General features: G+C 67.0%; 60 protein-coding genes and 2 tRNA genes (1 of these 62 running past the window's edge). 38 read left to right on the forward strand and 24 right to left on the reverse strand.

Annotated features, from left to right (window positions below):
• From E3N94_RS07445 to E3N94_RS07465, 3 genes are all read right to left on the reverse strand, one after another.
• Nucleotides 1–539: DUF222 domain-containing protein (locus E3N94_RS07445; protein ID WP_134570022.1), on the reverse strand; the 539-nt coding region annotated here is incomplete at its 3' end.
• 454 nt (nt 540–993) lie between these two features.
• The gene (locus E3N94_RS07450; RefSeq protein ID WP_166785395.1) at nt 994–1713 is read right to left on the reverse strand and encodes a carboxylesterase family protein; all 720 of its coding nucleotides are present in this window, start codon (nt 1711–1713) and stop codon (nt 994–996) included.
• A 326-nt stretch (nt 1714–2039) separates the two neighbouring features.
• Nucleotides 2040–2774, reverse strand: a complete 735-nt coding sequence (locus E3N94_RS07465; RefSeq protein ID WP_104099160.1) for a flavodoxin family protein — start codon at nt 2772–2774, stop codon at nt 2040–2042.
• 105 nt (nt 2775–2879) lie between these two features.
• On the opposite strand from E3N94_RS07465, the gene E3N94_RS07470 reads away from it, so the two are divergent.
• The 4 genes from E3N94_RS07470 (at nt 2880) to E3N94_RS07485 (ending at nt 6779) form a co-directional block, all read left to right on the forward strand.
• The gene (locus tag E3N94_RS07470) at nt 2880–4250 is read left to right on the forward strand and encodes an MFS transporter (RefSeq protein ID WP_134400994.1); all 1371 of its coding nucleotides are present in this window, start codon (nt 2880–2882) and stop codon (nt 4248–4250) included.
• A gap of 48 nt (nt 4251–4298) precedes the next feature.
• A tRNA-Arg gene (locus tag E3N94_RS07475) sits at nt 4299–4371 on the forward strand.
• Between the two features lie 108 nt (nt 4372–4479).
• Nucleotides 4480–5322, forward strand: a complete 843-nt coding sequence (locus E3N94_RS07480; RefSeq protein ID WP_104099158.1) for a UbiA family prenyltransferase — start codon at nt 4480–4482, stop codon at nt 5320–5322.
• The gene (locus E3N94_RS07485) at nt 5319–6779 is read left to right on the forward strand and encodes an NAD(P)/FAD-dependent oxidoreductase (protein ID WP_134400995.1); all 1461 of its coding nucleotides are present in this window, start codon (nt 5319–5321) and stop codon (nt 6777–6779) included. Before E3N94_RS07480 ends, E3N94_RS07485 begins: the two co-directional genes overlap by 4 nt.
• 321 nt (nt 6780–7100) lie before the next feature.
• Here the strand turns inward: E3N94_RS07485 and E3N94_RS07490 are convergent, their stop codons facing one another.
• From E3N94_RS07490 to upp, 4 genes are all read right to left on the reverse strand, one after another.
• Nucleotides 7101–7292, reverse strand: a complete 192-nt coding sequence (locus E3N94_RS07490) for a DUF1918 domain-containing protein (protein WP_134342553.1) — start codon at nt 7290–7292, stop codon at nt 7101–7103.
• A 110-nt stretch (nt 7293–7402) separates the two neighbouring features.
• Nucleotides 7403–7837 carry a MarR family transcriptional regulator gene (locus tag E3N94_RS07495; RefSeq protein ID WP_241977358.1) on the reverse strand — a complete coding sequence of 145 codons (435 nt, stop codon included), beginning with the start codon at nt 7835–7837 and terminating at the stop codon, nt 7403–7405.
• 512 nt (nt 7838–8349) lie between these two features.
• Complete coding sequence (locus E3N94_RS07500; RefSeq protein ID WP_104100676.1) at nt 8350–9054, reverse strand: winged helix-turn-helix domain-containing protein; 705 nt, start codon at nt 9052–9054, stop codon at nt 8350–8352.
• A gap of 518 nt (nt 9055–9572) precedes the next feature.
• A complete protein-coding gene (gene upp / locus E3N94_RS07505; RefSeq protein ID WP_104100677.1) occupies nt 9573–10205 on the reverse strand; it encodes a uracil phosphoribosyltransferase in 633 nt (210 codons plus the stop codon).
• Nucleotides 10206–10239: 34 nt separating this feature from the next.
• On the opposite strand from upp, the gene tadA reads away from it, so the two are divergent.
• Nucleotides 10240–10719: a tRNA adenosine(34) deaminase TadA gene (gene tadA / locus E3N94_RS07510; RefSeq protein ID WP_104100678.1), complete on the forward strand. Its 480-nt coding sequence runs from the start codon at nt 10240–10242 to the stop codon at nt 10717–10719.
• Here the strand turns inward: tadA and E3N94_RS07515 are convergent.
• Together E3N94_RS07515 and E3N94_RS07520 are read right to left on the reverse strand one after the other, a co-directional pair.
• Complete coding sequence (locus E3N94_RS07515) at nt 10676–11389, reverse strand: glutamine amidotransferase (protein ID WP_104100679.1); 714 nt, start codon at nt 11387–11389, stop codon at nt 10676–10678. The two genes, tadA and E3N94_RS07515, sit on opposite strands and share 44 nt — an antisense overlap.
• Nucleotides 11386–12348 (reverse strand): cation diffusion facilitator family transporter, encoded by a 963-nt coding sequence (locus E3N94_RS07520; protein WP_134420780.1) that lies wholly within the window; start codon nt 12346–12348, stop codon nt 11386–11388. The genes E3N94_RS07515 and E3N94_RS07520 overlap by 4 nt, the downstream gene beginning before the upstream one ends.
• Nucleotides 12349–12410: 62 nt before the next feature.
• On the opposite strand from E3N94_RS07520, the gene proC reads away from it, so the two are divergent.
• Nucleotides 12411–13259 carry a pyrroline-5-carboxylate reductase gene (proC, locus tag E3N94_RS07525; RefSeq protein WP_104100681.1) on the forward strand — a complete coding sequence of 283 codons (849 nt, stop codon included), beginning with the start codon at nt 12411–12413 and terminating at the stop codon, nt 13257–13259.
• Between the two features lie 28 nt (nt 13260–13287).
• Here the strand turns inward: proC and E3N94_RS07530 are convergent, their stop codons facing one another.
• The gene (locus E3N94_RS07530) at nt 13288–13959 is read right to left on the reverse strand and encodes a TrkA family potassium uptake protein (RefSeq protein ID WP_134375427.1); all 672 of its coding nucleotides are present in this window, start codon (nt 13957–13959) and stop codon (nt 13288–13290) included.
• Nucleotides 13952–15382 (reverse strand): potassium transporter TrkG, encoded by a 1431-nt coding sequence (locus E3N94_RS07535; RefSeq protein ID WP_134420778.1) that lies wholly within the window; start codon nt 15380–15382, stop codon nt 13952–13954. Before E3N94_RS07535 ends, E3N94_RS07530 begins: the two co-directional genes overlap by 8 nt.
• 86 nt (nt 15383–15468) lie before the next feature.
• On the opposite strand from E3N94_RS07535, the gene E3N94_RS07540 reads away from it, so the two are divergent.
• Nucleotides 15469–15915 carry a metalloregulator ArsR/SmtB family transcription factor gene (locus E3N94_RS07540; RefSeq protein WP_104100684.1) on the forward strand — a complete coding sequence of 149 codons (447 nt, stop codon included), beginning with the start codon at nt 15469–15471 and terminating at the stop codon, nt 15913–15915.
• Between the two features lie 123 nt (nt 15916–16038).
• Nucleotides 16039–16137 carry an AURKAIP1/COX24 domain-containing protein gene (locus E3N94_RS07545; RefSeq protein ID WP_003792170.1) on the forward strand — a complete coding sequence of 33 codons (99 nt, stop codon included), beginning with the start codon at nt 16039–16041 and terminating at the stop codon, nt 16135–16137.
• 54 nt (nt 16138–16191) lie between these two features.
• On the opposite strand, the gene E3N94_RS07550 is transcribed toward E3N94_RS07545, so the two are convergent.
• The gene (locus tag E3N94_RS07550; protein WP_166784692.1) at nt 16192–16914 is read right to left on the reverse strand and encodes an HAD-IB family hydrolase; all 723 of its coding nucleotides are present in this window, start codon (nt 16912–16914) and stop codon (nt 16192–16194) included.
• A gap of 56 nt (nt 16915–16970) precedes the next feature.
• On the opposite strand from E3N94_RS07550, the gene E3N94_RS07555 reads away from it, so the two are divergent.
• The gene (locus E3N94_RS07555; RefSeq protein ID WP_104100686.1) at nt 16971–17240 is read left to right on the forward strand and encodes a glutaredoxin family protein; all 270 of its coding nucleotides are present in this window, start codon (nt 16971–16973) and stop codon (nt 17238–17240) included.
• Entirely contained in the window at nt 17237–17533 is a 297-nt protein-coding gene (locus E3N94_RS07560; protein WP_104100687.1) for a Dabb family protein, read from the forward strand. Before E3N94_RS07555 ends, E3N94_RS07560 begins: the two co-directional genes overlap by 4 nt.
• Before the next feature lie 23 nt (nt 17534–17556).
• Here E3N94_RS07560 and aspS read toward each other — a convergent pair whose 3' ends face one another.
• Entirely contained in the window at nt 17557–18885 is a 1329-nt protein-coding gene (aspS, locus tag E3N94_RS07565; RefSeq protein ID WP_166790080.1) for an aspartate--tRNA(Asn) ligase, read from the reverse strand.
• Between the two features lie 63 nt (nt 18886–18948).
• On the opposite strand from aspS, the gene E3N94_RS07570 reads away from it, so the two are divergent.
• The 5 genes from E3N94_RS07570 to ccsB are packed head-to-tail and all read left to right on the forward strand — an operon-like array spanning nt 18949 to nt 23612.
• Nucleotides 18949–19593 carry a histidine phosphatase family protein gene (locus E3N94_RS07570; RefSeq protein ID WP_104100689.1) on the forward strand — a complete coding sequence of 215 codons (645 nt, stop codon included), beginning with the start codon at nt 18949–18951 and terminating at the stop codon, nt 19591–19593.
• Complete coding sequence (locus E3N94_RS07575) at nt 19590–20186, forward strand: TlpA disulfide reductase family protein (RefSeq protein WP_104100690.1); 597 nt, start codon at nt 19590–19592, stop codon at nt 20184–20186. Before E3N94_RS07570 ends, E3N94_RS07575 begins: the two co-directional genes overlap by 4 nt.
• Nucleotides 20187–20188: 2 nt before the next feature.
• Nucleotides 20189–20950, forward strand: coding sequence for a cytochrome c biogenesis protein CcdA (locus E3N94_RS07580; RefSeq protein ID WP_104100691.1), 762 nt, complete (start codon nt 20189–20191; stop codon nt 20948–20950).
• Nucleotides 20934–22598, forward strand: a complete 1665-nt coding sequence (locus E3N94_RS07585; protein WP_134570024.1) for a cytochrome c biogenesis protein ResB — start codon at nt 20934–20936, stop codon at nt 22596–22598. The genes E3N94_RS07580 and E3N94_RS07585 overlap by 17 nt, the downstream gene beginning before the upstream one ends.
• A 51-nt stretch (nt 22599–22649) precedes the next feature.
• Nucleotides 22650–23612 (forward strand): c-type cytochrome biogenesis protein CcsB, encoded by a 963-nt coding sequence (ccsB, locus tag E3N94_RS07590; protein ID WP_104100780.1) that lies wholly within the window; start codon nt 22650–22652, stop codon nt 23610–23612.
• Between the two features lie 103 nt (nt 23613–23715).
• Here ccsB and E3N94_RS07595 read toward each other — a convergent pair whose 3' ends face one another.
• The 5 genes from E3N94_RS07595 to E3N94_RS07615 all read right to left on the reverse strand — a co-directional run bounded on the left by E3N94_RS07595 (nt 23716) and on the right by E3N94_RS07615 (nt 26465).
• Entirely contained in the window at nt 23716–24696 is a 981-nt protein-coding gene (locus E3N94_RS07595; RefSeq protein WP_104100693.1) for an o-succinylbenzoate synthase, read from the reverse strand.
• A gap of 47 nt (nt 24697–24743) precedes the next feature.
• The gene (locus tag E3N94_RS07600; protein WP_104100694.1) at nt 24744–25007 is read right to left on the reverse strand and encodes a hypothetical protein; all 264 of its coding nucleotides are present in this window, start codon (nt 25005–25007) and stop codon (nt 24744–24746) included.
• Between the two features lie 29 nt (nt 25008–25036).
• Nucleotides 25037–25333: an ATP-dependent DNA ligase gene (locus E3N94_RS07605; protein WP_104100695.1), complete on the reverse strand. Its 297-nt coding sequence runs from the start codon at nt 25331–25333 to the stop codon at nt 25037–25039.
• 85 nt (nt 25334–25418) lie between these two features.
• Nucleotides 25419–25988 (reverse strand): sigma factor-like helix-turn-helix DNA-binding protein, encoded by a 570-nt coding sequence (locus E3N94_RS07610; protein ID WP_134570025.1) that lies wholly within the window; start codon nt 25986–25988, stop codon nt 25419–25421.
• Nucleotides 25989–26192: 204 nt separating this feature from the next.
• Entirely contained in the window at nt 26193–26465 is a 273-nt protein-coding gene (locus E3N94_RS07615; RefSeq protein ID WP_104100697.1) for a hypothetical protein, read from the reverse strand.
• Between the two features lie 156 nt (nt 26466–26621).
• Between E3N94_RS07615 and E3N94_RS07620 the strand changes: the two genes are divergently transcribed.
• From E3N94_RS07620 to E3N94_RS07630, 3 genes are all read left to right on the forward strand, one after another.
• Nucleotides 26622–27533: a 1,4-dihydroxy-2-naphthoyl-CoA synthase gene (locus E3N94_RS07620; protein ID WP_104100698.1), complete on the forward strand. Its 912-nt coding sequence runs from the start codon at nt 26622–26624 to the stop codon at nt 27531–27533.
• 6 nt (nt 27534–27539) lie between these two features.
• Nucleotides 27540–28718 carry an AMP-binding protein gene (locus E3N94_RS07625; RefSeq protein WP_206750951.1) on the forward strand — a complete coding sequence of 393 codons (1179 nt, stop codon included), beginning with the start codon at nt 27540–27542 and terminating at the stop codon, nt 28716–28718.
• Nucleotides 28719–28904: 186 nt separating this feature from the next.
• Nucleotides 28905–29789: a 1,4-dihydroxy-2-naphthoate polyprenyltransferase gene (locus tag E3N94_RS07630; RefSeq protein WP_104100782.1), complete on the forward strand. Its 885-nt coding sequence runs from the start codon at nt 28905–28907 to the stop codon at nt 29787–29789.
• Here the strand turns inward: E3N94_RS07630 and E3N94_RS07635 are convergent.
• Entirely contained in the window at nt 29763–30074 is a 312-nt protein-coding gene (locus E3N94_RS07635) for a DUF4229 domain-containing protein (protein ID WP_104100699.1), read from the reverse strand. The two genes, E3N94_RS07630 and E3N94_RS07635, sit on opposite strands and share 27 nt — an antisense overlap.
• Nucleotides 30075–30145: 71 nt before the next feature.
• Here E3N94_RS07635 and E3N94_RS07640 point away from each other — a divergent pair, with 71 nt between their 5' ends.
• The 3 genes from E3N94_RS07640 to E3N94_RS07650 are packed head-to-tail and all read left to right on the forward strand — an operon-like array spanning nt 30146 to nt 33276.
• Entirely contained in the window at nt 30146–30631 is a 486-nt protein-coding gene (locus E3N94_RS07640; protein ID WP_134401004.1) for a PLD nuclease N-terminal domain-containing protein, read from the forward strand.
• Nucleotides 30624–32360 carry a 2-succinyl-5-enolpyruvyl-6-hydroxy-3-cyclohexene-1-carboxylic-acid synthase gene (menD, locus tag E3N94_RS07645; protein ID WP_134570026.1) on the forward strand — a complete coding sequence of 579 codons (1737 nt, stop codon included), beginning with the start codon at nt 30624–30626 and terminating at the stop codon, nt 32358–32360. The genes E3N94_RS07640 and menD overlap by 8 nt, the downstream gene beginning before the upstream one ends.
• A 49-nt stretch (nt 32361–32409) precedes the next feature.
• A complete protein-coding gene (locus tag E3N94_RS07650) occupies nt 32410–33276 on the forward strand; it encodes a PPK2 family polyphosphate kinase (RefSeq protein WP_134570027.1) in 867 nt (288 codons plus the stop codon).
• Nucleotides 33277–33365: 89 nt separating this feature from the next.
• On the opposite strand, the gene E3N94_RS07655 is transcribed toward E3N94_RS07650, so the two are convergent.
• Complete coding sequence (locus E3N94_RS07655; protein WP_241987077.1) at nt 33366–34598, reverse strand: isochorismate synthase; 1233 nt, start codon at nt 34596–34598, stop codon at nt 33366–33368.
• A gap of 65 nt (nt 34599–34663) precedes the next feature.
• On the opposite strand from E3N94_RS07655, the gene ubiE reads away from it, so the two are divergent.
• The 12 genes from ubiE to E3N94_RS07715 all read left to right on the forward strand — a co-directional run bounded on the left by ubiE (nt 34664) and on the right by E3N94_RS07715 (nt 45746).
• Nucleotides 34664–35389 (forward strand): bifunctional demethylmenaquinone methyltransferase/2-methoxy-6-polyprenyl-1,4-benzoquinol methylase UbiE, encoded by a 726-nt coding sequence (gene ubiE, locus E3N94_RS07660; RefSeq protein WP_104100704.1) that lies wholly within the window; start codon nt 34664–34666, stop codon nt 35387–35389.
• A 44-nt stretch (nt 35390–35433) separates the two neighbouring features.
• Nucleotides 35434–36492, forward strand: coding sequence for a polyprenyl synthetase family protein (locus E3N94_RS07665; protein WP_104100705.1), 1059 nt, complete (start codon nt 35434–35436; stop codon nt 36490–36492).
• 23 nt (nt 36493–36515) lie between these two features.
• Nucleotides 36516–37901, forward strand: coding sequence for an FAD-dependent oxidoreductase (locus tag E3N94_RS07670; RefSeq protein ID WP_134570029.1), 1386 nt, complete (start codon nt 36516–36518; stop codon nt 37899–37901).
• Nucleotides 37902–37907: 6 nt separating this feature from the next.
• Nucleotides 37908–38540, forward strand: coding sequence for an A24 family peptidase (locus E3N94_RS07675; RefSeq protein WP_104100707.1), 633 nt, complete (start codon nt 37908–37910; stop codon nt 38538–38540).
• Nucleotides 38541–38924: 384 nt separating this feature from the next.
• Nucleotides 38925–39119 carry a Flp family type IVb pilin gene (locus tag E3N94_RS07680; protein ID WP_104100708.1) on the forward strand — a complete coding sequence of 65 codons (195 nt, stop codon included), beginning with the start codon at nt 38925–38927 and terminating at the stop codon, nt 39117–39119.
• Between the two features lie 137 nt (nt 39120–39256).
• Nucleotides 39257–39646 carry a TadE family type IV pilus minor pilin gene (locus E3N94_RS07685; protein ID WP_241987078.1) on the forward strand — a complete coding sequence of 130 codons (390 nt, stop codon included), beginning with the start codon at nt 39257–39259 and terminating at the stop codon, nt 39644–39646.
• The gene (locus tag E3N94_RS07690) at nt 39634–40683 is read left to right on the forward strand and encodes a TadE/TadG family type IV pilus assembly protein (RefSeq protein ID WP_134570030.1); all 1050 of its coding nucleotides are present in this window, start codon (nt 39634–39636) and stop codon (nt 40681–40683) included. The genes E3N94_RS07685 and E3N94_RS07690 overlap by 13 nt, the downstream gene beginning before the upstream one ends.
• 8 nt (nt 40684–40691) lie before the next feature.
• Nucleotides 40692–41429, forward strand: coding sequence for a Flp pilus assembly protein CpaB (cpaB, locus tag E3N94_RS07695; RefSeq protein WP_166790081.1), 738 nt, complete (start codon nt 40692–40694; stop codon nt 41427–41429).
• Complete coding sequence (locus E3N94_RS07700) at nt 41426–42433, forward strand: AAA family ATPase (RefSeq protein ID WP_104100710.1); 1008 nt, start codon at nt 41426–41428, stop codon at nt 42431–42433. Before cpaB ends, E3N94_RS07700 begins: the two co-directional genes overlap by 4 nt.
• Nucleotides 42430–43914 (forward strand): CpaF family protein, encoded by a 1485-nt coding sequence (locus E3N94_RS07705; protein WP_104100711.1) that lies wholly within the window; start codon nt 42430–42432, stop codon nt 43912–43914. The genes E3N94_RS07700 and E3N94_RS07705 overlap by 4 nt, the downstream gene beginning before the upstream one ends.
• Nucleotides 43911–44867 carry a type II secretion system F family protein gene (locus E3N94_RS07710; protein ID WP_104100712.1) on the forward strand — a complete coding sequence of 319 codons (957 nt, stop codon included), beginning with the start codon at nt 43911–43913 and terminating at the stop codon, nt 44865–44867. The genes E3N94_RS07705 and E3N94_RS07710 overlap by 4 nt, the downstream gene beginning before the upstream one ends.
• 9 nt (nt 44868–44876) lie before the next feature.
• Nucleotides 44877–45746 (forward strand): type II secretion system F family protein, encoded by an 870-nt coding sequence (locus E3N94_RS07715; RefSeq protein WP_104100713.1) that lies wholly within the window; start codon nt 44877–44879, stop codon nt 45744–45746.
• A 126-nt stretch (nt 45747–45872) separates the two neighbouring features.
• On the opposite strand, the gene E3N94_RS07720 is transcribed toward E3N94_RS07715, so the two are convergent.
• Both E3N94_RS07720 and E3N94_RS07725 read right to left on the reverse strand, forming a co-directional pair.
• Nucleotides 45873–46361, reverse strand: coding sequence for a YajQ family cyclic di-GMP-binding protein (locus E3N94_RS07720; protein WP_104100714.1), 489 nt, complete (start codon nt 46359–46361; stop codon nt 45873–45875).
• 25 nt (nt 46362–46386) lie between these two features.
• Nucleotides 46387–47403 (reverse strand): LacI family DNA-binding transcriptional regulator, encoded by a 1017-nt coding sequence (locus E3N94_RS07725; RefSeq protein ID WP_104100715.1) that lies wholly within the window; start codon nt 47401–47403, stop codon nt 46387–46389.
• Between the two features lie 152 nt (nt 47404–47555).
• Between E3N94_RS07725 and E3N94_RS07730 the strand changes: the two genes are divergently transcribed.
• The 3 genes from E3N94_RS07730 (at nt 47556) to E3N94_RS07740 (ending at nt 49963) form a co-directional block, all read left to right on the forward strand.
• Nucleotides 47556–47637, forward strand: a tRNA-Tyr gene (locus tag E3N94_RS07730).
• A 31-nt stretch (nt 47638–47668) separates the two neighbouring features.
• Entirely contained in the window at nt 47669–48502 is an 834-nt protein-coding gene (locus E3N94_RS07735) for an inositol monophosphatase family protein (RefSeq protein ID WP_134570032.1), read from the forward strand.
• A 276-nt stretch (nt 48503–48778) separates the two neighbouring features.
• Entirely contained in the window at nt 48779–49963 is a 1185-nt protein-coding gene (locus E3N94_RS07740) for a M23 family metallopeptidase (protein WP_134570033.1), read from the forward strand.
• 27 nt (nt 49964–49990) lie between these two features.
• On the opposite strand, the gene E3N94_RS07745 is transcribed toward E3N94_RS07740, so the two are convergent.
• Together E3N94_RS07745 and E3N94_RS07750 are read right to left on the reverse strand one after the other, a co-directional pair.
• A complete protein-coding gene (locus E3N94_RS07745) occupies nt 49991–50896 on the reverse strand; it encodes a GTP pyrophosphokinase family protein (protein WP_347232696.1) in 906 nt (301 codons plus the stop codon).
• A gap of 244 nt (nt 50897–51140) precedes the next feature.
• Entirely contained in the window at nt 51141–52808 is a 1668-nt protein-coding gene (locus E3N94_RS07750; protein WP_134372046.1) for a glycoside hydrolase family 13 protein, read from the reverse strand.
• A 185-nt stretch (nt 52809–52993) separates the two neighbouring features.
• Here E3N94_RS07750 and E3N94_RS07755 point away from each other — a divergent pair, with 185 nt between their 5' ends.
• Together E3N94_RS07755 and E3N94_RS07760 are read left to right on the forward strand one after the other, a co-directional pair.
• Nucleotides 52994–54220, forward strand: a complete 1227-nt coding sequence (locus tag E3N94_RS07755) for a maltose ABC transporter substrate-binding protein (protein ID WP_241987079.1) — start codon at nt 52994–52996, stop codon at nt 54218–54220.
• Nucleotides 54221–54316: 96 nt separating this feature from the next.
• Nucleotides 54317–55295 carry the 5' portion of an ABC transporter permease subunit gene (locus tag E3N94_RS07760; RefSeq protein ID WP_134372042.1) on the forward strand. The gene runs 659 nt beyond the window's last position, so the window shows 979 of its 1638 coding nt (coding positions 1–979); it begins with the start codon at nt 54317–54319; its stop codon lies off the right edge, out of view.

The raw sequence follows: 55295 nt of genomic DNA on the forward strand, positions 1-55295 counted from the left end.
TGGTCGAGGGCGGTGACGATGTTCTCGGCCGCGTCCACGCCGAGGTCCCCGGCGGTGAGGGAATCGGCCACGGCCGGGTAGTAGGGCGGCAACATGCTGGTGCCCGCCCGGCGCGGGGTCACGTTCTCGCCCAGGCGCACCCGCCGGTTCGCCTCACGCGACGAGACGCGGGTCAGGCGGGTGATCAGGTCGATGCCACTGCTAGCCCCGTTCTTATACGCGAGGGACTCGTGGCCGAGGATACGGCGGGACCGCACCGAAATGTCGGCGGCGGAGGCAACCCTGGCCGCATCGACCCGACGGCCGAGGTCTTCAACCGTACCCAGCACCATCATCGCGTCCGCCTCACCCAGGAGCGAGAAAGACACCGAGTCCAGCACGGCCGCGGCCAGGTCACGGGCCTGCTGCAACTGCTGCACGAGGGATGACTGTGCACGGGGTGACTGTGCACGGGGTGACTGTGCACGGGGTGACTGCGCGAGGGAAGGCGCCGCCTGCGGTGAGGCGGTGGGGTGGTGCGGAGTGGGGGCTCCAGCCATACCTTAATAGTAGATGTGTACTAATAATAAGTCAAGAGGTTCTGCACGAGTATAGAAAGTAATTCGGTCGGCGCGGTGCCGTGGTTGCCGACCACGCGCATCCGTCGGTGCGCCCCTGAGGCACCCGGGCTTCCTAACGAATTCGACGGAGATTTTGGCTCTCCTGCTGCTTCTGTGGGTTAAACCCGGCCGGGGAGCACTGGTTTGTGGCCGCCGAGGCTGAGCATGGCGAGGGCGATGAGGGCGTCGGGTGATTTGAAGCCGAAGGCGATGCGGNGCCTCAGGCACCGCGGGCTCCCTAACGAATTCGACGGAGATTTTACCGATTTCGAGCCCAAACGGATGTTCTGGGCCGGTTCTGAGCAAAATCTCCGTCGAATTCGTTCGGGGGCCGGCGCAGGAATGCCGGGGAGCTCAACCGGGGAGCTCAACTGGGGAGCTCACGCCGACGGGCTCAACCGCCGCTACCCGCTAGAAGTTCGGCAGGAACTCCTGCCAGACCGCCCGCCGCTCTCCTCGCGGATCCGGTTCGATGCGACCGACCTCGTCTCAGAGTCAGCCGGTCGGTTTCCGAGTAGGTCGGCCAGGTGTCGTCGGGCCGCCTTGTGCAGGCGAAGCGAAGCCAGTGCAGGCGCATCCGATCGCCCGCGTTGATGAAGAGTTCCCGCCCGCCGAGCAGGGTCATGGCCCGGGCCGTGGGGCCGTCGACGTGGTCGAACAGGGCGAACAGCTCGATTCCGTGTGTGGCGCTGATGCCCAGCGTGTGCTTAAGCCGCGGGACCAGGTCGAACCGGTACGTATAGACCGGCGCGACCCGGGAGTGGAAGTCACCGATCTGCAGGCCCGGATACCAGAACACGAAATCCCCGCCGCAGTCCGACGACGACTGTTTCGCCGGCAGGCTCGCGTAGACGGAGCGCATCGCGTCGTGCGGGCTCACCGGGGCGTGGTCGAAGATGGCCGCGATACGCGTCGGCGACTTCGGCAGGATGTCCACCCGGCCCCGGAACAGCGACCCCTCCCGCTCTTTGGTGCCGATGATCAGCGGCACCCGGTGCGCGGTCCCGTGACGGAAGGCGTCGAGCGGCCGCTCGGGCAGGAAATCCACGTCGATCACCGGGATCAGGCAGAAGGTGCCCGGGCTGGCATCCGGCGTGCGCGCCTGCAGCGCCACGGCCGCCTGGGTCAGGTCGGCTACCGCGGCGGTGGTCAGCGTGGATAAAGACCATCACCGGGCGGCCCAGCCGTCTACGCGACGCCGACGCCGGCCGAAGCACGTTGACACTCAGGCACTCCTCACTGGCCGCGGGGCCCGGAACCGCAGCTCGCCCACGGGTGGCGCAGCGTAGGGGATGCCGCGCCAGGCCGAATGCCATTGTCGTCCACGCCGCGCACGATCCCGCCGGTGACCCGCACCTGCAAGCGGCTCCGCGGGCAGGCCGACGCCACCTCGCGCGGGGTCGCGGTCATGGTGTCCTCACTTCGGGCGCGTCGACGCCGCTATCGGTACTCCGGGTTCGGCTGGAATCCGAACCGCTCGCCCTCGTCCCACTCCGCGCGGAGGTTCCCGTAGGCGGGGATGCCGCCGTTTGCCTTCAGCATTGCGGCCAGGTGCATCAGGTTCCAGGTCATAAAGGTCACGTTGCGGTTCGTGAAGTCACTGTCCGGCCCCCCGGAACCCGGGTCCAGGTAGCTCGGGCCCGGACCGATCGCGCCGATCCAGCCGACGTCGGCCGCCGGCGGAATCGTGAAGCCGATGTGCTGCAAGCTATAGAGCACGTTCGACGCGCAGTGCTTCACGCCGTCCTCGTTGCCGGTGATGACGGCCCCGCCCACCTTGCCGTAGTAGACGTACTGACCCTTGTCGTTCAGCTCCCCCGACATGGCATAGAGCCGTTCGATCACGCGCTTGGTGACCGAGCCGTTGTCGCCGAGCCAGATCGGTCCGCCGATCACGACGATGTCGGAGGCGCGCACCTTGTCGAACAGGGCGGGCCAGGCATCCGTCGCCCAGCCGTGTTCGGTCATGTCGGGGTAGACGCCCGAGGCGATGTCGTGGTCGATGGCCCGGATATTCTCGACGTGGACGCCCTGCTCGTGCATCAGGTTGATGCTGAGGTTCATCAGGCCCTGTGTGTGGCTGATTTCGGGGCTTCGTTTGAGGGTGCAATTGATGAATAGGGCCCGAAGGCCGGCGTATTCGAAGGATGCCTGGGTGTTGCGGATCGCGGTCATGGCGTCAGTTTTGCACCTGCCCCAGACCTCGTCTAGGGCCACACCGGGGCCCGCGCCCTCCGGATCGGGCCTTCGATCGGGCCGCGAGTCGGGTTAACTGGGAGAGTGATTTCCAAAGAGCATCGGGTGTTGATCGTGGCCATTCTGGCGTCGTTCGTGGCGTTCCTGGACGGCTCCATCGTCACGGTCGCGCTGCCGGCGATTTCTCGGGAATTCGGCGGCGGTCTGGTGCTGCAACAATGGGCGGTCGACGGCTACCTGCTGTCATTGGGCGCCCTGATCCTCGTGGCCGGGTCACTCTCGGACACGTTCGGCCGGGTGCGGGTGCTCCGAATCGGACTGGTCTGGTTCGGGATCACCTCGCTGGCGTGCGCGGTCGCACCCTGGGGGAGTGCGCTCGTGCTGGCCCGAGTGCTGCAGGGCGTGGCGGCGGCTCTGCTCGTGCCGAGCTCCCTGGCGCTCATCACCTCGACGTTCTCGGGGGCGGCGCAGGCTCGAGCGATCGGGGCCTGGACCGGCTGGACGGGCATCGCGGGCATCATGGGTCCGGTGCTCGGCGGCATCCTGGTGGACACGCTCAGCTGGCGCCTGATCTTCGGGCTCAACGTGATCCCCATCATGGTTACCCTGGTGCTGCTGGCCGGCCTGGACGAGCCGGTGCGCACCCGTCCGGCGGCCCCCATCGACGCGTGGGGCGCCGGCCTGGCCGCGCTCGGGCTGGGCGGTCCGGTCTTCGCCCTGATCGAGCAGGGGCGGCTGGGCTGGGCCAGCCCGGTCGTGTTCGTGCCGCTTGTCGTCGGGCTGCTGGCCTTCGCGGGGTTCCTCTGGTGGGAGGCGCGCGCGCCGCATCCGATGATGCCCCTGAGCCTGTTCAAGATCCGCAATTTCGGCGTCGGTAACATCGCTACGGTCGGTTTCTACGCCGCCCTCGGCCTCGGTTTCTTCGTGTTCACGCTCTATCTGCAGCAGGTCGGCGGCTTCTCGGCGACCGTAACCGGTTTCGCCGGCATCCCGGCGACCGCCATGCTCCTGCTCTTCGCGACCCTGTTCGGCACCCTGGCCGGCCGCTACGGACCGCGCGCGTTTATGACCGTGGGCCCGATGGTGGCAGGAGCCGGATTCCTGCTGCTACTCGGGGCGGTGCCGCCGATCGCGCTCTGGTCGCAGGTCGTGCCGGCCGTCGTCGTGATCGGCCTCGGCCTGGCCATCACCGTGGCGCCGCTCACTTCCGCGGTCCTCGGCTCCATCCGGCCCGAGCAGGCAGGCATCGGCTCGGCCATCAACAACGCCGTCGCCCGGGTGGCCGGTCTAGTCGCGGTGGCTCTGGCCGGCACGATCATCGGGACTACGCTCGACGTTCCGGGATTCCAGCGCGTGATGGTCGTCGTCGCGGGCTTGATGTTCGCCGGCGGGCTCGCCTCCTGGCTCGGAATCCGCACCTCGGGTCCGGTTCTCGCGCCGGAGCACCCCGAATAACTGCTATAGTTTTCAAGTTGTCAGAGAGTACTTAGCTCTGGGCAGCCTGCGCTCGTAGCTCAACGGATAGAGCATCTGACTACGGATCAGAAGGTTGGGGGTTCGAATCCCTTCGGGCGCACATCTGGACCCCCGCAATCAGCAGATTGCGGGGGTTTCCTGTTTGTCCGAAATGCACGGGCGTCGGCACCCGAAAAAACGCGGTCTCTCGCAGCGATAGAGTGAGAAAGTGCTCACCCGCCTGGTTCAGATCTCCCGACCGGTGCTCTGGGTCAACACCATCGGAACCACCGTCATCGCCATGTGGCTGGTCGGGGATTTGTGGCGGTGGGAGATTGTTCCGCTGCTCCTCTGGGTGACGCTGCCGTTCAACCTGCTGATCTACGGTGTGAACGACATTTTCGACCAGGAAACGGATGCCCGGAACGCCCGCAAGGGTGGCCTCGAGGGGGCCCGCATCCTCGGCTCGGAAACCCGCGCCATCGTGCTCGGAGTCGTGCTGACCAACGCGCCTTTCGTGGCGTATTTCCTCGCTACGTTGCCGGCGGCGGCGCTCGCCTGGATCGCCGCGTACATGGTGATCTTCATCTTCTACTCGGCACCCCCGCTGCGTTTCAAAGCCCGGCGCTACCTCGACTCGCTCAGTAATGCCGCCTACGCTTTCCCGCTGGTCTTCGTGCCTCTCGCCCTCGGCGAGTCACCGGTCTGGGCGGCGGCGATCGGACTCATGGCGTGGAGTGTGGCCAAGCACACCTACGACGCGGTGCAGGACATCGACGAGGATCGTGCAGCCGGAATTCAAACCACTGCCGTTCATCTCGGCGCGCGCGGCTCCGTGGTGTGGAGCGGCGCGTGGTGGGCCCTGTCCACCGCGGGTTTCGCGCTGATCAACTGGCCGGTCGCCGTGGTGAATGCGCTCATCGCCGGCTGGTTGGTGGGGTCGCTGGGGCGCAGCCCCACGCCGATGACGGCCCGCCGAATGTACCGCTACTCGATCGCGTTCCCCTACGTCGCAGGTTCCGTCGCCGGGGCCCAGCTCGTGGCAGTTTTTTTGCTCAAGGAGCTCCTATGACACGATCCCGCAGGAAGACGAACCTGACCCCGCAGCGCATCGTCGTGCTCGGCGCGGGAGTCGGCGGGCTCACGGCCGCCGCGCTGCTGGCCCGCGCCGGCCATTCGGTGACGGTGCTGGAGGGCTCCGACTGGATCGGCGGAAAGAGCCGACGACTCGAAATCGACGGGCAGCACGTGGACACCGGACCGGCGCTGGTCACCTTCCCTCTGGTCTGGGAGGAGCTGCTGGCCCGCTACGACGCGCTCGGCGCCCGCCGCTCTGTTCCCGCCGAAGCCGCCGCGGTGGCCGCGGTGACGTTGCGGAGACTGCCTGAGGTGGGCCGGTACTTCTACCGGGGAGCGGACGCCGTCCTGCCGGTGCCCGCCGGTCACCCGTGGCACGCGGCCTGGACCCGGTTCGAAAAAGAACACGGTGGCCTCGGGCCTCAACTCACGAGCATGCTGACCGCCGACCCGGCCGATCCGGCATCGCTGCCGGCCGTACGCAACGTGTTTCGGCTCTACGGCACCCGCCTGACCACGCGCAGCTTTCTCGACGGCCTGAGCTGGATGCCCGAAGGCCTGCGTGAGGTCATCGCCATCCACACCCTCAATGCCGGTGTCTCTCCCCGGCGGACCCTCGCACTGTATGCGAGCATGCCGGCGATCATGGCCAGGGACGGCGTGTGGGTTCCCGAGGGCGGTGTGAACGAGCTGCCGCTCGCATTGCACCGGCTCGCGTTGAACGCCGGCGCGGTCGTGCGCATTAGCGAGCCCGTCACAGCCGTGTCGAAAGGGCTCGTGACCACGGCGACGACGACGCATCCGGCCGACGTGATCGTGAGCGGGCTCGACCGTGGGGTGCTCGACGGGCTGCTCGGCGTGCCGCCGGTCCGGCCACGGAAGCTGTCCTGCTCCGGCGTGGCCATCTATGCCGTGCTTGAGACCTCGTTGCCGGAGGGCACCGCCACGCATTCCGTGGTGTTGCCCGACGACCCGGCCGCCCTGCACCGCAGTCTCGATGCCGGGGCTGTGCCCGAGCAGACGATGGCCTTCCTGAACTATTACCGGCCGCACGAGGTCTATGCCAACGACCGGGCCACCGTGGCGGTGCTTCTCACCGCGCCCGCTGACGGCCGCCGCTATGACCTCGACAGCCCGTGGGTGGCGCGTGAGGTCGCGCGGGTCAGCGCCGCCGTGGGCCTGGACCGGCCGATCAGCGAGCTGTTCCGTGATCACGTCGTGCTTGATCCGCGGTACTTCGCTGGCTGGGGCTCCACCGGTGGTGCGCTCTACGGCGCCACCAACCCGCTCTGGCAGAGCGGGCCGTTCCACCGCCCCGGGTACACCAGCCGGGCACGCCCGTGGCTGTGGCGGGTGGGGGCATCGGTGCACCCCGGCGGCGGTATACCGGCCGTGCTCGGCGGCGCCATGACAGCGACCCACAAGCTGATCGGCCGCCTCGACGCCCGCTGACCGAGGAGTGACGGCCGCCGGATCAGCGAACGGCCAGGTCCGGCCGAGGCAGATGCGCCGACTCGGGGCGCACATTGGCGCGATCACAGCCGAAGCAGGTCAGCACGTAGACGGGGAGGGCGCGGTGTGCGGCGTGCACCGGGTCCGGCGTCAGGCGAGCTGTCGAGTGGCAAAAAGGACACGTGATTGTCATGGCTGAAGCTTCTGATCTTGTACCCGCCACGATCTGCAACGCGTGTTTCGAAGTTGACTCGGGTGATGTGGGCGCAGTACCCCCTTGACCTGGCCGGATGCGTGTGCCGTACCCTCCGGCATCCTGTGCTAGCGAGGTTCGATGTGCTCGATCATGAAGTCCGTGCCGGGGAACAGGATGCTCTCATGCCCTTCGCTGAACCGCACGAGGTAGGGAGGTTCGCCGTCAAGCCCGCGAACCTCCACGATCTCATCGTGCCGGTCCGGTGCTTCTACCGTCTTTCCTCGGAGGACGACCCGGTCTCCCTGTGCTGCATGCATGGGAATTACCTCCTCGCGGATCACCGTACGCCCGCTCGCGCCCCCTGCACAGGGCAGCGAGAGGCGGCGCGCCGGGTTCCGTCAAGGCGGCGCAACCTGGGCGGTGCAGGTCAGTCCGCGCCATGCAGGCGATCGCAGAGGGCGGTGAGTTGCAGGAGCTCGTCGGTGCCGAGCGTGTCGCCGATGCGGTCGGTGATGGTGCCCATGTGCTGGACAGCGACCCGGCGGAACAGGTCGAAGCCGGCATCCGTCAGTTCGATCAGGGCGCCGCGGCCGTCAGTAGGGTCGGTGTGCTTCCGCACATAGCCCCGTGCGGCCAGTCGGTCGACCAGACGGCTCACGCTCGGCTGGGTCAACAGCACCTGCCGATTCAAATCGCGGAGCCGCAGGCGCCGCCCGGCGGCCCGGGACAGGTTGAACATTACGTCGTACTCGTTGAACGAGATGTCATGAGCCGGAAAATCGGCGGCCAGGCTGCGCATAATGGCAACCTGGGCACGAAACAGTGATTCCCAGGCGGCCACGGCCACGGCTCGATCGGTCACGCTGCCTCCATATATCCTTGATCTCCAAGAATAGGGACTCGGCATCGGGACGCCTCCCCCACTCGTGGGGATTTGAACAAAAAAAGAATGACGAACAAGTGGCGCTTCGTTACGCGTTCGTTATATATTCGAAGTGCGTCAACCGTTTGCTGTGGCGGAAGACGCGAAATGTGATTGCAGGACACTCTTGGTGCAAGGGAAGAGGGCCGGTCGTAGCTACTACGACCGGCCCTCTGTCACGCCATCGCCGTCGAATTGTTTTGCAGCGTCGCTCCCGGAAGGCGAGAACCGACCGCAATTTGTGGATGTTGTTCATCCCGGGCGGAGCGCCGTGCCCGGTGTTGGACCAATTCGACGGAGATTCTGGTCTGAAACTGCTTTTCGGAGTATTGCGGGGACGATTTGGGCAGAATCTCCGTCGAATTCGTTCGAGGAGAGTCGCTGTAAGGCCCCAAAAACCCCAATCGGCGAACCCTCATCGCCCACGGCGGCGGGACTCACACAGCGGGAAGCTAGAAGACGTCCGGGCTCGGCGTGCTCGATTGGCGGATCGACACGTCGGCGTGCCGGTCGAAGCGGTAGCCGACCCCGCGCACGGTGCGCACGATGTCTTCGTAGCGACCGAGCTTGGCGCGCAGGCGACGCACGTGCACGTCGATGGTGCGCTCATTCGGCGCGTCTTCCTCGTCGGAGGCGTTCCACAGCTTGGCGATCAGTTCGGCACGCTCGATGGTGCGGCCTTCGCGGAGCACCAGGTACTGCAGCAGCTCGAATTCCTTGTAGGTGAGCGCCGCGGTCTCGCCGTCGAGGATGACTCGCTTACGGGAGATGTCCACCACGACGCCGCCGAGTGCGCGGTCGGGGTCGTCTGTCACAGTGCGGTGCCGGGCCAGCGCAGTCGGGTCCTGCAGGGCGAGGCGCACGACGTCGACGTCGCGTCCACCGGCTCCGGCGGGCGCCAGTGCGACGGCGGCATGAGTCTCCGCGGTCGGCGCGATGGTTCCGGTGAGGGCTTTGAGCGCCTCGACGATGCGGCTGAGGCTGGTCCCGGCCGCGGCGGCCGTGGCCTCGTCGATGCCGACGTAGAAAACGAAGCCGCGGGCCTGAGTGCCCTCGGGCACGGCGCGGATGCGGGGTGCGGCGGGCGTCGGAACGGCCTGGCGTTCGAGGCGTGCGGCCTGGGCCGAGCGGGCGGTGTCAATGTGGGCAAGCGACATGAGAGTAATCCTTGGCTGGGGTACTGCAGGTGAACCCGACGCTGAGGAGCTGTTCCGGGTTCGAAAAAGTGCGGCCGGTGAGGCCTGGAGGGAGCGAGAGGGGCTCCGGAGTTCAACCAGCCGGCCGCGTGAAGTCAGCGGGGCGGGAACTCGGCGAGGTGTTCGCTGCTTAGCGGGACATTCGGCAACACGCACAGCAGCTGCCGGGCATCACCATGCCGGCAGTCCCGGGGGCCTCGAAGGAGGTCTGGGGGCGTGCGCTCGTTGTCATAGTTGCGAGTAAAGCCCACTGTTACGGCGTGTGTCAATTCTGCAACCAAGGATGACGCCGTGTGACACGCATCACGTTCGGTGGCTCCGCGGCGGATCGGAGAATCCACCGCGGATCGCGAAAGCATGAAAGTTTCCATGATTAAATTTAATTTCATCAAAGATTCTTGAATATGCCGGGTACTGGCGCCCGGCATGTCGCAGGACCTGCGGTGTCCGCCGCCCGACGGAATTGGTGCTCGCTAGAGCTAGACCAAACCGTAGAGGCGGTCGCCGGCGTCACCGAGGCCGGGAACGATGTATCCGTGCTCGTCAAGCTTGTCGTCGACGGCACCGAGAACGATGGTCACTTCGCGGCCCTCGAGGGCCTTCTCGACCGCGGCTAGCCCCTCAGGCGCGGCGAGGATGCAGATGGCCGTGACATCGACGGCGCCGCGGTCGAAGAGGAACTGGATGGCTGCGATCAGCGAACCGCCCGTGGCCAGCATCGGGTCGAGCACGAAGCACTGGCGGTCGGAGAGGTCGTCGGGCAGGCGCTCCGCGTAGGTGGCGGGCTGAAGGGTCTCCTCGTTGCGGGCCATGCCGAGGAAGCCGACCTCTGCCGTCGGTAGCAGTTTGACCATGCCCTCGAGCATGCCCAGACCGGCGCGGAGGATCGGCACGACGAGCGGCTTGGGGTCGCTGATCTGCACGCCGCGGGCCTCGGAGACCGGGGTCTGCACGGTCACGTCTTCGACTCGCACGCCGCGGGTCCCCTCATAGGCGAGGAGGGTCATCAGCTCTTCGACAAGTGACCGGAAGATCGGCGACGGCGTGTTCTTGTCTCGGAGTACCGTGAGTTTGTGGGTGATCAGGGGGTGGTCGGCTACGTGGACTCGCATAGGCTCAATCTACTAGTCGGGGAGGGGAACGTAGATGGGCGAGGTCGATCGCCGGCACAGCGAATGGATGCGGCTCGCGCTCTGCGAGGCCCGCGCTGCCCTCGAAACGGGGGATGTGCCCGTCGGTGCGGTGGTGCTGGACCCGTCCGGCCGTGTGATCGGCCGCGGACGCAACGAGCGCGAAGCGCTGCAGGATCCCACCGGCCACGCCGAGATCGTCGCCATCCGTCACGCTGCCGCGTCCCTGGGGGACTGGCACCTGACCGGCTGCACCCTGGTGGTGACGTTGGAGCCCTGCGTGATGTGCGCGGGCGCGATCCTGGCCGCACGGGTGCCGGTCGTGGTTTTCGGCGCGTGGGACGAGAAGGCCGGCGCCTCCGGATCGGTCTACGACGTGCTGCGTGACCGCCGGCTCAATCACCGCGCTGAGGTCTACGCCGAGGTCGACGCTGACGAATGCGGGGAACTGCTCAGGGCGTTCTTCGCGGACCCAGACCGTCGAGCCATTCGCTGAACATGGACCGGGAAGCGTTCTGCATACCGCTGGAGTAACGTTCGCGTTCGCGGCGCAGGTCGCCCACGTCGAAGCCCTCGGCGGCCACCTCCGCCTCCGAGGCCGCCAGCCACACCTCGTGCATCTCCTCGGTGACCTCCGGGTGGAACTGCACGGCCAGCGCCCAGTCTCCGATCCCGAAGGCCTCATTGCCGTACTGGGGGGACCCGGCGAGCCGTGTCACCCCGTCGGGCAGGTCGAACGTGTCGCTGTGCCACTGGAAGACGGGTACGCCGCTGACGTGCCGCAGCGGGGAGGTCGCCCCGGCCTTCGTGGGCTCCACGGAACGGTAGCCGATCTCGTTCGTCGGCCCGCGGTAGACGCGGGAGCCCAGGGCGTTCGCCATCAGCTGCGCACCCAGGCACACGCCGAAGACGGGCAGAGAGGCGCCGAGCCGCTGCGTGAGCAGGTCGATCTCGGCGTGCAGCGCGGGGAACTCGTCGGCCTCGTAGACCCCCATCTCGCCGCCGAGAACGACCAGCAGGTCGGCTTCCCGCGGGTCGAGGGCGCGCACATCCTCCTTGAGCGTGTCGACGTAGCGAATGGAGTAACCGTGCTCCCGCAGCACCGGTTCGAGGTTGCCGAGGTGGATCGTGTCATCGTGGCGCAGGACGACCGCGGTGCGGGTCACTCGCTGCCTTTGATGACGATGGTGTCGGTGGGCGGCGTGCGGCGGTTGGGGTCGAAGAACAGGTCCGGCTCGAGGTAGATGACGCGGGCCGCCGGCACGGCCTCGCGGATGCGGGTTTCGACGGTGTTGATGCCCGCTGCCACATCGGAGAAATGGCTGTCGGCCTCGAAGGCGATCCTGGCGGCGACGAGCAGTTCGTCCGGGCCGAGGTAAAGGGTCTTGAGGTGGATGATCTTGCGCGTCTCCGGACCGGCCAGGATGGCACGCTCGATGGCCGCGGCATCCGTTTTACCGGCGCCTTCGCCGACGAGGAGGCTCTTGGTCTCTACGCCGAGGACCACGGCGACCAGGACGAGCAGTACGCCGATGAACAGGGTGCCGATGGCGTCCCAGACGGGCTCGCCGGTGATGATGGTGAGGCCGACGGCGAGGAAGGCGAAGACCAGGCCGGCGAGAGCGGCGATGTCTTCGAGCAGCACGACGGGCAAGTCGGGCGCCTTCGCGTGCCGCACGAACTGCACCCAGCTTTGGTTGCCGCGCACGAGGTTCGATTCCTGGATGGCGGTGCGAAGTGAGAAGGACTTGAGGCCCATGGCGACCAGCAGCACCACGATGGGCAGCCACGGCACGTCGAGCGGGTGCGGGTCCTGCAGCTTCCGCACACCCTCGTAAAGGGAGAAGACGCCGCCGACGGAGAACAGGATGATCGACACCACGAACGCGTAGACGTAGCGTTCCCGGCCGTAGCCGAATGGATGCTCCTTGTCGGCTTCCTGCTTGGCCTTGCGACCGCCGACGAGCAGAAGCACCTGATTTCCGGAGTCGGCCAGGGAGTGCACGCCCTCGGCGAGCATCGAGGAGGAACCGGAGAATGCCCAGGCCACGAATTTCGTGATCGCGATCCCCAGATTGGCGAGGAGTGCCGCCACGATTGCTTTGTTCCCGCCAGAAGTGCTCATGGGGCAATCCTAGAATGCACACCAGACGGACCCGGCACAGGGGGCGAAAGTAGACTCATCGGATGACTTCGACTGCAACCACCACACTGCCCGCCATCGCGTTCCTCGGCGCCGGATCGATGGCGAGGGCCGTTCTGACCGGGCTGCTGAACCCGAATGTGACCGTTCTGGGCGGCATCCGGGCAACCAACCGCTCCACGGCGAAGGCCGACGAACTCGCAGGAATCCCCGGCGTCACCGCCTGGGCCACCGCCGACGAGCCCACGGCCAACCGCAAGGCCGTCGCCGGCGCGCGCATCGTGATCGTCGCCGTGAAGCCCGTCATGGTCCTCGACCTGCTGGCCGAGATCGCCGACAGTCTCGAACCGGGCACGCTCGTCATCAGTGTCGCCGCCGGCGTCACCATTGCCACGTTCGAGGCGTCGCTGCCCGAATCCGTGTCGGTCATCCGCTCGATGCCGAACACGCCGGCCCTCGTCGGCAAGGCCGTCACCGGGCTGAGCGCCGGCACGCGGTCCAGCGACACCGATCTCGAGCTCGCGAGGTCCCTCTTCGGCACCGTCGGCGACGTCCTGGTCGTGCCGGAGGAGAAGCTCGATGCCCTCAGCACCATCTCCGGGTCAGGTCCGGCCTACGTTTTCTACCTGATCGAGCAGCTCACCGCCACGGCGATCGCCAAGGGTTTCACCCCGGAGGAGGCCGCGGTCATGGTGAACGGCACCTTCCTCGGTGCGACGAGCCTGCTGGTGGCATCCGACCTGTCCCCGACGGAACTGCGCCGCCAGGTCACAAGCCCGAGCGGCACCACCGAGCGTGCCGTGTGGGAGCTGGAAAAGGGCGGGATCAAGGACCTGTTCGACCGGGCGACGGATGCCGCACTCGCCCGGGCCCGCGAACTCGCCGGCCACTAGAACTCCAGGCCACGAGAACTCCAGGCCCCTAGAACTCCAGCGACGCGAACCGCTCGATGTCGGACTCGGTGCCGGAGACGATGATCAGGTCCTGGTCGGTGATGACCGTCTTCTCGGTGGCGTAGGTGAAGGGGCGGTCGGGGCTCTTCACGCCGACCACGGTGACGTTGTACTTGCGGCGCAGCCCGGATTCGGTCAGGTTCAGGCCCCGGATCGGCTTGGGCGGGATCATCTTGACCAGGGCGAAGTCGTCGTCGAATTCGATGAAGTCGAGCAGGCGTCCGGAGACGAGGTGCGCCAGGCGTTCGCCTGCCTGTGCCTCCGGGAAGACGACGTGGTTCACCCCGATGCGCTCGAGGATCGTGCCGTGCGACTTGGAGATCGCTTTCGCCCAGATCTGCGGGATCCCGAGGTCGACCAGATTCGCCGCAATCAGCACACTGGCCTCGACGGACGAGCCGACGGCGCAGACGGCGATCGAGAATTGCTGCGCGCCGATCTGGCGGAGCGCTTCCAGGGAGGTGGCGTCGGCCTGCACCGCGTGCGTGACGCGTTCGGACCACTTCTGCACGAGGACCGCGCTGTCGTCGACGGCGAGCACATCCCGTCCGAGCCGGTCGAGTTGCCCCGCGGTGGCCGCGCCGAACCGGCCGAGGCCGATCACGAGCACCGGTGCGTCGTGTTTGAAGCGGTCAGCCAACGATGGGTCTCTCTTCCGGACGGGAGAACAACTGCCTGCTCTGGCTCGCGGCGAGGGCAGCCGCGAGGGTCACTGTACCAATCCTGCCCATGAACATGGTTGCCGCCAGCACATACACTCCGGCCGGAGGCAGTTCGCCGGTCAGGCCCGTCGACAGGCCGCAGGTGGCGAACGCGGAGATCACATCGAAGAGCACCTGGTCGAACGGCGCCTTGGAGATCTGCAGGATCAGGATGCTGGACACGGCAACCGTCGTGGCGCCCCACAGCACCACGCTGACCGCGAGCCTCAGGATGTCGCTGGGGATCCGGCGGCCGAACGCTTCCATCTGGCTTCGTCCGCTGGCCTCGGCGAAGGCGGCGAGGAAGAGGATGGCCAGGGTCGTCACCTTGATGCCGCCGGCGGTCGACGCGGAGCCGCCGCCGATGAACATCAGCATGTCTGTGGCGAGCAGGCTCGCCCCCTGCAGGTCGCTGATGTCGATGGTCGCGAAGCCCCCGGACCGGGTCATCATCGACAGGAAGAGCGACTGGAAGATCGTGTCGCCCACGTTCAGCGACCCGAACGTCTTCGGGTTGTCGAACTCGAGCGCGATGTACACGGCAACGCCGGCCACGAGCAGCACCACGGTCGTGAAGAGGGTCAGTTTCACGTGCAGCGACCAGCGTCTGGGGCTATGCCAGCCCCGGGCGAGGGCGTAGATCACCGGGAAACCCAGGCTGCCGAGGAAGGCGCCCACCATCAAGGCGCTGAGGAACCAGTAGTCGCTGGCGAACGGGGCCAAAGCTCCGACGTTGGGGGAGAAGCCGCTGTTGGTGAACGCCATGGCCGCGTAGTACACGCTCTGCCAGAGCGCCTCGCCGACAGGTGTCCCGACCGCGAGGATACGCGGAAAGAGCAGGATAGCCACGACCAGCTCGATTACGAAGGCGCTGATCGCGACCGTCACGAGCAGGTTGCCGACCTCGCCCAGGCGAACGGCCTGTCCTTCATTGACCGGTCCGGCATGGATGCGGGAGGGGTTTGTGTCACTGGCGGCCATCAGCCGGGCGCGCAGGCCCAGGCGCCGGGAAATGACCATTCCCATCAGGGAGGCGAGGGTCAGCACGCCGACCCCGCCGATATTGACGCCGACCACCACCAGGACATTGCCGAAGGCCGACCAGTGCGTGGCCATGTCCACCGTCGCTAGGCCGGTCACGCAGATCACGGACACCGCGGTGAAGAGGGCGTCGTGCAGCGGGGTGACGATGCGGTCTGCCGTGGCGATGGGCAAAGAGAATAGGAGGGTGAACACCAGGACCAGCGCGGTGAAAACGAGGATGGCGAATCGGGACGGCGAGCTGCGGACCAGACCGTCCACTGAGTCTCGCAACCAGGCGTACCAACTGGTGGGACGCGGTGCGAAGGCGGAATCCGCCATCCGTGTCTGCACTGAAACCTCCGACTTGCTCGCGACGAACGGCCGTCGACATGGTATCCCCCACCGGGAATGAGTAGCCTTGAGGCATGGCAGACATCTTCGGCGTGGTGGCGGATTCGACCCGACGCGAAATTCTACGCATTCTCCTCGAGCGATACAACCAATCGAACACGGCCGGCGGAGAGCTGAGCGTGTCTGACATCGTCGACAAGCTCGGCCTGAGCCAGCCAACCATCTCGAAGCACCTGAAGGTGCTGCGCGAAGCGGGCCTGGTGGGCGTGAGAGAAGCCGGTCAGCACCGGTATTACCATCTTGACTACGCGCCGCTCGAGGAAATCGAAGACTGGCTGATTCCCTTCCTCAGCGTCGACTTCGATGCCACCGCCGAGGAGCCGACCGAGGAGACCGAGGGCTTGAAGGTGGAACAGCGGGCATTCGCCGCGGCCATCGGAAAGGCCTTTGCGGAGACATCATACCAAATGGCGCATGCGGTCAAAGATGCGAAGCCCCGAAAATGGCGAAGAATCGACTAGTCGGCGGCGCTTGAGCGCCCGAATGCGCACACCGCGTCGGAGAGTGTTGTTTTTCCGGTAGACTGATATCTACCGTGTCTGTCGCGAATCCCGCGGCGAAACCAATTCTTTTGTGAGGTCCGTGTGGGTTCTGTAATCAAGAAGCGACGCAAGCGTATGGCGAAGAAGAAGCACCGCAAGCTGCTTCGTAAGACTCGCCACCAGCGTCGCAATAAGAAGTAGACGGTTCTGGACCGTTTGAAATAGCTACCGGCGTAAGCGCTAGGCCCCTGGGGTCTAGCGCTTTTTGCTTGCCCGGGTGGCGGCCGTGATGCTGCCGCGTTTGAGGATCATCACCGGCCAGTGGCGGGCTGCGGCATAGCGGCGGAGCGTGGCATCCGGATTCACGACCACCGGATTGCCGACCAGGTCCAGCAACGGAATGTCGTTGTGGGAGTCGGAGTAGGCCCAGCAGACGGCCAGGTCGACACCGCTGCGCTCTGCCTGGGCGTTGGCGGCGACGGCCTTGCTGACACCGTGGCAGACACCCTCGGTGAGGCGGCCGGTGAAAATTCCGTCGACGGCCTCGAGCCTGGTACCGAGCGCGCCAGTGAGGCCCAGCCGTTCGGCGATGACGTCGGCCACCTCCTGGGCGGTCGCGGAGACGAGCCAGACCTCGCGCCCGGCCTGAAGGTGCGCACGGGCGACGGCGACCGTTTCCGGCCAGAGCCGCTGCAAGAGGCGGGCGTCGAAGATCTCCGTGCTGAGCGCGACGAGTTCGTCCCGGCTGTAGCCCACGACCACTTCCAGCGCGCGCTCCCGGATGCTCGCGAGGTGCATCCTGTTTTCGCCGACGTAGAGGAATCGGGCCTGTTTCCAGGCGAAGGAGAGCAGGTCCCGGCCGGTGACCAGTCGTCGCCGCCAGGCACCCACACCGAGGTGGTACAGGCTGGCGCCGCGCAGGAGGGTGTTGTCCACGTCGAAGAACGCGATTGCGGGGGCGATGGTGTCTTCGGACATGTGTGCGGTCAAGTCTAGTTGCGTGTTGCGTCGGCGAGCCAGCATAGGCTGGAGCAATGGCTACTGCACTCCTCACCCTGGTCGGCAAGCCCGGCTGTCACCTCTGCGATGACGCCCGGGATCTGGTCGGCAGCGTCGTGACCAAACTCGCCGACGACCCGTCCGCCCCCGACATCGTGCTCGAAGAGCGCTCGATTCTCGACGACGCCGAGCTGCACGCCCTGTACGTCGAGGACATCCCGGTGCTCCTGCTCAACGGCAAGGTGCACAATTACTGGCGCATCGATCCACTGCGGCTGCGCACGGCGCTTCTGGCCGTGCAATGATCCGGCACATCGTCTCCTGGCAACTAGCCCCGGCCGACCCGGTCCAGAAGGCCGCCGCCGCGGCCGGGATCGCGGTCCGCCTGGAAGGGCTCGTGGGCGTCGTCGACGAGATCCGCTCGCTGCAGGTGGGTTTCGACGTCGCCGGCGGCTCCAACTGGGACGTCGTGCTGATCGCCGACTTTGACGACCTGGACGCCGTCAACCGCTACCAGGTGCACCCCGCCCACCAGGCGGCGGGAACCTTCATCCGTTCCGTCGTATCGTCGAGGATGGCCGTCGATGTCGCCGTCTGACCGTTCGGCTACGGCCCGTTCGGCTACGGCTCGAGGCGCGTCGGGCCGCGGAACAGGTAGGTGACCTCGCGGATGCTGGCCTGGTGCAGCATCAGCATGAGTACCCGGGCGAGGCCCATGCCGAACCCGCCGTGCGACGGAACGCCGTAGCGGAAGAAGTCGAGGTAGCCCTCGATCTCCTCGGGGTCGATGCCCTTCTCCTTGGCCTGCTCGACCAAAATGTCGATGCGGTGCTCGCGCTGCGCTCCAGTGGAGATCTCGGTGCCGTTGAAGATCAGGTCATAGCTCTTGGTGATGCTCGCGTCGCCCTCGTGGCGCATGTGGTAGAACGGCCGGATGCTTGAGGCGTAGTCGGTGAGGAAGACGAACTCGTGGCCGAAGGTCTCGAGCACGTAGGCGGCGATCCGGCGTTCGCCTTCGGGGTCCATGTCGTCGTCATCGCGCGGGACCTCGTAGCCGCGGGTCTTGACGATCTCCTTGGCCTCGGCCAGCGGGATGCGCGGGAACGGTGTACTGGGCACGGTGACCTCGACCCCGAAGAGGGCCAGGACCTCGTCGCCGTGCTTCTCCTTGACGGCCGTGAATCCGGCGACAAGCAGCTCTTCGTGCAGCTGCATGACGTCTTCGTGGCTGTCGATCCAGCTGATCTCGGAGTCGACGCTGGTGAACTCGGTGGAGTGACGGCTGGTGAACGACGGGTCGGCGCGGAACGCCGGTCCGACCTCGAAGATTTTGCCGAAGCCGGCGGCCTGGGCCATCTGCTTGAAGAACTGCGGGCTCTGCGCGAGGTAGGCCTTGGTGTCGAAGTACTCCACCTCGAACAGCTCGGCGCGGGACTCGCTCGCGCTGGCCATCAGCTTCGGGGTGTGCAGCTCAATGAAGTCATTGTCGATCCAGTACGTGCGCAGTGCGTGCTCGAAGGTGGTCTGGAGGCGGAAGATCAGGTTCTGCTTGGGCTGGCGCAGATCGAGGAAGCGCCAGTCGAGGCGCTTGTCCAGATTGGAGTCGGCCGCGATCGGGGTCTCGGGGATGGCGACCGTGACGACCTCGAGGGTCGCGAGCTTGATTTCGATGCCGCCGAGCTTGACGCGCTCGTCGTGCTTGAGCTCACCGGTGACGGTGACGAAGCTGCCCTGCGACAGGGTGGAGATGGTGGTGGCCGGTTCGTCGGCGACGACAATGCCGTCGGCATCCGTGGTGCGCGGGTTCACGAGCTGCACCGCGCCGGATTCGTCGCGCAGCACGACGAACTGCACCTTCTTCTGGTCTCGGACGGTGTCGACCCACCCGGACACCGTCACGGGTCCGTTGTCGAGGGCGGCCAGGTTCTTGATCACTATGCGCTCAGTCACCGGTCAAGTTTAGCCGCACGGCTCTCGGCGTATTCGCGGGTGCCCCCTCCGTAGACTGGGAACGTGGTAGCCAGACAGGTACATCTCGTGCGGCACGGTGAGGTTTTCAATCCCGAGCGCGTTCTGTACGGACGCCTGCCCGGATTCCGCCTCTCCGATCTGGGGGCTCAGATGGCCGAGGCGGCTGCCGCCGATCTGGTGGAGCGCGGGCGCCCCGTCGCCCGCATCATCTCCTCACCGCTGCAGCGTGCGCAGGAGTCGGCCGCTCCGATCGCGGCTGCCTTCACCCTTCCGGTCGACATCGACCCGCGCATCATCGAGCCGACCAATTTCTTCGAGGGCAAACGGATGCGGGGCACGGGCGGGGCCTTGCGCGATCCCCGCAGCTGGCACGCGCTCATCAACCCGCTGCGTCCCAGCTGGGGCGAACCGTTCGACTCGATCGCGAAGCGCATGCTCGCCGCGATCGAGGATGCCCGCAACTCGGTCGACGAGGGCGACGTCGTGCTCGTCAGCCACCAGCTTCCGATCTGGATGGTGCACCGCGCCCTGGCCCGGCAGCGTTTGCCGCACGACCCGCGCAAACGCCGCTGCGACCTGTCGAGCATCACAACCCTGTCCTGGCCCGGCGGCTTCCCCGACGAGACCGGCTACTCCAACCCTGCCCTGTCGCTGCAGGTCGGCGCCTCGGACGTAGGAGCCGTATGAATCTCCGTCCCCGCGCCGCCGTCACCGCTCTGGTTGCCGTGGCGCTACTGCTGACCGGCTGCTCCGCCGACCCGCTCGCCGAACAGTACCGCGAGGGCAGCAGTAAGGGCTTCATCGCCGGTGACGGCAGCTGGACCGAGATCCCGGCCGCCGAGCGCGGCGATCCCATCTCCTGGAGCGGCGCAGACGAAAACGGCGACCCGCTCTCCAGCGAGGACTACGCCGGCGAGGTCGTCGTGGTCAACTTCTGGTACGCCAGCTGCGCGCCCTGCCGGGCGGAAGCCCCGGCCCTGCAAAAACTCAACGAGGAATTCGCCGGCACGGACGCCCACTGGGTCGGCGTCAACGTGCGGGACCAGGCCGCGAACGCGACCGCGTTCAACGAGAGCTTCGGCATCACCTACCCGTCGGTGATGGACGTCGACAACGGGAGCATGCAGCTCGCGTTCAGCGGCAGCATCCCGCCCAACGCCGTTCCCACCACGCTGGTGCTCGACCGGTCAGGCCGGGTCGCGGCCCGCATCCTCGGTGCGATCTCGGAGCCCTCCATCCTCGAAACTCTCGTGCGCGACGCGATCGCCGAGGATTCGTAGGCGTGGACAACCCCTTCGGCGAGATCGTCTTCAGCGGCCAGCTCTACCTGGCCATTCCCATCGCCGTGCTGGCCGGGCTCGTCTCGTTCGCCTCTCCCTGCATCCTCCCGCTCGTGCCCGGCTACCTGGCCTACATCGGCGGCTTCACCGACGGCAGCTCGGCCCCCGCGCGCGGCGACCGCCGGGGCCGCAACCGTCTGCTGCTCGGGGTCCTGTTGTTCATCCTCGGCTTCACCCTCGTCTTCGTGCTCACCGGTGTCATTTTCGGGGTTGCCGGATTCTGGCTGAACCAGTATCGAGATGCGATCACCCGCATTGCCGGCGTCGTGGTAATCCTGCTCGGCCTGGTGTTCGTCGGCCAGTTCGGTTTCGCGCAGCGCAGCGTGAAGGCGACCTGGAGACCGGGGATGGGCCTGGCCGGCGCCCCTCTGCTCGGCGCGGTCTTCGCCGTGGGCTGGACCCCCTGCACCGGCCCCACGCTCACGGCCATCAACTCTCTCAGCCTGACCACGGGCTCTCCCTGGCAGGGGGGACTGCTGGCCCTGTTCTACGCGCTCGGGCTGGGCATCCCGTTCCTTCTCATCGCGCTCGGCCTCAGCTGGGCGACCGGAGCCGTTTCCTTCCTGAAACGGCACGTCAGGGCTATCAACCTGTTTGGCGGTCTCCTCCTCGTTCTCATCGGCGTGCTCATGGTCAGTGGCGTGTGGAACGCCTGGCTCCTCGACCTGCAAGGAACGATCGGAAGTTATGTCCCGGCCATCTGACCATTACGACGCCCCGGCCTCCGCGGGAATCGTGCAACCGCACCTCGGCTTCGCAGGCTGGCTGCGCTGGTTCTGGCGCCAGCTGACGAACATGCGCACCGCGCTGTTCCTTCTGCTGCTTCTCGCGATCGCCGCCGTGCCGGGATCTCTGGTACCCCAGCGCAGCTCCGACCCGAACGGGGTTACCCAGTACTTCGCCGACAACCCCGACCTCGCGCCGCTGCTCGACACGGTTCAGGCGTTCGACGTCTACTCGTCGGCGTGGTTCTCGGCCATCTACCTGCTGCTGTTCATCTCGCTGATCGGGTGCGTCATCCCGCGCACCAAGCACCACTACCTCGCGCTGCGGGCCAAGCCGCCGCGCACCCCCGCCCGCCTGTCCCGGCTGGCCGGCTTCACGGCGCGCATCGCTCCGGCCGGCACGGATGCCCAGGCCGCCGTCGGGTCCGCCCGCAGGCTTCTGAAGACCAGCGGCTACCGGGCGGCCGTCTTCGAGAATCGCGGGGAGACCTCGGTCTCGGCCGAACGCGGCTACCTGCGTGAAACCGGCAACCTGGTCTTCCACTTCGCCCTGGTCGGCATCCTGATCACCGTCGGTTTCGGTGGCGGCTTCGGGTTCAGCGGCCAACGTGTACTGGTCGAAGGGCAGACCTTCGTGAACACCCTGCTGGCCTACGACTCGTTCAACCCCGGCCGGTTCTTCAACGACACCAGCCTCACGCCCTATAAACTCACCCTCGACAACTTCGACGTCACCTACGAGGAGGAGAACCTCAAGGCCTACGGCCAGCCGATCGACTTCACAGCAGAGGTCACCATCACCCCGCGGGGTGAGGCCGCAGAGGCCAGCCAGGTGAAGGTGAACGGGCCGGCCCGCACCGGCGGCACCGACGTCTACCTGCTCGGCAACGGCTACGCCCCCACCCTCACCGTAAAGGACCCGAACGGGGTGGTCGTCTTCACCGACTCTGTGCCGTTCCTGCCGCAGGATGCCAACCTCACCTCCCTCGGCGTGATCAAGGTTCCCGACGGGCTCGCCGAGCAACTCGGCATGATCGGCTTCTTCTACCCGACCCAGGCCACCGCGGATTCGGGGGCCTTCTTCTCCTCCTTCCCTGACCTCGAATACCCGCTGCTGACCCTCAACGTCTACTCGGGAGACCTGGGGCTCGACGCGGGCGTGCCGACGTCGGTCTACTCGCTCGACATCGACAAGATGACCCAGCTCACCGGGGGCAAGACCGGCGTGGAGTCGATCGAGTTGAAGCCGGGGGAAACCCGGGAACTGCCGAACGGCCTCGGGTCCGTCACTTTCGACGACGCCAACCCGGGGGCGCAGAACGGGGACTTCTCTGGTTCGGTGCTGCGGTTTGCCTCGTTCGACATCCACCACGACCCCACCCAGCTCTGGGTGCTGTCCTTCGCCGTTCTGGCCCTGCTCGGCCTGCTGACGTCACTGTTCGTGCCACGTCGGCGGGTCTGGGTGAAGGCCGTGCCGGAGCAGGACGGCTCGCTGCGCCTCGAATACGCGGGTCTAGCCCGGGGCGAGGACCCGACCCTGGAATCCGCCGTCAGCGACCTCGCCGATCGGCACACGGACCTGCTGTTATCCTCCCAATCGGCCACCCCGGCATCCGAACAGAAATAGGCTGTCATCGTGAATCTCAACGAGCTCTCCATTCTGAGCCTCTACTCGGCCATGGCGGTCTACGCCCTCGCGTTCATCGCCTTTTCCTTCGACCTGGCCAAGCGCTCCGCGGCGGTCACCTCCGCCACGGCGGCAGACGCACAGGTGCGCCGGGCCGCATCAGCGCGCGCGGAAGCGGCCGGCGCGGCGGGCGGAACCACCACCCTCACCCGCATCAGCGCTCGCATCGCGAACGACGCGGTCACCCCCTACGGCCGCTCGGCCAGCCTGCGGGTGGGCGTCTCGCTCACCGTGCTGGCGTGGCTGATCCACCTGGTGTCGGCGGTGCTCCGCGGCGTGGCCGCCGAGCGCGTCCCGTGGGCGAACATGTACGAGTTCGCGATGACGGGCACCCTGCTGATCGTCTCGGTGTTCCTGATTGTGCTGACCCGCGCCGACCTGCGCTTCCTCGGCACCTTCGTCACCGGCATGGTGCTGGTGCTTCTCGGCATCGCGGCGCTGCGCTTCTACGTCGAGGTCGCGCCCCTGCCGCCGGCCCTGCAGTCGGCTTGGTTGGTCATTCACGTCTTCGTCGCCTCGCTGGGCACGGGCTTCTTCGCACTCGGTTTCGCCCTCTCGACCGTGCAACTCCTCCAGTTCCGGCGTGAGTCGCTCCTCGCGTCCGCGAAGAGCGGTCGGCTGCGGTTCCTGGCCACCCTGCCGTCGGCGGCCACGCTGGAGAACCTGGCCTATCGGGTCACCATCATCGGCTTCATCCTGTGGACCTTCACCCTCATGGCCGGCTCGATCTGGGCCGAACAGGCCTGGGGCCGCTACTGGGGCTGGGATACCAAGGAGGTCTGGACGTTCATCATCTGGACCCTCTACGCGGGCTACATCCACGCCCGCGCGACCCGTGGCTGGCGCGGATCACGGTCCGCCTGGTTGTCGATCATCGGCTTCGCCGCCGTCATGTTCAACTTCGGCATCGTCAACGTCTTCTTCAAGGGCCTGCACTCCTACTCCGGCCTCTAGACCAGGGGTCCTCGCTCCTAACGAATTCGACGGAGATTTCGGCCGGATCGCCGCCAAACAGGCCGAAAACCCTCTTCTTGCGCAGAATCTCCGTCGAATTGGTTCAGTCGGCGAGTAGCGCGTAGCAGCGGGTCAGGCGGGCCAGCCACCAGTCACGCCGATCGTCCGCGGCTGCGTAACGCTCCAGCAGCTGCGGGTCGGGGGTCACCCGACGCACCGGGATGCCGCCGTCGACCGGCAGCAGCGGGTCGGTGGTGACATCCGCAGCAAGGAGCGACGCCGTGCCGAGTCCGCAGTCGAAGTTGAGTTCCGGAATCGCGGCGGCCAGGTGGGCGCCCATCGAGATGCCGACCGAGGTGTCGAGGGCGCTTGAGACCACGGCGGGCAGCCCGGTCTGGTTGATCAGCGCCAGGGCGGCGCGGATTCCGCCGAGCGGCGCGGCCTTGATCACGAGGATGTCGGCCGAACCCGTGCGGGCCACCAGCAGCGGGTCCTTGGCGCGGCGTACGCTTTCGTCGGCGGCGACGCCGACGTCGAGGTAGCCGGTGCGGCGGCGGATCTCGGCGAGTTCCTTGATGGTGGCGCAGGGCTGCTCCACGTATTCGAGGTCGAACTCGTTGAGGGCGTGGATGGCGTGCTCCGCCTCATCGACGTTCCACAGACCGTTCGCGTCGACACGGATGCGCCCCTCCGGCCCGAGCACACGGCGAACCATGCGCACGCGTGCCACGTCGTCGGCGAGGGTCTGACCGGGGTCGGCGACCTTCACCTTGGCGGTGCGGCAGCCGGGGAACCGGGCGAGCACGCCGGCGACCTCGTCGGCGGTGACCGCCGGCACCGTCGCGTTCACGGGGATGCGTCCCCGAAGCAGGGGCGGCGTGGCCTGCCAACCGAAATCGAGGGCGGCCCGCAGCCAGGTGGCAGCCTCCGCGTCGTCGTATTCGGCGAACGGGGAGAATTCCGCCCAGCCTTCCGGTCCCTCCACGAGCAGGGCCTCGCGGGTGTCGAGTCCGCGAAACCGCGTCGCCAGGGGCAGGGCGACGACGCGGGCAGTTCTGAGCAACTCAGCAAGTGGTGGCAGCATGTTCCCAGTGTGCCAGCCGGGGACTCTCCCGGGGAACGCCGGTCAGGTCAGAGCACGTCCTGGTTGAACGCCGCGTCCACCTCGAGATCGATGTCCGGGCCGTTGTGCGGCTTGACGTTGAGAATTGCGAAGGGGATGCCCGGCGCGATCAGCAGGTAGGCGTCTTCGAAGCGCCCGCCGCCACTGTTCACCCGCAGCCAGTAGGGCTTCCCGGCCAGGAACGCGGTCTCAACCTCGGTCTGGATGGACTCCAATGACCGGCCGCCTAACGAGTACTCCGCGCCGCCGTAGACAATATCGACTCGGATCACGCTTCGTCCTTCACCAGTACTGTCGCGGGTCAATGTGGTTCCGGCACGAGCTGGAGGCCCCCGGAGGAATTGGCCGAAAGCATGAGGGCTTCGATCCATTCGCGGTTGAGGCTGGGGGAGCGCCCGCCGAAATACTTATAGGCCAGGGGTATCGCGGGATGCAGCCAGATCGTGCTGCGGCCGTCGCCGCCCTGGGGGTCGTCTCGCCACGTGAAATAGAAACACTCGCCGCGTCGCAACTTCGCCCCGATGACGACCTGGATATGGGCGAGGACCCGGTCGTCGAAATCTGCTGTCAGAGACGAGTTGTACGTGAGCTTGCCCATATATCCCCCGATAACAAAGTTCTAAGTGAGAATAGCGTGAAGTCGCCAGCACCGCTACGCTCCGTTCAGGGGGGACGGCCGAGGTTCAGTCCCGCAGGTACCGCTCGAGTCGGAGGACCTTCAGCAGGGCCAGTGCGCGCTTCTCGATCTGGCGCACCCGTTCCCGGGTCACGCCCTGAACGACGGCGATCTGGTCCAGCGTTTGGGGCGCGCCCCCGTCGAGACCGAACCGGGACATCAGGATCGACCGCTCCCGCGGCGGCAGGGCATTCATGTAGAAAACGATGTCCGAAGCCCGCATGGTGAGCACGGCGTGCTCCTCGGGCTGGGCCATGCCGCGGTGGACGGCTTGGCGGATCCAGCGGGTGGCGTGAGTGGAGCATTTGTAGCCGGTCATGAAGTCATATTTTTCGACGGCGCGGACGAGGCCGATGTTGCCGTCCCGCAAGAGGCCCATGATGGGCATTCCGCGTCCGGAGTAGTGCTTGGCGATGCTGTCCACCAGGCGCAGATTCGCTTCGATGAAGTGGTTCTTCGCGCGGCGGCCGTCATGGGCAATCCAGGCCAGCTCGCGGGCCAAGGACGGGTCGTCGACTCCGTGGAACAATTTTTCGACGGCGAACAGCCCGACCTCGATGCGCTGCGCGAGGGTCACCTCGTCGATGGCGGTGAGCAGGGGCCCCTGCCGATGCGGCGCAGGTAGTCGCCGAAGGCATCCGTCGATGTGCTGTAGCGGGAGGGAGCGGTCGACGGAGCGGAGGTGAAATTCGCTGACGCTGACGCTGACGCCGGGGTCGGGGGCTGATTCGCGGTCGGGAGCTTGAGTGCTCCGGGGGCTGGGTCTCTTGCGTGGCCGTGCTCATCGCAGTGCCGTTCCGCTGGGTGCCGGACGGAGGGCGAGACTGGCCGTGGCGCGGTCAAAGGATGAGAAGTACGCTCGCTCCCGGGGGCGGCCGAAATCCGTCACTTCGAAGGCGTCGTCCACGCGCTGGATGAAGCCGACCAAGGCGGCCGGATCGCCGTCCGCGATCATCCGGTCGCTGATGCGCCATTCCGTGGGGGAGAGTTCGTTGATCCCGATATTTCTCGCGGGTGGGGTGGGGATCGTTTTTCGTGTGCCATTGTCGGCCATCACTGCCTCCGAGTATTTTTAATAACTCAGTACACAGGGTGGAAACGACGGCCTCAAGGGGCTTGACTTTGCCGCTCAAACGGGGATGCCAACCAGCTTCCGAGAGGCCCACGGCCAGCCGCATTCCGGCGCCGCAGGCCCGCGTAGGCTGGGTGCATGATCGAACAGGTTTCCGAAATCTTCGACCCGACCCAGTGGCAGGAAGTCGCGGGCTTCGACCGCCTCACCGACGTCACGTACCACCACGACGTGACTGGGAGGATCGCCCGGGTGGCGTTCAACCGGCCCGAGGTGCGGAACGCGTTCCGCCCGCACACCGTCGACGAACTGCACGCCGCCCTCGAGGACGCGCGCGTCAACCCGCGCATCGGGGTGGTGCTCCTGACCGGCAACGGACCCAGCCCGAAGGACGGCGGTTGGGCGTTCTGCTCGGGCGGGGACCAACGCATCCGAGGCCGGGATGGCTACAAGTACGCCGAGGGAGAGACCGCGTCCGGGATCGACACGGCACGCGGCGGCCGGCTGCACATCCTCGAGGTGCAGCGGCTGATCCGGTTCATGCCCAAGGTTGTCATCGCGGTCATCCCCGGCTGGGCGGCCGGCGGCGGGCACTCCCTGCATGTGGTCTGCGACCTCAGCATCGCCAGCGCCGAGCACGGCAAGTTCAAGCAGACGGACGCCGACGTCGGCTCCTTCGACGCCGGCTACGGCAGCGCCTACTTCGCCCGCCAGGTGGGGCAGAAGACCGCGAGGGAAGTGTTCTTCCTGGCCCGCGAGTACTCCGCGCAGCGCGCCTTCGAGATGGGGGCCGTGAACGCCGTGGTGCCGCACGGCGAACTCGAGGTGGAGGCGCTGGATTGGGCCCGCACGATCCTGACCAAGTCGCCCACCGCCATCCGGATGCTGAAATTCGCTTTCAACGCCGTGGACGACGGCCTGGTCGGCCAGCAGGTGTTCGCCGGGGAGGCCACCCGCCTGGCCTACGGCACCGACGAGGCGGTCGAGGGGCGTGACGCGTTCCTGGAGAAGCGCGACCCCGACTGGGGTCCCTACGACTGGCAGTTCTAGGCGACCATGTTCCGTCGGCTGAGGGTGGTGCCGGTCGGTGACCCGCTCGACCTGATGACCCCGTTGCGCCTCGCGCTGGCTGACACCGGCGACGCCGTGCTGCCGGTACCCGGCCGGCAGGAGGCCGCCGGGCGGCTGAGCCTGCTGCGCGTACCCCGTCAGGTGGCCGTGGTGATCGAGACGTCCGGATCGACGGGTGTGCCCAAGCGCGTGATGCTCAGCACCGACGCCCTGCTGAGCAGCGCCGCCGCCTCCAGCGTGCGCCTCGGCGGCTCCGGTCAGTGGCTGCTGGCCCTGCCCGTGCACTACATCGCCGGGGTGCAGGTGCTCGTGCGCTCGATCGTGGCCGACACCGTCCCCGTCGTGCTGCCGAGCGGCCACTTCGACCCGGCCGTGTTCGCCGCCTCAGCCGGGCGCCTCACCGAGCCGCTGCGGTTCACCGCCCTGGTTCCGGTGCAGCTGGCCCGGCTGGTCGCCGCGGCCGCAGACGACCCTCATCTGCTGGCCGCGCTACGCCGCTTCGACGGCATTCTGGTCGGCGGCCAGGCGCTGCCGTCGCTGCTCGCCGAGCGGGCCGTCGACCTCGACCTGCACGTGTTCGCCACCTACGGCTCGTCGGAAACTTCCGGCGGTTGTGTCTACAACGGCACCCCGATCGGCAACTCCGAGGTGCGCGTGGTCGATGGGCAGCTGGAGATCGCGGGCTCCGTGCTCGCCGAGGGGTACCTCGGTGACCCCCCGCGCACCAGTGACCGCTTCCTCGAGGTGCACGGGGGACGCTGGTACCGCACGGGTGACCTGGGCGAGGTGGATGCCGCGACGGGCCTCGTGCGCGTGCTCGGGCGAGCCGACAACGTGATCATCTCCGGCGGCGAGAAGGTGTCGCTCGACGCGGTCGAGCGGGTCGTCCGGTCGCTGCCGGGCTTCGGCGAGGCCGTGGCGGTGGGGCGGCCCGACGTCACGTGGGGCCAGGTCCCGGTGCTGGTCGTGCCGGCGGAACCCGGTGCGGAACCCGGTGCGGCCAACCTCCCCGAGGACTCCCTCGAGAGAATCGGGGAAGCCGTGGCATCCGTGCTGGGCAAGGCGGCCAGGCCCGCGTGCCTCGTGTGGGTCGCGTCGATCCCGCAGCTTTCCACCGGCAAACCCGACCGTCTTGCCCTGGGCCGGATGATCGCCGATCTCTGAGCTGCCGAGCTACCGAGCCACCGAGCCACCGGCACGTACTATGAAGGCGTGGCACACGGAGCGCGGCCGGTCAGGCCCTCACAACAGCGATTGAATCCCTCGGCAGCGACCTCTTCGGCGGCCCGGAACGGGAGGTCGGGCAACCCGGCCCGGCGGAACGCCCCCGCCGGCCGCGGCCCGGCGCGAATCGGACCGGCCACGGCAGGAGACTGGGTCTCCGGAGCACGCCTGCGCACCCTCCCGCTGGCTATCGCACCGGTGGCCCTCGGCACCGGTGCGGCGATCGTCGTGAGCGGCCCCGGCGTCTTCCATCCGGTACGAGCGGTGCTCGCCCTGATCGTGGCCCTGTGCCTGCAGATCGGCGTGAACTACGCCAACGACTATTCCGACGGTATCCGCGGCACTGACGCCAACCGGATCGGCCCGGCCCGGCTGACCGGCGGCGGAGCCGCCCAGCCCCGTGCCGTACTCACGGTGGCCCTCGCATTCTTCGCGCTCGCCGCGCTCGCCGGCCTCACCCTGGTGGTGCTGACCGGTCAGTGGTGGCTGCTGCTGGTGGGTGTCCTCGCCATCATTGCGGCCTGGTTCTACACCGGCGGACGCAAACCGTATGGCTACTTCGGTCTCGGCGAGGTCTTCGTCTTCGTGTTCTTCGGCCTTGTGGCCACCGTCGGTACCACGTATGTGCAGGTCGGCACCGTGAACACCGAAAGCTGGCTGAGCGGTGTCGGGATCGGCCTGATCGCCATGGCCGTGCTGATGGTCAACAACCTGCGCGACCTGGAGCCGGACCGGGCATCCGGCAAACGCACCCTCGCGGTGCTGATCGGGAGCATGGCGTCGCGCGTCGTGTTCTGCCTGTTCCTGCTGCTGGCGTTCGCGATCGTCGCCTTCTTCGCGGTCTTCTACCCGCTGGCCTGGCTGACGTTTTTCGTGCTGCTGCTGGCGGTGCCGGCCGGGTTGATCACGGTGACGGCGACGACCTCGACCGAACTGGTGCTGGCCCTCAAGCTGACCAGCGTCTCGGCGTTGGCCTACGGGCTGCTACTGGCTCTCGCGTTCGCGCTGTAGGTCGGCATCGGCCGCCCGCGCATCGGCCCGGTCGAGGGCAGCATCCTCGGACACGGCGTCGGGGTGCGCCGACTCCGTATCGGGGTGCCGCGCCTGGTAGAGGCCCAGCGCGACCTTCTCGCGAGGCTTCCGCAAGAAGATGAAGGAGAGCGAGGCTCCGATCACAGCGGCGGCGATCGCGGCAAGCCACCACTCGATCCGGAGGAAGAGCATCACGGCGAGCGGAACGGCGAACAGGAGCACGCGGAAGACCGAATAGGACACCCAGGCGGGAACAACATTCATGGCCACAGTTTAGATCGCCGGGCTGTGCGCTCACTCACCGATCTCACGGGTGGGAGCCATACACTGTGGGAATGGTTCGCCTGTGGTTCGCTCTTGGAGTCGTCGTCGTCGTCCTCACCGTCTACGCGCTGGTGGACTGCGCGCTCCTGCAACGATCCCGGGTTCGCGGGCTACCACGCTGGGTGTGGATGTTCGTGATCGTGCTCATTCCCGTGATCGGGCCGGTACTGTGGCTGCTGATCGGCCGCGGCCGTGCCAGCACGGGCAAGATCGTGCGATCGTTCGCCCCCGACGACGACATCGACTTCCTCAAGGGTCTGGACCGGGCCACGTCCGACCAGGAACGACTCCGTGCCCTCGAGCAGGAGCTTGCCGACTTCGACGCTCCGGATCCCCGGGACCTCGGTGCGGCAGGAACCACCGACACGACAGGAACCTCCGGAACGACCGGTCAGGGCGGTAAGGGCAGTCAGGCCGGCCAGAACGGCCAAGCCGGGTTCGAGCCGAAAAAATCCGAGCCGGGCGAAGGCGACCTGCCTGGCCGGCGGGATGCCTGACATCGCGTCGAGCGGTAGCCCGGCCACAGACTTCAGCTTCTCTCTCCTGGGTGAATTCGTGCGTCTGGGCGTGCGCGACCTGGTTCTCAGCCCGGGCGCCCGGTCGCAGGCCCTTGCTTTGGCCGCCGCCGAACTGGAGCGGATCGGGCTGATCCGGCTGCACGTGCGCCTCGACGAGCGCGGCGCGGGCTTCCTCGCCCTCGGCCTAGCCGTCGAGGCCGGCCGGCCGGCGCTGGTCGTCTGCACCTCGGGCACGGCCGTGGCGAACCTCCACCCCGCGGTGCTCGAGGCGCACCACTCGGGGGTGCCCATGATCCTGCTGACGGCCGACCGGCCGAGCGAGCTGCGCGGCATCCGTTCGAACCAGACCACCGTGCAGCCCGGTCTATTCGGTGTGGCGACGCGCCTGTGCGTGGATGCGCCCGCACCGGAGGGTGCGGCCGGCGAGCACGCCGACGCCATTGCCCTGGCCCGACGGGCGACGGATGCCGCCACCGGCGCCACCTCGCTCGATCCGGGTCCGGTGCAGCTCAACCTGGCGTTCCGGGAGCCGCTGTCGGCGCCGGTGGCGCTGACTCCCGAAGCGATCTCCGGCCCGGTCGGACTCGCCGAGTCGGCCGCGGTGCTCGCCGCGCCCGTCGTGGACGCTTCCCCGACCGAACCGGCCTTCCCGGTCACGGGCGGACCGCGCACCGTGGTCATCGCCGGCACGGGCGCCGGCCCCGAGGCCGAGGAATTCGCGCGTACCGGCGGCTGGCCGCTGCTGGCCGAGGTGTGCAGCGGCGCCCGGTTCGGCCCGAACCTCGTCTCCGCCTACCGCGAGCTGCTGCTGGCCTCCGACCTCGGCGGGCGGGTCGAGCGCGCTGTCGTGTTCGGTCACCCGACGCTCAGCCGTGAGGTGCCGGCCATGATCGTCCGCGAGGGTGTGGAGACCATTGTGGTGGCTCCCACCGGCACCGAATGGTTCAACCCCGGACACCGGGTGCGCGTATTCGCCCGTGCCGCCGCCCCAGACGCCGTGGCCATCGCAGCGGCCGGCAGCCCCGAGGGGCGGGAATGGCTGGGCCGCTGGGTGATGTCCAGCCGGCACCTGTTGGCCGCGGGAGCCGCCCGCGAATCGATCCCGATCGGTGATCGCGGAATCACCCGCGAAGAGCTTGCCGCCATGCGCGCGCCGGTCACCCGGCCCATGCTCGTGGACGCCGTTTGGCGCGCCTCCTGGCCGCACGACCGTCTCGTTTTCGGTGCCTCCCGGTTGGTGCGGGTGGCCGACCGCCGCGTTCCCGGCAAGAAGATCTCCGTGCACTCCAACCGCGGACTGGCCGGCATCGACGGCACGGTCGCCACGGCCGTCGGCATCGCCCTGGCCAGCCAGACCGGTCCGACGCCGCAGTCCACCGGGGTCACCCGCCTGGTGGTCGGCGACCTCACCCTGCTGCACGATGTCGGGTCGCTCCTGCTCACCCCGGGGGAGGCGCTGCCGCGGCTCCAGATCATCGTCGGCAACGACGGCGGCGGCACCATTTTCGACGGTCTGGAAGTGGCGGCATCCGCCCGCGCCGACGCCATCAACCGGGTTCTCTTCACCCCGCAGCAGGCCGACGTCGCCAACCTCGCCGCCGCCTACGGCTGGTCATACGGTCTGGCGGCCACCCGAAGTGACCTCGAGCGCGCGCTGACCGCGCCGCATGCGGGGCCGAGCATCCTCGAGGTTCCGCTGGTTCGCTAGGTTTGCCGGGGCGTCTGCGGGACACTGATTCTGCAACGAAGGGTGCACCGTGGCTGAACGCAGTGAGCAGGAATTCTGGGCCGGGGAACCGAGGGCGTTGCTGCGGGTGACGCCGGGGTTCCGGCTCGCGGGCGTGGACCCCGCCTCGACGCCCGGCTTCGACGGGGTGGAGAAGGACAGCGCGGATGAAGCGCTGGCCTCCGGGGCCGGCGTGCTGTCGGACCTGCAGGAGATGCTCTTCGCGAACAGCCGGTCCGGCGACCCGCGCCGCGTGCTCCTCGTGCTGCAGGCCATGGACACGGCCGGCAAAGGCGGCATCGTGCGCCACGTCGTCGGCGCTGTCGACCCCCAGGGCATCCGTCTGTACGCGTTCAAGGCGCCCACGGAGGTGGAACGGTCCCACGACTTCCTCTGGCGGGTGCGCAAACGGCTGCCCGACGCCGGCTTGATCGGGGTCTTCGACCGTTCACACTATGAGGATGTGCTGGTCGGCCGCGTACGCGCGCTGGCCCCGGCGGCGGAGATCGAGGAGCGCTACGGCCTGATCACCCGGTTCGAGCAGGAACTCGTCGACGCCGGCACGACGATCGTCAAGGTCATGCTGCACATCGGCTCCGACGACCAGAAGGAGCGCCTGGCCGAGCGGCTGGAACGCCCGGACAAGCACTGGAAGTACAACCCGGGCGACATCGAGGAACGCATGCAGTGGGCCGCCTACCAGGAGGCGTACCAGCTCGCCCTCGAACGCACGTCGACCATTGCCGCGCCCTGGTTCGTGGTGCCGGCCGAGAAGAAGTGGTACGCCCGCCTGGCCGTGCAGCACCTGTTGATCGACGCCCTGCAGCGCCTCGACCTGACCTGGCCGTCCGCGACCTTCGACGTCGAGGTCGAGAAGGCCCGCCTTGCCGCGACCTGAGTGTGTCCGTTCCGGTCGAGAGCGACCCGCGGAGCGGGCACTCTCGCCCGGAGCGGGGATCCTCGCTGAGCGGAGTCTGCGGAGGCTTCTCAGCCGAAGGCCTCCACGACGGGGCGGAACTTCATGCGGGTTTCGGCGAGCTCGCGCTCGGGCTCGGAGTCCAGCACGATGCCGCAGCCGGCGTAGGCCGTGACGCTGCCGGCGGGGCTGACCTGGGCGCAGCGCAGGGCGATTGCCCACTCGCCGTCGCCGTCGGCGCCGACCCAGCCGACCGGGCCCGCGTAACGGCCCCGGTCAAACGGCTCGAGTTCGCGGATCAGGGCGAGCGCCGTCTCGGTGGGCGTGCCGGCGACCGCGGCCGTCGGGTGCATGGCGGCGATCAGGTCGAGCGAGTTCGATCCGTCGCTCAGGGTGCCCTCGACATCCGTTGCCAGGTGCCAGAGGTTCGGCAGCTTCACGGTGAACGGGATCTCGCTGGTGGTGAGGTGAGAGGTGTGCGGGCGGAGCGAGGCCAGCACGCTCTGCACCGCGAAGGCGTGTTCGTCGCCGTCCTTGGCGGAGGTGGCCAGTTGGAGGGCTGCCTCCAGGTCGGAGGCGGCATCCGCGCCCCGCGACATCGTGCCGGCGAGCACGCGGGCGTTGACCTCGCCGTGGTCGGCGCGGATGAGGGTCTCCGGGCTGGAGCCGACGAGGCCGTCGACCGCGTAGGTCCAGCAGTCGGGGTAGCCCAGCGCCAGCTCGCTGACGGCGCGGCGCAGGTCGGATTCTGCCGGCAGCCGCCCGACCAGGTCGCGGGCCAGCACGACCTTGTTGAGGTCTCCGGAGGCGATGCGGGACACGGCTTCGCCGACCGCGTCGCGGTACCCGGCGGGCGGTAGCGCGCCCGGCAGCAGGGAGATGCGGTATTCGGTGCCGAGAGGACGGCGAGCCAGGGGAATCTCCGGCGGCGTGGTGCCGGTCGGCCAGATGCGCGTCACCCAGCATCGGCCGTTGTCGCGCCCGATGACGACCTGCGGCACGATCAGCACGCTGGTCTGGGCCGAGGAGGCGTCGAAGGCGAAGGCTCCGAAAGCGAGCAGGCCCGTGCCGGTGCTTTCGATCGGGTCGGACACGGTGGCGGCGGCCGCGACGTCGCGCCAGGCGGTGGCGGCATCCGTCAGCCGGGTCGCTCCGGAGAACTCGAGCCGCAGGGCCGTGCCGATGCCGGCCAGACCCTGGTTGCGCCGCATCCAGAGCAGCGGTGCTCGGGTGTCGAGCAGAAGAATCAGTTGGCGGATGTCGGCGATGGGGGTGGTTTCAACCGTTAGAGCCTGAGCATTCACCTGCATAGCCTATGCCAGAGGCTGTGGAGAGCCCGGCGTGTCCGCGGGCAATCTAGACTGTGGGAGTGAGTAGAGCAGACCTCAATAAGCAGCCCGAGCAGGTCGCTGCCATGTTCGATCAGGTCTCCACCCATTATGACCGCACGAATGCCGTTCTCTCGGTAGGGAACGCGGCCCTGTGGCGGATGGCCGCGACCCGCGCCGTGAACCCCCGGCGCGGCGAACGCATCCTCGACATCGCCGCCGGAACGGGCACCTCCAGCGTCGCGCTGACGAAGACGGGCGCGCACGTTGTGGCCGCCGACTTCTCGGAGGGCATGATCGCGGTCGGCCGTTCACGCCACGCGGACAATCCGCAGGTCGAGTTCGTTCAGGCCGATGCCACCGCGCTGCCGTTCGCCGACAACGAGTTCGACGCCGTGACCATCTCGTTCGGCCTGCGCAACGTGGTCGAGCCCAAGAAGGCCCTGGCCGAGTTCTACCGGGTGACCAAGCCTGGGGGGCGCGTCGTGATCTGCGAGTTCTCCACGCCGCCGTTCGCACCGATCCGGCTGGGCTACTTCGCCTACCTCACTCGCGTGATGCCGATGATCGTAAAGCTCGCGTCCTCCAACGCGGAGGCGTACGACTATCTGGGCGAGTCGATCGCGGCCTGGCCGAATCAGCAGACCCTCAGTGCCTGGCTGCGGGAGGCGGGCTTCGACGCCGTCGCCTACCGCAACCTGACCTTGGGTATCGTGGCACTGCATCGCGGCATCAAGCCGACGGATGCGTCAAACGCACCGTCTTGAATCCTCCCAGATCCGATCGTTAGGCTGACAGAGTGAAACCGAGCATGCCCCTGTTCCGTCGCGGCTCATCCGTGACGAGCCAGCTCGGCCTCAGCGATCGCATTTTCTCGACCGCCCAGGACCGTGGCCTCGCCGCGGGCATCGACGGGGGAATCGACCAGGTCGAGGCCAGTCTGCTCGCCGAGGTGACCTTTGCCGACGAGATCGCGAACGTCACCAGCCGCTACCTGCTCAACGCGGGCGGCAAGCGCGTGCGCCCCATGCTGGCGCTACTCACCGCCCACCTCGGTAGCGGCAACCACGCGGACGTCATCACCGCGGCCACCGCGATCGAGATCACCCACCTGGCCTCGCTCTACCACGACGATGTGATGGACGACTCGGACAAACGCCGCGGGGTGCCGAGCGCGCAGACCGTGTGGGGCAACTCGGTGGCGATCCTGACCGGGGATCTGCTCTTCGCCCGCGCCAACCAGCTGATGGCACGGCTGGGCGAACGGGCCATCCGTTTGCAGGCCGACACCTTCGAGCGCCTCGTGCTCGGCCAACTGCACGAGACCGTCGGTGCGCAGCCCGGCCAGGACCCCGTGGAGCACTACATCCAGGTGCTCGCCGACAAGACCGGGTCGCTGATCGCGGCGGCCGCCCAGGCGGGCATCATCTTCTCCGACGCCCCCTCCGAGTTCGAAAAGCCGGTGATCGCGTTCGGCGAGAAGATCGGCGTCGCCTTCCAACTCATCGACGATGTGCTCGACCTCTCCCCGCAGCCGGAGGAGACCGGCAAGGTGCCCGGCACCGACCTGCGCGCCGGGGTGGCCACCCTCCCGCTGCTGCGCCTGCGCGAGCGCGCCCCGCACGACGCCGACGCCGCCGCCCTGCTCGAACGCCTCGAACGCGACGTGATGGCCAGCAACGGCGTCGCGACCGCTGCGGCGGACTCCGCGATCACCGCGCTGCGCGAGCACGACGTGACCGGGCAGACCCTCGCCGAGGCGCACGGCTGGGCGCATGACGCGGTCGAAGCCCTCGCCCCGCTGCCGGACGGCTCGGTCAAGAAGGCCCTCACCCGTTTCGCCGACACGATCGTTGAACGATCCAGTTAGACGATCAAGCTAGAAAGGCTTCCATGACCAAGTTGCGATTGGCCATTGTCGGCGCGGGACCTGCGGGTATCTACGCCGCCGACATCTTGCTCAAGGCGGAACGGAACTTCGAGGTTTCGATCGACCTGTTCGACCACCTGCCGGCACCCTACGGACTTGTGCGCTACGGCGTCGCCCCGGACCACCCCCGGATCAAGGGCATCATCACGGCCCTGCGCGATGTGCTCGACCGCGGCGACATCCGCGTCTTCGGCAACGTGCGGTTCGGTATCGACATCACCCTCGACGATCTGAAGAAGCACTACAACGCCGTCATCTTCGCGACCGGGGCCGTGCGCGACGCCGACCTGGACATCCCGGGCATCGACCTGGACGGGTCCTACGGGGCCGCCCGGTTCGTGAGCTGGTTCGACGGGCACCCCGACGTGCCGCGCTCCTGGCCGCTGGAGAGCCAGGAGGTTGCCGTCATCGGCAACGGCAACGTGGCGCTCGACGTCGCACGTATGCTCGCCAAGCACGCCGACGACCTGCTGAGCACCGAGATTCCGACGAACGTCTACGAGGGACTCAAGGCATCGCCGGTGACGGATGTGCACGTGTTCGGCCGCCGTGGACCGACCTCCGTGAAGTTCACCCCGCTGGAGCTGCGGGAACTCGGCGACCTGCCCGATGTGGACATCGTCCTCTACGACGAGGACTTCGACTACGACGATGCCGCGCGGGACGCCGTGGCCAGCAACAAGCAGGTCTTCGTGATCGACAAGGTTTTGAACAAGTGGCGGGAGCGCCCGGTCGGCACGGCCAGCCGCCGCCTGCACCTGCACTTCTTCGCCAAGCCCGTAGAGATCGTCAACGACGGCGAGGGCCGGGTCGGCGCCATCCGTTACGAACGCACCACCCCCGACGGGCAGGGCGGCGTCGTCGGCACCGGCGAGATCCGCCAGCTCCCGATCCAGGCCGTCTACCGCGCCGTGGGTTACTTCGGGTCGCCGCTGCCGGGCGTTCCCTTCGACAGGAAGCACGGCGTGATCCCCAACCGGGAGGGGCAGGTTCTCTGGAAGGGCGACCCATCGTTCGGATCGAAGAGCGCCAACACGCAGCTGTACGGCGTCTACGCGACCGGGTGGATCAAACGCGGACCGGTCGGGCTGATCGGGCACACGAAGTCCGACGCCATGGAGACCGTGCGGCACCTGATCAACGACCTCGGCAACTGGTGGCGCCCGGATTCGCCCTCGGAGCAGAGCATCGTGGACCTGCTCGACGAGCGAGGGGTGCAATACACGAACCTCGACGGCTGGCACCGGCTCGATCAGCACGAGCTCGCGCTCGGCTCCGACGAGGGTCGCGTGCGGGTCAAGGTGGTTCCCCGCGACGAGATGGTCACGATTTCCCGCGGCGTGAGGTAGACGCGCGTGGCGCCCTGGCTGTCGATTGTCGCCGGTCTGGTCGGCGCCGCACTCGGGGTTTTCCTGACCGGGATTGCCGAACGGATGTTGCGCATCCGCCGCCGCTTCGCCTGGCCGGTGCGTGCCGCGGTGACCGTGTCGACCGGCCTGCTGGTCGCCCTGGTCGTGTGGGAGTTCGGGGTCGGGTGGGAGCTGCCGGCGTATCTGTACCTGGCACTGATTGCCGTGGTGCTCAGCGTCGTCGACATCAACGAGAAGCGTCTGCCGAACGCGTTGGTCTACCCCTCGCTGATCGTGCTACCGATACTGTTGACGCTCGCGGCGGCGGCATCCGGGGCCTGGCAGGCCCTGCTCGGGGCCTTCCTTGGCGGTGCCGCGCTGTTCGCGTTCTATCTCGTGCTCGCCCTGATCTCGCCCGGCGGCATTGGCATGGGCGACGTGAAGCTGGCCGCCGTGATCGGCCTTGCGCTCGGCTACCTGGGCTGGACCCCGTTTCTCGTCGGTGCTTTCGGCGCCTTCCTGATCGGCGGCCTGGTCTCGTTGGTTGCCCTGACGCTTCGCCGGGTGACCCTGCGGGGCTCCATCCCGTTCGGGCCGTCCATGCTCGCCGGGGCCTTCCTGGGCGTGCTGTTTGCCTGAATTTTCCCCCCCGGCGGGGGCCAGGACGTTCGCTGAAACGGGGCTACGGTGACGCTGTCACCGACCCTACGGCGAGTTCGCTTCACCCGAGGAGTACCTGTGTACCCGAATCTTCCTGCCCGCGGCGCGCCCGGAGACACCTCCCGCGCGATTCCCTGAGCCACTCGAACTGACCGGCCCGAACCCGAATGACGGCCTCGCTCGCGACAAGCCCACGTCGCGGGTCATTGTCACGCCGCTTTCGGATTTCATCTAGCGCTCATTCAGCTACCCCCAAGACAGGGACCCCCCCTTTTGGGGCGTAGTGAGGTTTTCTCGACGAACGTAGCTTGTGGTCATTCGCTCGGCCGACCTGGCCGGCCCACACAGAACGGAAAACCCGAGATGAAGTTCTACACCAAAATTCAGGCCCTCATGAACAGCCTGCGCACCGACGAAGAGGGCGCCACCGCAGTGGAGTACGGCCTCATGGTCTCGCTCATCGCCGTCGTCATCATCGGCGCTGTCGGCGCAATCGGCCTCGCCCTGACGGGGATGTTCAATGGCGTTGCGGTCGACCTCGGCGGCACCCCCGGCTAACCGACGCGTGCCCGGCGGAACATGATCCGCCAGAACCCCGTGCGCCGGCGGCGGCTTGCCAAAACGAGCCGCCGCCGCCCGCCCTCTCACCCCCGACTTTCACCCGCAACGCCAGGCCTACCCGAAGGGGCCACCAAATGATGCGTTTCCTCCATCGACGAGGCGAACGCGGCGCTGCCGCCGTGGAGTTCGCGCTCGTGCTGCCCATTCTCCTGCTGCTGGTGCTCGGCCTCATCGAGTTCAGCCGGCTCTACAACATTCAGATTTCGCTGACCAATGCGGCCCGCGAGGGCGCCAGGAACATGGCGATTCACGACAGTCAGTCGACGGCTAAGGCCGCGGCCATCGCCGCCGCCCCGTCAATCAGCCCGAGCATGTCGGGCGGCCAGATCTCGATCACGCCCGCGGCGTGTGCCGCCAACCAGGCCGTCACGGTCACCATCACCTACAGCGTGTCACTTCTGACCGGTTATTTCGGCACCACGCTTCCCCTGACCGGCAAAGGAGTCATGCTATGCGGTGGTTGAATCGTGGGCTTCGTTCCGAGCGCGGTGCGAGCGCTGTGATGGTCGGTATCCTGCTCGTGCCTCTGCTGGGGTTCGTGGCGATTGCAGTCGATGTCGGGGCCCTCTACGCGGAGCGCGCACAGCTTCAGAACGGCGCGGATGCCGCTGCCCTCGCCATCGCCCGCGATTGCCAGGACGGTGTCTGCACCGATCCGGCCGGCGCCGCCGCGCGCTTCACCAACGACAACGCGAATGACGGCGCCGCCAACGTGCTGGCACCGAGCATCAGCATGGCTAACAAGACCGTGACGGTCTCCGACAGCACCCGCGTCGCCGGCACCAATGCAGGGGCCATCAGTCACCCCTTCGCCCGGTTCATCGGCATCGACCCTACGACCGTGGGCGCGACCGCCACGGCGCAGTGGGGCGGCCCGGGGTCCGGCCCCGTGCTCGCGCTCGCGCTGTCCTGGTGCGAGTTTCAGGAGTCGTTGGCGGCGTCGGGCAAACATGTGACCATCCGCACCGACACCAACAAGATCTGCAAGCACGCTCCCTCAGCGGAAGTCATCCCCGGGGGATTTGGTTGGCTTGACAACGCCAACGCCTGCGTGGCGATCGTCAACTTGAGTCTCAACCTTGACGCGGCCGGGCAGCTCTGGGTGGGCAGCGACGCCGGCGGGAGTGTGAACACCGACTGCAAGTCGAAGCTGGAAAGCCTCAAGGGCACGACGGTGCTGGTGCCGATCTATGACCATGTTCGTGGCACGGGAACCAACGCCGAGTATCGCATCTTCGCCTTTGCCGGGTTCACCATCACCGGCTGGAACTTCCCGTCCACCAAGGTCCTCGATCCACTGGCCCCGCTCTGCCCCGCCGCAGCCCCAACAGCTCCCAAGGCTCCCAAGGACCCCAAGGCCCCTAAACCCTGCGATGAAAGCGACAAGAGCAATAACTGGAACGGCATCCAGGGCTACTTCAATAAATGGGTCTCCATCGACGGGGCGTTCGGACTGGGTGGGCCTCAACTCAACGCAACCAGCGTCAACCTAATCAAGTAGGAGCTGCAATGAAAACCCGACTCATTGGCGCGATCCTCGCGATCGTTCTGGCCATCGTTGGCACCGTCGTGCTCACCGGTTACGTGAACAGCGCCGACGCGCGAGCAGCCGACGGCGCCGAGTTCGTATCGGTCTACCTGGTCGCCGATGAGATCCCAGCCGGCACCGAGGCGAGCGCGATCACCGACCTCATCACCGCGAAGCAGATCCCGGCCCTCGCCGCGGTGCCGGGCCGGGTGACGAAGCTGAGCGACCTGGAGGGCTTGGTGGCGGACACCGCACTGATGCCCGGCGAGCAGCTGCTCGAGTCTCGCTGGGTGACGCCCGCCACGCGGGCGGCCAGCGGAGACGTCGCACTGCCGGAGGGAATGCAGGCGGTCAGCATCGCCCTTTCCGTCGAGCGGGTGGTCGGCGGCACGATCAAGCCGGGCGACACCGTCGGCGTCGTGATTTCCGCTACCATCAAGGGCGCTGACGGCGCCGAAGACACGCCAATCAGCAGGCAGGTCTTCCACAAGGTGCTCGTCACCGCGGTACGCGAGGGAACCAGTACGCCCCCTGCCGACGGAGCGGACGCGGCAGCCGAGGCAGCCGAGACCGTCATGGTCACTCTCGCTCGGCCGACCGCAGATATCCAGAAGTTGGTTTGGGGCAAGGAATTCGGCAGCGTGTGGCTCACCATCGAGCCGAAGACGGCTGATGAGACCGGTTCAGCGGTCGTCGACGGAAGCGTCGTGTTCCAATGAGCCGCCCACGACTGAGCCCCTGGCGTGACGGGGTGCTGGGGTCGGTAGCGCAGACGGCCTCGGCCGTCGGACCCGGCGACGAAGCCCGGGATGGCAGCTCGGGCGAGATCGGGCTAGCGGATGTCACCGCACTCGACGACCGGTCGGCAGCCGATGAGCAGGAACCGTCCACCCTCGAACCCCCCACCCTCGATCCGCCCACGACCGAGGAGACTCCGGAGCCGGAGGTCATCCCGCGCCAGACCATCGCGGTGGTGGCCGCCAAGGGCGGTGTCGGCAAGACGACGATCGCGACCAACCTGGCCGTCGGCCTCGCCAAGCTGGCCCCGCTGTCGGTGGTGCTCGTCGATGCCGATGTGCAGTTCGGGGACGTGGCCATGGCCCTGTCGCTGACACCCGGACGCTTCCTGCCGGATGCCGTCACCGCCGTCGCGGCCAACGACGCCATGGTGCTCAAGGCCTACCTCACCCCGCATCCGGACGGCTACTACGTCGTGTGCGGCGCGGAGTCGCCGGCCGACGGGGACCGGGTCACCGGCGAGCAGCTCGGTCACCTGATTCGCCAACTCGCCGGGATCTTTCGGTTCGTGATCATCGACACGGCGCCCGGCCTGGGTGAACACGCGTTGGCCGCCCTCGAGGCTGCCACAGACGCCGTATTCCTCTGCGACATGTCCGTGCCGGGTGCACGCGGCCTGCGCAAGGAGCTCGCCGTTCTCGCCACCATCGGCATCATGCCGCCGGCCCGTCATGTCGTGTTGAACTTCGCCGACCGGGTGAGCGGGCTGAGCGTGAAGGACGTCGAGGCAACGATCGGTGTGCCGGTGGACGTCGCCGTTCCCCGATCGAGCCTGGTGACGCTGTCCACGAATCGTGGCATTCCGCTGCTCCAGAACGGAAAGAAAAATCCAGCGTCGGCTGCCCTCACGGACTTGGTGCGCCGATTCGACCCCAGCGCGTCACTCAAACGCGGTCGCTTGCATCGAAGGGTGGTTGTCGCATGAAACTGACCGACCGAGTGGAGGCGGCACGCCGCGATGGTCCACTGCACAAGCTCGACAAGAAGACCGGCAACGGCAACCTCTCTGCATCGAGGGCGGTGACGGACGTTGCCCTTCAACCCTCCACCGAGGCCACAGCTGCACCGGAGGCAGAGGCTCCCGCTCCGGAACCCGCGCCCATCCCGGCGCCGCCGCTTGACCCACTGGCAGAACTCAAGGAACGGGCGGCACAGGAACTCTTCGGCCGTATCGGCACGCGCCTGAACGACCCGAGCCTGAGTGAGGAACAGCTGCACTCGTATGCCAGGGCCGAACTCGGCAGCATCGTCGCCGCCGAACAGGTTCCGCTCAGTCCGGAGGAGCGCACCCGGCTGATCGCCGAGATCGGTGCCGACGTGCTCGGGTTCGGCCCGCTGGAGGCACTGCTCGCCGACGTCGGCGTGACCGAGATCATGGTCAACGGCCACGAGCAGATCTTCGTCGAGCGTGACGGCCAGCTCAGCCGCAGCGCTGCCCGCTTCACCAGCGAGGCCCAGCTGCGCCGGGTGATCGAGCGCATAGTGTCGAAGGTCGGGCGCCGCATCGACGAGTCGTCGCCGCTGGTGGACGCGCGCCTCGCCGACGGCTCGCGGGTGAACGCGATCATCCCGCCGCTCGCGGTCGACGGCTCCTCGCTCACGATCCGCAAGTTCGCGCGCGAACCTTTCACCGTGAACGACCTCGTCGGCTTCGGCACGCTGAGCGCCGAGATGGCCCAGGTGCTGGATGCCTGCGTGAAGGCCAAACTCAACATCATCGTCTCCGGTGGCACCGGAACCGGGAAGACGACGCTGCTCAACGTGCTCTCCGCCTACATCCCCTCCAATGAGCGCATCATCACCATCGAGGACGCGGTGGAGCTGCAGCTACAGCAGGACCATGTGATCCGGCTGGAATCCCGGCCGGCCAACATCGAGGGTAAAGGCGAGGTCACCATCCGTGACCTCGTGCGCAACTCCCTCCGGATGCGGCCGGACCGAATCGTGATCGGCGAGTGCCGCGGTGGCGAGAGCCTGGACATGCTGCAGGCGATGAACACCGGGCACGAGGGATCGATCTCGACCGTTCACTCGAACTCGCCGCGCGACGCGATCGCCCGGCTCGAAACCCTCGTGCTGATGGCCGGAATGGACCTGCCGCTGCGCGCCATCCGAGAGCAGATCTCGTCGGCGATCGATGTGATCATCCAGATCACCAGACTCAAGGACGGCACCCGTCGGGTCACGCACGTGACGGAGGTCCAAGGCATGGAGGGTGACATCGTCACCCTGCAGGACGCCTTCGTCTTCGACTACAGTGCCGGCGTCGACGAGGCCGGACGCCTGCTCGGCCACGCGGTGGCGACCGGGGTGCGGCCCCGGTTCGCCGACAAATTCCGGGACCTCGGAATTCCGTTGTCCCCGAGCGTGTTCCAGGCCAACCTCGTCACCCGGAGCCAGAGATGAATGAGCTGGCCCTCTACGGAGGAATCGCCGCCGCGCTGATCGCCCTGTTCGTGATCGTCTTCCTGGTGATCGCACCACCACGGCCCCGGGTGCCGCTGGAACGCCGTCGAGCGCCGGGCGCGGTGGACACGTCGACCCTCACCCGGGTGACTGACCGCACGGTCGAGGCCATCGAGGGTGCGATCCTTCGTCGCGGCCGCGCGCCGTTCACCGCGGAGGAACTGGAACAGGCCAGCATCCGGATGCAGCCGTCCGGCTTCGTGCTCATGGTGCTCTCGACGTCGACCGTGCTGGCCCTGACCGGCCTGCTCTTGGGAAACGGCACCTTCTGGGCGATACCGCTCCTGGCGACCTTCGCGGCGCTCGGCCCGATCGGAGCGAAGGTGTTTCTTCACGTGCGGGCGGGGCAGCGTCGCGCAAAGTTCGCGGAACAGCTCGACGAAACCCTTGCGCTTCTGGCCGGCGGCCTGCGGGCCGGTCACAGCCTGCTGCGGGCGGTGGACGCGGCCTCCCAGGAGACGCCGTCGCCGTCGGCGGACGAGTTGGCTCGGGTCGTGAACGAGACTCGCATCGGCCGGGACCTCGGTGATGCTCTCGACAACACCGCCACCCGGATGCGGAGCGAGGACTTCCAGTGGGTGGCGCAGGCGATCGCCATCAACCGTGAGGTCGGCGGCAACCTGTCCGAGGTGCTCGACCGGGTGGGCCACACCATCCGGGAACGCAACGAGATTCGTCGCCAAGTGAAGTCGCTCGCCGCCGAGGGAAAGATGTCAGCCTGGGTGCTGATCCTCTTGCCGATCGGGGTGTTCACCTTCTTGCTGCTGACGCAGCCGAACTACTTCGCCGGTTTCTTCGGCAGCATCTGGGGCATCGCCGCCCTAGTCGTCGCCGCCATCCTGCTCGTCGCCGGCTCATTGTGGATGATGGCCGTCGTCAAGGTCAAGTTCTAGGAGAATCCAGTGCCTTCACTCATCGCAATCCTTGCCTCGCTGGCCGTTGCCGGCGGGTTCGCGGTCCTGGTCGGCATCCTCGTCGGCGGTCGCGCCGCCAAGCCGATCACCGACCTCGGGGATGCAGGTCTAAACCTCGTCGGGACGACCGCAGCGCGCGTCAGACGGGGTCGAACGATGCGCGAACTGGCCCCCCGCGGGTACCTTGGGATGCTCGACCGCAGGCTGGCGCTCGCCGGTCGGCCCCCGGCCTGGACCATCGACAAGATCCTCATCGCCAAGCCGCTCGCGGGCACCGCCGGTGCGCTCCTGGCGCTCCTGTGGATCAGCGGGGACCCGGTCCCGACGCGATTCGTGCTCGGTGCGCTCCTTGTGGTTCTGTGCTTCTTCGTGCCCGACCTTCTCCTGATCAGCCGCGGGCAGGAGCGACAAGAGAAGATCCAGAACGCCCTGGCCGACACCCTTGACCAGATGACGATCGCCGTGGAGGCCGGCCTCGGCTTCGAGGCCGCCATGGCCAAGGCGGCGACGAACGGCAAGGGGCCGCTCGCGGAGGAATTCATCCGCACCCTGCAGGACATGAGCATCGGCCGCACCCGAACGCACGCCTATCAGGCGCTCGGCGACCGCACCTCGTCATCGGACCTGCGCCGGTTCACCCGGTCGGTCATCCAGGCCGACACCTACGGCATCGCGATCGCGGACGTGCTCCGGGTGCAGGCCGGGGAAATGCGCCTGCGCCGCCGTCAGCGCGCCGAAGAGAAGGCGATGAAGATCCCGGTCAAGGTGCTCTTCCCACTCATCTTCTGCATTCTGCCGGTGCTGTTCATCGTGCTACTCACCCCAGCCGTGCTGAGCATGATCGAAGCGTTCTCCTGAACCTCGCCGGAGCCGAACGCGCCCCTAACGAATTCGACGGAGATTCTGCTGTAAAAACACGCTTTGAGGCACTTCCGCGGCGAAATCGGCAAAATCTCCGTCGAATTGGTGAATGCAGGCGTGGGCCTAGCGGAAATTGACGAACTGCAGGGCCACGTCGAGGTCTTTGCCCTTGAGCAGGGCCATGGTGGCCTGCAGGTCGTCGCGGCTCTTCGAGCTGACCCGCAGCTCGTCACCCTGGATCTGGCTCTTGACGCCCTTGGGGCCCTCGTCGCGGATGATCTTATTGATCTTCTTCGCATTTTCCTGGTCGATCCCTGCCTTCATCGAGGCCTCGATCCGAAACTCCTTGCCCGAGGCGAAGGGATTACCAGCGTCCAGGCTGCGCAGGGAGATGCCGCGCTTGATCAGCTTGGATTCGAAGACCTCGAGGATAGCCTTGACGCGCTCCTCGGAGTTGGCCTTCAGGAGCACCTTTTCGCCGCTCATCTCGATCGAGGCGCCGACATTCTTGAAATCGTAGCGCTGTGCGACCTCTTTGTGCGCCTGGTTGAGGGCGTTGTCGACCTCCATCGGGTCTACCTTGCTGACGATGTCGAACGTTGAGTCTGCCATGCCTGCAATAGTACCCAGTGGGTGCCTATTCGCCCGGCCGGGCAGTGCTGGAGCGCACGAGGAGCTCGAATGGCATGGGGGTGTTCAGGGACGAGAGCTGGTTCTGGCCCGGACGCAGCCGGTCCAGCAGGATCTCGACGGCCTTCTCGCCCTGCCCCTGCGGAAACTGGGCGATCGTGGTGAGGCCGAAGAAGTCCGCGAGTTCGTGGTCATCGATTCCGATCACGGACACGTCCCGTGGCACGACGAGGCCGAGGTCCCGTGCCGCAAGGATGACTCCGATCGCCATCTCGTCTGAGCCGGCGAATACGGCGCTCGGCCGACCGCGCGGGTTGCCAAGAAGTTGAATGGCCGCTTGGTAGCCGCTTTTCATCGTGAAGTCCGCAGGCCTGAACAATTCGGCAGCCGGAGTGATTCCGGCTGCCGTCAGGGCTAACTCATAGCCGACCCGGCGGTTGGTGGGAAGATGGAAGTCCCGGTCGACGTCCTCATTTCCGCCGATGTGTGCGATCCGTGTGTGGCCCAGGGAGAGGAGATGTTCCGTGGCGAGCCTGGCCACGGCAACATCGTCGATCGTGAGCGTGCGAACACCCTCGATCGGGCCGCCGACGCCGACCAGCGGCTTGTCGAGTGCGTGCAGGGTGGCGACTTCGGTCGTGGTCAGTTCGAGCGAAATCGCGATGACAGCATCCACTCTCTGACGCAGCAGGAAATGGTTGAACACGATGCGGCGCTCGCCTCCGCCGCCGGTCAGGCTGAACAGGGTGAGGTCAAAGCCGTTCTTCAAGAGGGATTTCTGCGCACCCTCGACAACGCTGGAGAAGAACCAGCGGTCAAGGAACGGAACGACGACACCGATGTTCTTCATCCGGCCGGAGGCGAGACTCGATGCCGTGGACGAGACGACGTAGCCGAGTTCCCCGGCGGATGCTTCGACCTTTAAACGGGTGGCAGGGGATACATGGCCGTTGCCGCTGAGTGCGCGCGAAACAGTGGCGGTAGAGACGCCCGCGTGGCGGGCGACGTCATCGATGCCTACCATGAGGTTCCTATCGGGAATGAAGTTGAGTCATCTCCGATCATATCCACCGTCCGATAGGTACCGGACGTGCCGATTTCTCACTGGGGACCAAAACCTTGTATTCTGACTGAGCGTCTCCGGTCACGTGTTTTGCATATGGTCGGGTGCGTACTGGCAAGTTACCCAAGTGGCCAAAGGGATCTGACTGTAAATCAGCCGTCTTAGACTTCGGGGGTTCGAATCCCTCACTTGCCACTCTCTCTTCCGCATCATTTAGCGTTGCACCATGACCACACGTGCCTCAGCCGGATTGCTTCGCCTCGCCCAGGACACCGCGCTCGCCGCGGGGCAAATGGCTGCCCGGCGGAGAACTGTCGGGGTGCAGGTCGCCGCGCCGAAGTCCTCCCCGGAGGACGTCGTGACCCTGGCCGACCGGGAAACCGAGTCGCTGATTCGGGTTCTCCTGGCCGACGCCCGGCCCGATGACGGTTTCTTAGGAGAGGAGTCGGCGGCGACCTGCGGCACATCCGGCCTGACCTGGGTCGTGGACCCGATCGACGGCACCGTCAATTACCTCTACGGTTTTCCGGCCTGGGCGGTTAGTATCGCCGTCGTCGAGGGTGACCCCGATCCGGCCACCTGGACCACGCTGGCCGGCGCCGTCTACAACCCGACCGGTGACGAGCTGTTCACCGCGGCAGCAGGTGACGGGGCATGGCTGGGCGTCCGCCGGCTGCAGGTGCCGACGGACGTGCCGCTGTCGCTGGCGTTGCTGGGCACCGGTTTCTCCTATCGCGCGGCCGAAAGAGAGCGGCAGGCGGACGTCGTGCGGGGCCTGATCGGCGAGGTACGGGACATCCGTCGCATCGGGTCGGCCGCACTCGACTTGTGTTCGGTTGCCGCCGGGCGGTTGAACCTCTATTACGAGCGCGGGCTGAGCCCCTGGGACCACGCGGCCGGCGCGCTGGTGGCGCGCGAGGCCGGCGCTCGAGTCGGTGGCTTCGGAGCCGACCGTGAGGGTATGGGCCTGCTCATTGCCGGGGCTCCCGACCTTTATCGGGTCTGCCAACCCCTTCTGGCCAAACTTTTCGATGACTTCATGGCCGACGCGGAAGCGTAGGCGACTGAACCGCTTCGAACGAGACGGATGCCGCGGAAACACCGGTGACCGACGTGCTCGTGGCGGCCCGGGGAGATCGCCGGAAACGGAGGCAGTGCCCCTTTTTCGGGTGTCATTCTGCTTCGAAGAGTAGGGATAACCGGCCTCCGGGCGGTAGCCTGTACTGATTCGTTACTTTGGTTGAGGCCAAGACGACTATCTTCATCTGTCCAATGCGCCGAAAGAACCGATCCTTTGCTCCCTCACTCCTCTAGCTCGGCTGCCTCGGTGCTGGGTGTGAGTGACCCTGAAACGAAGCCCCTCACGCGTCGCGAACTGCGCGAGCGCGAGCGGATGTCCGTCCCGGTGCTGGACATTCCAGGCTCCGCGGTCACCGACGCGCCGACCGCCGCCGATCCCGCTAATGCCGGGCCGTCGACGCCGGACCTCGACCTTCTGGTCGCCGCGAGCCTCGCTGAACCCGAATTCGAGTCCGTGACGATCGCTGACTCGGACCGCCTGATCGCCGCGCCGGCCGCCGCCGACGCTCCGGTCTCCGACGTGGACCGGCTGCAGACGGCCATCTCCGCCGTCACGACGTCCACGGAGATCCCCTTCCCCACCCGGGCGCAGCGGCGCGCGGAACAGCCCGCCTCCCGCCCCCGCCGCGCATCGGCCCGGGAGCGCCTGGCGCCCGCCGTTCACCCGGCCGCCGCCACCGCGCCGGCACCCCAGCCCCGCACCACCGCGACGGCCCCCGCCAATCGGGTGCGCAAGTTCGCCACGACGGGCGTCACGATGGTCGCCATGGCCTTCGTCGCCCTGATGGCCGTGGCCACCTCCCTGCCGGCCGAGGCGCTGCTGTCCTCTGCCGATGTGCAGGCCGCCGCCTACAACGCGAAGCTGAGCGCCCAGGGCGAACCTGCCCAGACGCTCTCCATGACCGGCGGAGCGGACACCATCTCGGTCGAGCGTGACGGCTACGAATCGAAGACCATCGCCGAGGTCGCAGCGGCCAGCGGCATCCGGATGGAAGCGACCTTCACGAACAACCCGAACGGCACCGTGCAATGGCCCTTCTCGGTGGGCGTGCACATCGGTGACGAGTTTGGCTTCCGCGACTGTGCGGGCTGCTCCTCCAACCACGGCGGTCAGGACTTCAACCCGGGCCTGGGCGCGCCGATCCAGTCGATCGCCGACGGCGTCGTGCGCTACGCCCAAGACGGCGAAGGCAGCCTCGGCGTGCACATGATCATCGACCACATGATCGACGGCGAGCTCGTCTCCAGTGTCTACGCGCACATGATCCACGGCTCGATGCTCTTCAAGACCGGCGACGTCATCACGGTCGGCCAGGTCATCGGCCAGGTCGGCGACACCGGAATGTCCACCGGCCCGCACCTGCACTTCGAGATCCGCGTCGGCGGCAAGGACGGCACCAAGGTCAACCCGCTCGTCTGGCTGTACGCCAACACGAACTAGTTCGACCCCGACACGGGCCAGCTGGGACTAGCCGGCCGCCTCGGCCTTGGTCTCGTCCTCAGGCTCGGTCACTGGCGCGGACTCGGGCGGGGACTCGGCGGTCCGGGCGCGGCCGATGGCCGCGAGGAGGCCCTCTGGCAGCGCCAGCTGCGACAGCCCGGCGATCTCGAGCAGGTGGGTCTCTCCGCTGCCGTCGGGCTCCATGGCCAGGACCTGGTCGTGCAGGCCCTCCATTTTCAGGTCGAGGCGATTGGCGGCATCCGCCGCCTGCTTGAGGTCGCCCACCAGATCCACCGGAACCGCCCCGTGGTACTTGTAATAGATCTTGTGCTCGAGACTCGCCCAGAAGTCCATCGCGACCGTTCGGATCTGGATCTCGACCGTGACCTCGTCGACCCGGTCGGACAGGAAGACGGGGATGTCGACGATCAGGTGCAGGCTCTTGTAACCGTTCGGCTTCGGGGCGGCGATGTAGTCCTTGACCTCGAGCACCGTGACGTCGAGTTGGCTGGTGAGCATGTCGAGAATGCGGTACGTGTCCGAGATGAAGCTGCAGGTGATGCGGATGCCGGCGATGTCTTGGATCTGGGCGCGAATGTCGTCGAGGACGAGCGGGCAGCCCTTGCGGACGGCCTTCTTCAGGATCCCGTCGGGCGTCTTTAGCCGAGAGTTGACGTGCTCGATCGGGCTGTAGTCGTGGATGGAGGCGAACTCCTCCTTCAAGATGTTGATCTTCGTCATCATCTCGTCGGTCGCGAACTTGTATGCCAGCATGAACCGGGTCAGTTCTGTCGTGAGCTCGCGAAGTTCGGCGAGATCCCCGCGCGTCGGGGCCGCCTGGTCGGCTTCGGTGTCGGTGTCGGTGTCGGTGTCGGCGCCGGGTCCCGGTTCGGTTCCGTGTTCGGTTCCGCTGTCGATCCCCGTGCCGGTCACTGCTACTCCTTCTATGCGCTCCCCGTTCAGGCGACGCCCTTCGATTGTCCCATGGCGGCGCTGCGGGGTCACTGATCGCGTCGCCGGAGCACGCGGCATCCGTCGCCTTCGAGCGCCGTTCTGCCCCGTGCCCCGAACGAATTCGACGGAGATTTTGCTCTAGAACTGGGTTTTGAGCTCTAAACCGGCCGTTTCGGGCAGAATCTCGTCGAATTCGTTTGGGCAAACGCCCCTGGGGTGGGGGCTAGGCGCGCAGCCAGACGGTGGTGTCGCCGGGGAGCGTGTTGCCGGGCAGCGGGCCGCTGGCGAGGAGGAGTTCGCCGGCAGGCAGAGGCACGGATGCCGCGCCCGTGTTCGCGACGACCGTCACCGCGCCGTTGCGCAGCGCCACGATCTCGTCAGCGTGGCCGTCCAACCACTCCACCGAGCCCAGCCCGAGGGCGTGCTCCCGGCGCAGGCCCAGGGCCAGCGTGTACAACTCGAGGGTGGAGCCGGCGACGCCGACCTGCGCGTCGCGGGCGAGGCCCGCCCACTCGTCCGGCTGCGGCAGCCAGCTCTCGGCCGAGGGGCCGAAGCCGTAGGAGGGAGCGGCGGCTTCCCAGGGGAGCGGCACGCGGCATCCGTCACGGCCGTAGCGCTCTCCGTTGGTGCGAAACCAGGTGGGGTCTTCGCGTGCGGAGTCGGGCAGGTGGATGACCTCGGGTAGACCCAGTTCCTCGCCCTGGTAGAGGTAGCTGGAGCCGGGCAGTGCGAGCATGAGCGCCGAGGCGGCCCGGGCCCGGTGCAGGCCGATCACGCTGTCGGGCAGGTCGGGCGTCGTCGGCCCGATACCGTGGCCCTGCAGGTTCTCGTGGTTGAGCGCGAGCCGGGAGGCGTGGCGCACGACGTCGTGGTTGGAGAGCACCCAGGTGCTCGGGGCACCAACTGCGCCGAACGCAGCAAGGGAATCGTCGATGACGCGGCGGAGGGCCGGGCCGGCCCAAGCCGTCTCGAGGTAGGCGAAGTTGAAGGCCTGGTGCATCTCGTCGGGGCGCACCCACTCGGCGACGTGGCTGAGCGGATCGACCCAGGCCTCGGCCGCGAGGATGCGGTCGCCCGGGTACTCGTCGAGGATGAGGCGCCAGTCGCGGTAGATCTCGTGTACACCGTTCTGGGCCCAGTAGGGCGCGGTTTCGGGCCACTCGGTGATGATGCCTGACCCCTCCGTCGAGGCACCGCCCATGCTGCCGCCCGCGACCGGAGGCGTGTAGTCGGGAAGACCGGTCGCTTTGATCATGCCGTGCGCGACGTCCACCCGAAAACCGTCCGCCCCGCGGTCGAGCCAGAACCGGAGCACATCGCGGAATTGCGCCTTCACCCATTCGTTGTCCCAGTCGAAGTCGGGTTGTGTGGTGTCGAAGAGGTGCAGGTACCACTGGCCGGGAGTGCCGTCCGGGTTCGTGACGCGGGTCCAGGCATTGCCGCCGAAGACGGAATCCCAGTTGTTCGGGGGAAGGTCGCCGTGTTCGCCCTGGCCATCACGGAAGATGTAATGCGCGCGCTCCTCACTGCCCTCGGCGGCGGCGAGGGCAGCTTTGAACCACGGATGCTCACTTGAGGAGTGGTTTGGCACAAGGTCAACGATCACGCGGATGCCCAGCTCGTGTGCCGTGTGCTGCAGGGTGTCGAAGTCATCGAGCGTGCCGAAGAGAGGGTCGACATCGCAATAATCGGCCACGTCGTAACCAGCGTCGTTCTGCGGTGAAGTGTAGAACGGCGAGAGCCAGATGGCGTCTATCCCGAGAGCCCGGAGAGCAGGGAGACGATTGGTGATGCCGGTTAGATCGCCCATCCCGTCACCGTTGGCGTCCGCAAAGGACCGAGGATAGATCTGATAGATAACTGCGGTTCGCCACCACTCTGAGCCTGTCATGAAAAGAAACCCTACGGCATTCTCGTGACTATGGAAGCGCTTGCAGGACTGCGGGCTGTGCGCATCACCTGCTCAAGATTCAGATCCGACTATTTCAGTTGTCAATGGTTCCGATACTTGCTATAAATGTAAACGCTTGCATAAATTTTCAATGTCCTGAGAAAGGCACACCAATGATGGTGAACATGAAAGGTCTCGTCGCTGCCGGCGCAGTAGTGGTCGCAGCGTCCCTCGCATTGTCCGGATGCTCCGGCGGGGCCTCCCCGCAGGGTGGCGAGGGCGATAAAGCCGCCGCCAACACCTTGACGGTTTGGGTCGATGCCGACCGCGGCACGGTCCTCAAAGACGCGGCGGCGGCATTCACGAAGGAATCCGGCGTCAAGGTAAAACTCATCCAGAAGGACTTCCCCAAGATCCAGGAAGAGTTCATCGCCCAGGTTCCGACCGGCAAGGGCCCCGACATCACGATCGGCGCCCACGACTGGATCGGGAACCTCGTCTCGAACGGCGTGCTCAAGCCCGTTGAACTCGGCGATACGACCGCTGACTTCCAGCCGGTCGCCGTCACCGCGATGACCTTCGAGGGCAAGACCTACGGTGTCCCCTACTCGATCGAGAACATCGCCCTCCTCCGCAACACGGCCCTGGCGCCGACCGCGCCGGCGACGTACGCGGACATGGTCGCCGCCGGCACCGCCGCCGGCACTGAGTTCCCGTTCCTCGTGCCCGTTGGACCGGAATCGGACCCGTATCACCTGTACCCGTTCCAGACCTCGTTCGGCGCCCCCGTGTTCGGCACCAACTCCGACGGCAGCTACAACGCCGAAGACCTCTCGATCGGCAACGCCGGTGGAGAGGCCTACGCGGCCTGGCTCGCATCCGAAGGCGCCGCAGGGCACCTCAGCGTGAACATCACCAACGACATCGCCAAAGAGAAGTTCAACGCCGGCGCATCGCCGTTCTTCCTCTCCGGTCCGTGGAATGTCCCGGATGCCCAGAAGGCCGGCATCGACGTCGCGATCGACCCGATCCCGACCGCCAGCAGCAACCCTGCCCAGCCGTTTGTCGGCGTGCAGGGCTTCTTCGTGAGTGCGAAGACCAAGAACGCTCTCGCTGCCAATGAGTTCCTGGTGAACTACATCGGCTCCGAAGAGGTGCAGAGCGCGCTCTACGAGGTCGGCGGGCGCCCGCCCGCGCTGACCAGCGCCTTCGAGGCAGCTGCCGCCGACCCGATCACCGCCGGTTTCGGTACGGTCGGAGCAACCGCCGTTCCGATGCCGAACATCCCGCAAATGGGCAAGGTCTGGCAGTTCTGGGGCGTCACCGAGGCCGCGATCATCGCGGGCGAGGGTGACCCGGCAGCGCTGTGGCAGAAGATGACCGGCGAAATCCAGGGCGCCATCGCGAAGTAACACCGTGTGCCCGGCTCTATCAGGGGGCCGGGCACAGCGTGCTCCCTCACCGCACATCAGGCAAGGTTGCCGGCAGGCGCCAGAGAACGGACGAAGATGCCCACCCCACGAACAGGTCGCGATCGCACCGCGCGCGACAACTCGCTGGTCACCCAGTGGAGGCAATCCAAGCGGGCGGGACGAATTGCCGAGGCGGCGTCCGTCGGGATCAAGATTCTCCTGGTGAAAATTCTGCTCCTCGGTATCGTCGACGCAATCAGCGTCTACGCTCTCTTCGTGCTCTTCCTGAAACAGGACTGGGTCATCTTCGGACTCGTTCTGGCAGTCACCCTGATCGTCAACTGGATCTACTTCAGCAAAAACGCTCTGCCGGCCAAGTACCTCACCCCCGGCCTGATCTTCCTCGTGATCTTCCAGATCTTTGTTGTGGGCTATTCCGGCTACATCGCGTTCACGAACTACGGCACCGGGCACAACAGCACCAGGGCGGACGCGGTCGCATCACTCATCGCTTCCGCGCAGCAACGAGTGCCGGACTCGGTCGCGTATGACATCACCGTGATCGAGCAACTGGGTGCCTACAGCCTCCTCGTCACCGACCCTGACGGCCGGATCAGCGTCGGCGGCACCGACGCGCCCCTGCGTGAAGTCACCGATGCCGAGACGGATGCCGACGGCGTCGCCACCGCACTTCCCGGCTACACCTCGCTCAAGTTCAGCGACATCGCTGCCAATCAAGAGGTCATCGCGGCCCTCTCGGTGCCGCTCACCGACGACCCGAACGAGGGGGTGCTCCGCACCCCGGACGGCTCAAAGGCCTATCTCTACCTGTCCGATCTGGTCTACGACGAGGCCGCGAGAACGATGACGAACACCACGACGAACGTCGTCTACGCCGAGGACGGCACGGTCGGAGCGTTCGCCGCGGAGGACGGTACCGAACTGCGCCCCGGCTGGAAAGTTGAGGTCGGATTCGATAACTTTGCCCGTGCGTTCGGCACGGAATCCATTCGGGGGCCGCTGATCAACGTGACCCTGTGGACCTTTGCCTTCGCTTTCCTTTCTGTCGCCACCA

The organism is Cryobacterium sp. Sr3 (assembly GCF_004402835.1).
Lineage (GTDB): Bacteria > Actinomycetota > Actinomycetes > Actinomycetales > Microbacteriaceae > Cryobacterium > Cryobacterium sandaracinum.

Bases quoted from the DNA above. Each gene is read 5' to 3' on its own strand.
- E3N94_RS07540 (WP_104100684.1), top strand. From the start codon at position 15,469: ATGGCAGACATCTTCGGCGTGGTGGCGGATTCGACCCGACGCGAAATT.
- E3N94_RS07575 (WP_104100690.1), top strand. From the start codon at position 19,590: ATGAATCTCCGTCCCCGCGCCGCCGTCACCGCTCTGGTTGCCGTGGCG.
- E3N94_RS07705 (WP_104100711.1), top strand. From the start codon at position 42,430: ATGAAACTGACCGACCGAGTGGAGGCGGCACGCCGCGATGGTCCACTG.
- upp (WP_104100677.1), bottom strand. From the start codon at position 10,205: ATGCGAGTCCACGTAGCCGACCACCCCCTGATCACCCACAAACTCACG.
- E3N94_RS07560 (WP_104100687.1), top strand. From the start codon at position 17,237: ATGATCCGGCACATCGTCTCCTGGCAACTAGCCCCGGCCGACCCGGTC.
- E3N94_RS07735 (WP_134570032.1), top strand. From the start codon at position 47,669: ATGACCACACGTGCCTCAGCCGGATTGCTTCGCCTCGCCCAGGACACC.
- E3N94_RS07700 (WP_104100710.1), top strand. From the start codon at position 41,426: ATGAGCCGCCCACGACTGAGCCCCTGGCGTGACGGGGTGCTGGGGTCG.
- E3N94_RS07685 (WP_241987078.1), top strand. From the start codon at position 39,257: ATGATGCGTTTCCTCCATCGACGAGGCGAACGCGGCGCTGCCGCCGTG.
- E3N94_RS07500 (WP_104100676.1), bottom strand. From the start codon at position 9,054: ATGTCGCTTGCCCACATTGACACCGCCCGCTCGGCCCAGGCCGCACGC.
- E3N94_RS07555 (WP_104100686.1), top strand. From the start codon at position 16,971: ATGGCTACTGCACTCCTCACCCTGGTCGGCAAGCCCGGCTGTCACCTC.
- E3N94_RS07690 (WP_134570030.1), top strand. From the start codon at position 39,634: ATGCGGTGGTTGAATCGTGGGCTTCGTTCCGAGCGCGGTGCGAGCGCT.
- E3N94_RS07720 (WP_104100714.1), bottom strand. From the start codon at position 46,361: ATGGCAGACTCAACGTTCGACATCGTCAGCAAGGTAGACCCGATGGAG.
- E3N94_RS07635 (WP_104100699.1), bottom strand. From the start codon at position 30,074: ATGAATGTTGTTCCCGCCTGGGTGTCCTATTCGGTCTTCCGCGTGCTC.
- E3N94_RS07750 (WP_134372046.1), bottom strand. From the start codon at position 52,808: ATGACAGGCTCAGAGTGGTGGCGAACCGCAGTTATCTATCAGATCTAT.
- E3N94_RS07665 (WP_104100705.1), top strand. From the start codon at position 35,434: ATGCCCCTGTTCCGTCGCGGCTCATCCGTGACGAGCCAGCTCGGCCTC.
- proC (WP_104100681.1), top strand. From the start codon at position 12,411: ATGACTTCGACTGCAACCACCACACTGCCCGCCATCGCGTTCCTCGGC.
- E3N94_RS07725 (WP_104100715.1), bottom strand. From the start codon at position 47,403: ATGGTAGGCATCGATGACGTCGCCCGCCACGCGGGCGTCTCTACCGCC.
- menD (WP_134570026.1), top strand. From the start codon at position 30,624: ATGCCTGACATCGCGTCGAGCGGTAGCCCGGCCACAGACTTCAGCTTC.
- tadA (WP_104100678.1), top strand. From the start codon at position 10,240: ATGGGCGAGGTCGATCGCCGGCACAGCGAATGGATGCGGCTCGCGCTC.
- E3N94_RS07710 (WP_104100712.1), top strand. From the start codon at position 43,911: ATGAATGAGCTGGCCCTCTACGGAGGAATCGCCGCCGCGCTGATCGCC.
- E3N94_RS07670 (WP_134570029.1), top strand. From the start codon at position 36,516: ATGACCAAGTTGCGATTGGCCATTGTCGGCGCGGGACCTGCGGGTATC.
- E3N94_RS07755 (WP_241987079.1), top strand. From the start codon at position 52,994: ATGAAAGGTCTCGTCGCTGCCGGCGCAGTAGTGGTCGCAGCGTCCCTC.
- E3N94_RS07680 (WP_104100708.1), top strand. From the start codon at position 38,925: ATGAAGTTCTACACCAAAATTCAGGCCCTCATGAACAGCCTGCGCACC.
- E3N94_RS07535 (WP_134420778.1), bottom strand. From the start codon at position 15,382: ATGGCGGATTCCGCCTTCGCACCGCGTCCCACCAGTTGGTACGCCTGG.
- cpaB (WP_166790081.1), top strand. From the start codon at position 40,692: ATGAAAACCCGACTCATTGGCGCGATCCTCGCGATCGTTCTGGCCATC.
- E3N94_RS07615 (WP_104100697.1), bottom strand. From the start codon at position 26,465: ATGGCCGACAATGGCACACGAAAAACGATCCCCACCCCACCCGCGAGA.
- ccsB (WP_104100780.1), top strand. From the start codon at position 22,650: ATGGCGGTCTACGCCCTCGCGTTCATCGCCTTTTCCTTCGACCTGGCC.
- E3N94_RS07640 (WP_134401004.1), top strand. From the start codon at position 30,146: ATGGTTCGCCTGTGGTTCGCTCTTGGAGTCGTCGTCGTCGTCCTCACC.
- E3N94_RS07490 (WP_134342553.1), bottom strand. From the start codon at position 7,292: ATGCATGCAGCACAGGGAGACCGGGTCGTCCTCCGAGGAAAGACGGTA.
- E3N94_RS07585 (WP_134570024.1), top strand. From the start codon at position 20,934: ATGTCCCGGCCATCTGACCATTACGACGCCCCGGCCTCCGCGGGAATC.
- E3N94_RS07550 (WP_166784692.1), bottom strand. From the start codon at position 16,914: ATGTCCGAAGACACCATCGCCCCCGCAATCGCGTTCTTCGACGTGGAC.
- E3N94_RS07595 (WP_104100693.1), bottom strand. From the start codon at position 24,696: ATGCTGCCACCACTTGCTGAGTTGCTCAGAACTGCCCGCGTCGTCGCC.
- E3N94_RS07620 (WP_104100698.1), top strand. From the start codon at position 26,622: ATGATCGAACAGGTTTCCGAAATCTTCGACCCGACCCAGTGGCAGGAA.
- E3N94_RS07465 (WP_104099160.1), bottom strand. From the start codon at position 2,774: ATGACCGCGATCCGCAACACCCAGGCATCCTTCGAATACGCCGGCCTT.
- E3N94_RS07605 (WP_104100695.1), bottom strand. From the start codon at position 25,333: ATGGGCAAGCTCACGTACAACTCGTCTCTGACAGCAGATTTCGACGAC.
- E3N94_RS07485 (WP_134400995.1), top strand. From the start codon at position 5,319: ATGACACGATCCCGCAGGAAGACGAACCTGACCCCGCAGCGCATCGTC.
- E3N94_RS07625 (WP_206750951.1), top strand. From the start codon at position 27,540: ATGTTCCGTCGGCTGAGGGTGGTGCCGGTCGGTGACCCGCTCGACCTG.
- E3N94_RS07520 (WP_134420780.1), bottom strand. From the start codon at position 12,348: ATGAGCACTTCTGGCGGGAACAAAGCAATCGTGGCGGCACTCCTCGCC.